This window comes from Nocardia sp. NPDC055165 (assembly GCF_053606985.1).
Genome location: NZ_JBSGSS010000005.1, coordinates 111,145 through 168,815, shown reverse-complemented (window position 1 = coordinate 168,815; position 57,671 = coordinate 111,145). Strand labels below are relative to the sequence as shown.

General features: G+C 69.2%; 47 protein-coding genes and 1 tRNA gene (2 of these 48 only partly in view). 22 read left to right on the top strand and 26 right to left on the bottom strand.

The genetic code is table 11. The features are described from left to right. The 5 genes from ACWFRF_RS12700 to ACWFRF_RS12680 all read right to left on the bottom strand — a co-directional run. Positions 1-622, bottom strand: partial view of an SDR family oxidoreductase gene (locus ACWFRF_RS12700; protein WP_378990553.1) — the 5' portion only. 161 nt of this gene lie to the left of the window's left edge; only the first 622 of its 783 coding nucleotides appear in the window; it begins with the start codon at positions 620-622; its stop codon lies beyond the left edge, outside the window. Position 623: 1 nt separating this feature from the next. Next, entirely contained in the window at positions 624-1,838 is a 1,215-nt protein-coding gene (locus tag ACWFRF_RS12695; RefSeq protein ID WP_378990552.1) for an acyl-CoA dehydrogenase family protein, read from the bottom strand. 15 nt (positions 1,839-1,853) lie between these two features. Further along, entirely contained in the window at positions 1,854-2,675 is an 822-nt protein-coding gene (locus ACWFRF_RS12690; protein ID WP_452450048.1) for an SDR family oxidoreductase, read from the bottom strand. Between the two features lie 194 nt (positions 2,676-2,869). Continuing rightward, positions 2,870-6,103: a carboxyl transferase domain-containing protein gene (locus ACWFRF_RS12685; protein WP_452450047.1), complete on the bottom strand. Its 3,234-nt coding sequence runs from the start codon at positions 6,101-6,103 to the stop codon at positions 2,870-2,872. Next, entirely contained in the window at positions 6,100-6,759 is a 660-nt protein-coding gene (locus tag ACWFRF_RS12680; RefSeq protein ID WP_452450045.1) for a TetR/AcrR family transcriptional regulator, read from the bottom strand. The genes ACWFRF_RS12685 and ACWFRF_RS12680 overlap by 4 nt, the downstream gene beginning before the upstream one ends. A 114-nt stretch (positions 6,760-6,873) precedes the next feature. Between ACWFRF_RS12680 and ACWFRF_RS12675 the strand changes: the two genes are divergently transcribed. After that, positions 6,874-6,947: transfer RNA gene (locus ACWFRF_RS12675), tRNA-Asp, on the top strand. Between the two features lie 1,275 nt (positions 6,948-8,222). Here the strand turns inward: ACWFRF_RS12675 and ACWFRF_RS12670 are convergent. From ACWFRF_RS12670 to ACWFRF_RS12660, 3 genes are read right to left on the bottom strand one after another with little or no spacing between them, the layout of a single operon-like run. Further along, positions 8,223-9,251 (bottom strand): hypothetical protein, encoded by a 1,029-nt coding sequence (locus ACWFRF_RS12670; protein ID WP_378990547.1) that lies wholly within the window; start codon positions 9,249-9,251, stop codon positions 8,223-8,225. A 9-nt stretch (positions 9,252-9,260) separates the two neighbouring features. Next, positions 9,261-10,547, bottom strand: a complete 1,287-nt coding sequence (locus ACWFRF_RS12665) for a hypothetical protein (protein WP_452450044.1) — start codon at positions 10,545-10,547, stop codon at positions 9,261-9,263. Next, positions 10,547-10,864, bottom strand: a complete 318-nt coding sequence (locus ACWFRF_RS12660; RefSeq protein ID WP_378990544.1) for a hypothetical protein — start codon at positions 10,862-10,864, stop codon at positions 10,547-10,549. The genes ACWFRF_RS12665 and ACWFRF_RS12660 overlap by 1 nt, the downstream gene beginning before the upstream one ends. Positions 10,865-11,076: 212 nt before the next feature. Here ACWFRF_RS12660 and ACWFRF_RS12655 point away from each other — a divergent pair, with 212 nt between their 5' ends. Together ACWFRF_RS12655 and ACWFRF_RS12650 are read left to right on the top strand one after the other, a co-directional pair. Then, positions 11,077-11,763 carry a GAP family protein gene (locus tag ACWFRF_RS12655; protein ID WP_378990543.1) on the top strand — a complete coding sequence of 229 codons (687 nt, stop codon included), beginning with the start codon at positions 11,077-11,079 and terminating at the stop codon, positions 11,761-11,763. A 123-nt stretch (positions 11,764-11,886) separates the two neighbouring features. After that, positions 11,887-12,606, top strand: a complete 720-nt coding sequence (locus ACWFRF_RS12650; protein ID WP_228536832.1) for a polyprenol monophosphomannose synthase — start codon at positions 11,887-11,889, stop codon at positions 12,604-12,606. A 58-nt stretch (positions 12,607-12,664) separates the two neighbouring features. Here ACWFRF_RS12650 and ACWFRF_RS12645 read toward each other — a convergent pair whose 3' ends face one another. Beyond that, positions 12,665-13,099 carry a DUF6069 family protein gene (locus ACWFRF_RS12645; protein ID WP_378631873.1) on the bottom strand — a complete coding sequence of 145 codons (435 nt, stop codon included), beginning with the start codon at positions 13,097-13,099 and terminating at the stop codon, positions 12,665-12,667. A gap of 152 nt (positions 13,100-13,251) precedes the next feature. Here ACWFRF_RS12645 and ACWFRF_RS12640 point away from each other — a divergent pair, with 152 nt between their 5' ends. The 3 genes from ACWFRF_RS12640 (at position 13,252) to ACWFRF_RS12630 (ending at position 15,654) form a co-directional block, all read left to right on the top strand. Further along, positions 13,252-13,800, top strand: a complete 549-nt coding sequence (locus tag ACWFRF_RS12640; RefSeq protein ID WP_449968179.1) for a hypothetical protein — start codon at positions 13,252-13,254, stop codon at positions 13,798-13,800. Positions 13,801-13,895: 95 nt separating this feature from the next. Next, complete coding sequence (locus ACWFRF_RS12635) at positions 13,896-14,456, top strand: copper chaperone PCu(A)C (protein ID WP_452450040.1); 561 nt, start codon at positions 13,896-13,898, stop codon at positions 14,454-14,456. Then, positions 14,449-15,654, top strand: a complete 1,206-nt coding sequence (locus tag ACWFRF_RS12630) for a Dyp-type peroxidase (RefSeq protein ID WP_452450038.1) — start codon at positions 14,449-14,451, stop codon at positions 15,652-15,654. The genes ACWFRF_RS12635 and ACWFRF_RS12630 overlap by 8 nt, the downstream gene beginning before the upstream one ends. Before the next feature lie 39 nt (positions 15,655-15,693). Here ACWFRF_RS12630 and ACWFRF_RS12625 read toward each other — a convergent pair whose 3' ends face one another. Then, positions 15,694-17,106, bottom strand: coding sequence for an HAD-IB family hydrolase (locus ACWFRF_RS12625; RefSeq protein ID WP_452450037.1), 1,413 nt, complete (start codon positions 17,104-17,106; stop codon positions 15,694-15,696). Further along, a complete protein-coding gene (locus tag ACWFRF_RS12620) occupies positions 17,106-19,523 on the bottom strand; it encodes a glycerol-3-phosphate 1-O-acyltransferase (protein ID WP_387446373.1) in 2,418 nt (805 codons plus the stop codon). The genes ACWFRF_RS12625 and ACWFRF_RS12620 overlap by 1 nt, the downstream gene beginning before the upstream one ends. Before the next feature lie 249 nt (positions 19,524-19,772). On the opposite strand from ACWFRF_RS12620, the gene ACWFRF_RS12615 reads away from it, so the two are divergent. After that, the gene (locus tag ACWFRF_RS12615; protein ID WP_452450036.1) at positions 19,773-21,068 is read left to right on the top strand and encodes a salicylate synthase; all 1,296 of its coding nucleotides are present in this window, start codon (positions 19,773-19,775) and stop codon (positions 21,066-21,068) included. Between the two features lie 55 nt (positions 21,069-21,123). On the opposite strand, the gene ACWFRF_RS12610 is transcribed toward ACWFRF_RS12615, so the two are convergent. Then, the gene (locus tag ACWFRF_RS12610) at positions 21,124-22,761 is read right to left on the bottom strand and encodes a (2,3-dihydroxybenzoyl)adenylate synthase (RefSeq protein WP_452450034.1); all 1,638 of its coding nucleotides are present in this window, start codon (positions 22,759-22,761) and stop codon (positions 21,124-21,126) included. A 153-nt stretch (positions 22,762-22,914) separates the two neighbouring features. On the opposite strand from ACWFRF_RS12610, the gene ACWFRF_RS12605 reads away from it, so the two are divergent. The 3 genes from ACWFRF_RS12605 to ACWFRF_RS12595 all read left to right on the top strand — a co-directional run bounded on the left by ACWFRF_RS12605 (position 22,915) and on the right by ACWFRF_RS12595 (position 28,224). Then, positions 22,915-26,721 (top strand): non-ribosomal peptide synthetase, encoded by a 3,807-nt coding sequence (locus ACWFRF_RS12605; protein ID WP_452450033.1) that lies wholly within the window; start codon positions 22,915-22,917, stop codon positions 26,719-26,721. An 82-nt stretch (positions 26,722-26,803) separates the two neighbouring features. After that, positions 26,804-27,667 (top strand): oxidoreductase, encoded by an 864-nt coding sequence (locus tag ACWFRF_RS12600; protein WP_452450031.1) that lies wholly within the window; start codon positions 26,804-26,806, stop codon positions 27,665-27,667. 86 nt (positions 27,668-27,753) lie between these two features. Then, complete coding sequence (locus ACWFRF_RS12595; protein ID WP_452450029.1) at positions 27,754-28,224, top strand: carboxymuconolactone decarboxylase family protein; 471 nt, start codon at positions 27,754-27,756, stop codon at positions 28,222-28,224. Here the strand turns inward: ACWFRF_RS12595 and ACWFRF_RS12590 are convergent, their stop codons facing one another. Further along, a complete protein-coding gene (locus ACWFRF_RS12590; protein ID WP_452450027.1) occupies positions 28,225-29,034 on the bottom strand; it encodes an NmrA family NAD(P)-binding protein in 810 nt (269 codons plus the stop codon). A gap of 313 nt (positions 29,035-29,347) precedes the next feature. On the opposite strand from ACWFRF_RS12590, the gene ACWFRF_RS12585 reads away from it, so the two are divergent. Then, positions 29,348-30,436, top strand: coding sequence for a 3-deoxy-7-phosphoheptulonate synthase (locus ACWFRF_RS12585; RefSeq protein WP_379220174.1), 1,089 nt, complete (start codon positions 29,348-29,350; stop codon positions 30,434-30,436). Positions 30,437-30,488: 52 nt separating this feature from the next. On the opposite strand, the gene ACWFRF_RS12580 is transcribed toward ACWFRF_RS12585, so the two are convergent. Beyond that, positions 30,489-31,106 (bottom strand): LysE family translocator, encoded by a 618-nt coding sequence (locus ACWFRF_RS12580; RefSeq protein WP_378990528.1) that lies wholly within the window; start codon positions 31,104-31,106, stop codon positions 30,489-30,491. Between the two features lie 61 nt (positions 31,107-31,167). Between ACWFRF_RS12580 and ACWFRF_RS12575 the strand changes: the two genes are divergently transcribed. Further along, a complete protein-coding gene (locus ACWFRF_RS12575; RefSeq protein ID WP_452450024.1) occupies positions 31,168-33,798 on the top strand; it encodes an ATP-dependent RNA helicase in 2,631 nt (876 codons plus the stop codon). Positions 33,799-33,890: 92 nt separating this feature from the next. On the opposite strand, the gene ACWFRF_RS12570 is transcribed toward ACWFRF_RS12575, so the two are convergent. Beyond that, complete coding sequence (locus ACWFRF_RS12570) at positions 33,891-34,475, bottom strand: GNAT family N-acetyltransferase (protein ID WP_452450022.1); 585 nt, start codon at positions 34,473-34,475, stop codon at positions 33,891-33,893. Between the two features lie 212 nt (positions 34,476-34,687). Between ACWFRF_RS12570 and sigJ the strand changes: the two genes are divergently transcribed. Beyond that, the gene (gene sigJ / locus ACWFRF_RS12565; RefSeq protein WP_452450021.1) at positions 34,688-35,587 is read left to right on the top strand and encodes an RNA polymerase sigma factor SigJ; all 900 of its coding nucleotides are present in this window, start codon (positions 34,688-34,690) and stop codon (positions 35,585-35,587) included. Positions 35,588-35,685: 98 nt separating this feature from the next. Here sigJ and ACWFRF_RS12560 read toward each other — a convergent pair whose 3' ends face one another. Then, complete coding sequence (locus tag ACWFRF_RS12560; protein ID WP_378990522.1) at positions 35,686-35,901, bottom strand: hypothetical protein; 216 nt, start codon at positions 35,899-35,901, stop codon at positions 35,686-35,688. A gap of 173 nt (positions 35,902-36,074) precedes the next feature. Here ACWFRF_RS12560 and ACWFRF_RS12555 point away from each other — a divergent pair, with 173 nt between their 5' ends. Next, positions 36,075-37,253 (top strand): pyridoxal phosphate-dependent aminotransferase, encoded by a 1,179-nt coding sequence (locus ACWFRF_RS12555; protein ID WP_067448665.1) that lies wholly within the window; start codon positions 36,075-36,077, stop codon positions 37,251-37,253. Positions 37,254-37,317: 64 nt separating this feature from the next. Here the strand turns inward: ACWFRF_RS12555 and ACWFRF_RS12550 are convergent, their stop codons facing one another. Then, complete coding sequence (locus tag ACWFRF_RS12550) at positions 37,318-37,914, bottom strand: trimeric intracellular cation channel family protein (RefSeq protein ID WP_379315316.1); 597 nt, start codon at positions 37,912-37,914, stop codon at positions 37,318-37,320. A 212-nt stretch (positions 37,915-38,126) separates the two neighbouring features. Then, positions 38,127-38,771 (bottom strand): LysE family translocator, encoded by a 645-nt coding sequence (locus ACWFRF_RS12545; protein WP_378657931.1) that lies wholly within the window; start codon positions 38,769-38,771, stop codon positions 38,127-38,129. Positions 38,772-39,096: 325 nt separating this feature from the next. On the opposite strand from ACWFRF_RS12545, the gene ACWFRF_RS12540 reads away from it, so the two are divergent. The 3 genes from ACWFRF_RS12540 (at position 39,097) to ACWFRF_RS12530 (ending at position 42,981) form a co-directional block, all read left to right on the top strand. Continuing rightward, entirely contained in the window at positions 39,097-40,764 is a 1,668-nt protein-coding gene (locus tag ACWFRF_RS12540; protein ID WP_378990517.1) for a DNA repair helicase XPB, read from the top strand. Positions 40,765-40,863: 99 nt separating this feature from the next. After that, the gene (locus ACWFRF_RS12535; RefSeq protein ID WP_452450018.1) at positions 40,864-41,529 is read left to right on the top strand and encodes a DUF3239 domain-containing protein; all 666 of its coding nucleotides are present in this window, start codon (positions 40,864-40,866) and stop codon (positions 41,527-41,529) included. A gap of 60 nt (positions 41,530-41,589) precedes the next feature. Beyond that, entirely contained in the window at positions 41,590-42,981 is a 1,392-nt protein-coding gene (locus tag ACWFRF_RS12530; RefSeq protein ID WP_378990515.1) for a M1 family metallopeptidase, read from the top strand. On the opposite strand, the gene ACWFRF_RS12525 is transcribed toward ACWFRF_RS12530, so the two are convergent. Continuing rightward, positions 42,978-43,826: a hypothetical protein gene (locus tag ACWFRF_RS12525; protein WP_452450016.1), complete on the bottom strand. Its 849-nt coding sequence runs from the start codon at positions 43,824-43,826 to the stop codon at positions 42,978-42,980. The two genes, ACWFRF_RS12530 and ACWFRF_RS12525, sit on opposite strands and share 4 nt — an antisense overlap. Positions 43,827-43,924: 98 nt before the next feature. Between ACWFRF_RS12525 and ACWFRF_RS12520 the strand changes: the two genes are divergently transcribed. Continuing rightward, on the top strand, positions 43,925-44,437 hold the full coding sequence (locus tag ACWFRF_RS12520) for an LppU/SCO3897 family protein (protein ID WP_378990514.1): 513 nt from the start codon (positions 43,925-43,927) through the stop codon (positions 44,435-44,437). Here the strand turns inward: ACWFRF_RS12520 and ACWFRF_RS12515 are convergent. Next, on the bottom strand, positions 44,434-46,725 hold the full coding sequence (locus ACWFRF_RS12515) for a helicase-associated domain-containing protein (RefSeq protein WP_452450014.1): 2,292 nt from the start codon (positions 46,723-46,725) through the stop codon (positions 44,434-44,436). The two genes, ACWFRF_RS12520 and ACWFRF_RS12515, sit on opposite strands and share 4 nt — an antisense overlap. Positions 46,726-46,764: 39 nt before the next feature. On the opposite strand from ACWFRF_RS12515, the gene ACWFRF_RS12510 reads away from it, so the two are divergent. Then, on the top strand, positions 46,765-46,956 hold the full coding sequence (locus ACWFRF_RS12510) for a hypothetical protein (RefSeq protein WP_056818634.1): 192 nt from the start codon (positions 46,765-46,767) through the stop codon (positions 46,954-46,956). A gap of 65 nt (positions 46,957-47,021) precedes the next feature. Here the strand turns inward: ACWFRF_RS12510 and ACWFRF_RS12505 are convergent, their stop codons facing one another. Together ACWFRF_RS12505 and ACWFRF_RS12500 are read right to left on the bottom strand one after the other, a co-directional pair. After that, complete coding sequence (locus ACWFRF_RS12505) at positions 47,022-47,630, bottom strand: transglycosylase family protein (protein ID WP_452450012.1); 609 nt, start codon at positions 47,628-47,630, stop codon at positions 47,022-47,024. A gap of 373 nt (positions 47,631-48,003) precedes the next feature. Next, positions 48,004-48,240, bottom strand: a complete 237-nt coding sequence (locus ACWFRF_RS12500; RefSeq protein ID WP_378990511.1) for a hypothetical protein — start codon at positions 48,238-48,240, stop codon at positions 48,004-48,006. Between the two features lie 162 nt (positions 48,241-48,402). On the opposite strand from ACWFRF_RS12500, the gene ACWFRF_RS12495 reads away from it, so the two are divergent. Further along, entirely contained in the window at positions 48,403-48,828 is a 426-nt protein-coding gene (locus tag ACWFRF_RS12495) for a cold-shock protein (RefSeq protein WP_358071059.1), read from the top strand. 57 nt (positions 48,829-48,885) lie between these two features. Here the strand turns inward: ACWFRF_RS12495 and ACWFRF_RS12490 are convergent, their stop codons facing one another. From ACWFRF_RS12490 to ACWFRF_RS12480, 3 genes are all read right to left on the bottom strand, one after another. After that, positions 48,886-49,416, bottom strand: coding sequence for a DUF2771 domain-containing protein (locus tag ACWFRF_RS12490; RefSeq protein ID WP_378990510.1), 531 nt, complete (start codon positions 49,414-49,416; stop codon positions 48,886-48,888). Then, entirely contained in the window at positions 49,413-51,311 is a 1,899-nt protein-coding gene (locus ACWFRF_RS12485) for an MFS transporter (RefSeq protein ID WP_452450010.1), read from the bottom strand. The genes ACWFRF_RS12490 and ACWFRF_RS12485 overlap by 4 nt, the downstream gene beginning before the upstream one ends. Positions 51,312-51,380: 69 nt before the next feature. After that, on the bottom strand, positions 51,381-52,157 hold the full coding sequence (locus ACWFRF_RS12480; RefSeq protein WP_452450009.1) for a glutaminyl-peptide cyclotransferase: 777 nt from the start codon (positions 52,155-52,157) through the stop codon (positions 51,381-51,383). Between the two features lie 17 nt (positions 52,158-52,174). Between ACWFRF_RS12480 and ACWFRF_RS12475 the strand changes: the two genes are divergently transcribed. Further along, entirely contained in the window at positions 52,175-53,896 is a 1,722-nt protein-coding gene (locus ACWFRF_RS12475; RefSeq protein WP_452450007.1) for a DUF3027 domain-containing protein, read from the top strand. Continuing rightward, complete coding sequence (locus ACWFRF_RS12470; protein ID WP_452450234.1) at positions 53,893-57,372, top strand: sacsin N-terminal ATP-binding-like domain-containing protein; 3,480 nt, start codon at positions 53,893-53,895, stop codon at positions 57,370-57,372. The genes ACWFRF_RS12475 and ACWFRF_RS12470 overlap by 4 nt, the downstream gene beginning before the upstream one ends. A 1-nt stretch (position 57,373) precedes the next feature. On the opposite strand, the gene ACWFRF_RS12465 is transcribed toward ACWFRF_RS12470, so the two are convergent. Further along, positions 57,374-57,671, bottom strand: partial view of a TetR/AcrR family transcriptional regulator gene (locus tag ACWFRF_RS12465; protein WP_378990507.1) — the 3' end only. It continues 467 nt past the right edge of the window; 298 of the gene's 765 nt are visible here — the last part of the coding sequence; the start codon falls outside the window, past its right edge; the stop codon is at positions 57,374-57,376.

Here is a 57,671-nt window from a genome sequence, read left to right as displayed (position 1 = left end):
CGGTCGAGGCCGAGAGCTCGCGCTCCTGCTCCTGCCACAGCGCTTCGGCCAGCTTGGTCCGCACCACGCCCGGCGCGATCGCGTTGACGCGCACCTTCGGCGACAGTTCCATCGCCAACTGCTTGGTCAGGTGGATCAGCGCCGCCTTGGACGCGTTGTACAGCCCGATGTTGGGCTCGAGACTCAGGCCGCCGATCGAGGTGGTGTTGACCACGGCGCCGCCGTGCTCGCCCATCCACGCGCGGGTGACCAGCTGCGTCCACAGCACGGGAGCCCACAGATTCACGTCGAAGATCTTCGCGAAGCGGGCGTGATCCTGGTCGATCGTCGGGCCGAACGCCGGGTTGGTGCCCGCGTTGTTGACCAGGATGTCGACGCTGCCGAACCGCTCGACGGTCAGCTCGACGCAGCGCCGTGCGGCGTCTTCGTCGACGACGTGCGCGCCGACCCCGATCGCGGTGCCGACGATCTGGGCCGCGGCCGCGTCCGCGGATTCCTGTGTGCGCGCGGTCAGCACGACGTTCGCGCCCGCGGTGGCCAGCGACTGGGCGATCGCCAGTCCGATGCCCCGGGAGGCGCCGGTGACGATGGCGGTGCGGCCGGTGAGATCCAGTCCGGTCATATCAGTTGCTCTCCTTGTACTTGCGCAGTTCCTGCCGTGCGATGGCACGCTTGTGCACTTCGTCGGGGCCGTCGGCGAGCCGCAGTGTGCGCAGGTGCGCCCAGGCGGCCGCGAGCGGGAAGTCGTCGGTGACACCGCCGGCGCCGTGTACCTGAATGGCCCGGTCGACGACCTTCAGCGCGATGTTCGGCGCGGCCACCTTGATGGCGGCGATCTCGGTGCGCGCGGCCTTGTTGCCGACGGTGTCCATCAGATGCGCGGCCTTGAGCGTGAGCAGCCGGATCATCTCGATCTCGATGCGCGACTCGGCGATCCAGTCCCCGATGTTGGCGTTGTCGGCGATGGGCGCGCCGAAGGTGACCCGCGCCTGCGCGCGCTTGCACATCATCTCCAGCGCGCGTTCGGCCATCCCGATGCTGCGCATGCAGTGGTGGATGCGGCCGGGGCCGAGCCGGGCCTGGCTGATCGCGAAACCCTCGCCCTCGCCTTTGAGCACGTCGGTGGCGGGCACGCGCACGTCGGCGAAGTCGATCTCGGCGTGGCCTTCGCGTTCCTGGTAGCCGAAGACCGGCAGCCCGCGCAGGATCGTGACGCCCGGTGCGTCGATCGGGACCACCATCATGGTCTGCTGACGGTGCGGCGCCGCGGTGGGATCGGTCTTGCCCATCACGATCATCACACGACAGTTCTTGTGCAAGGCGTTGGTGGCGAACCACTTTCGGCCGTTGAGCAGGTAGTCGTCACCGTCGCGCACCATCGACAGTTCGATATTGGTGGCGTCGGAGCTGGCCACCCGCGGTTCGGTCATCGCGAACGCCGACGCCATGGTGCCGTCGAGCAGTGGCTTCAGGTACTTCTCTTTGTGCTCCTCGGTGCCGAACAGCTCGAGCACTTCCATGTTGCCGGTGTCGGGGGCGTTGCAGTTGCAGGCCTCGGCGGCGAGGTGGCTACGGCCCATGATCTCGGCCAGCGGCGCGTACTCGAGGTTGGTGAGGCCGGGTCCGCGCCCGGGGTGCGGGTGGAAGAGGTTCCACAGGCCGCGCCGCTTGGCCTCGGCTTTGAGCTCTTCGAGGACGGGCGGCTGGAAATGGGGGTCGCCGGATTCGCGCATCTGCGCCTCGTAGACGGCCTCAGCCGGGTAGACGTGCGCGTCCATGAAGTCGAGCAGGTCTTCGGAATACTTCTTCGCGCGATCGCTCAGATCGAACAGTGACATGGCTTTGTCTCTCGCTCAGTGGGTTTCGGCCGGCAGCGACGACTGGTAGCGGCGCATGCCGCGCAGCCAGCGGTCGTAGTCGGCGCCTTTGTGGCGGTACATGTCCAGCACCTGTGGATGCGGCAGGATCAGGAAGTCCTCGGCGTCGACGGCCGTGAGCACGATGTCGGCCACGTCGGCGGGTTCGAGGACCTCGCCCGCCGCGACGACGGCGCGGGTCGCTGTGGCGCCGAGCTCCTCGCCCGAATTCTGGCCCTCGTACAGCAGTTTCGTGTTGACGCCCATCGGGCACAGGCAACTGACGCGCACGCCCTGGTCGCCGTAGGTGACACTGAGCCACTCGGCGAACCCGACCGCGGCGTGCTTGCTCACCGAGTAGGTGGCCGAACCGATCTGGGTGAGTAGTCCCGCGGCCGATGCGGTGCTGACGAAGTAGCCCGCACCGCGTTCGACCCACTCGGGCACCAGCAGCCGCGCGGCACGGATGTGGGCGCGCAGGTTCACGTCCAGCGAGCGGTCCCACTCGTCGTCGGTGACGTCGAGTCCGGCGGCGCCGACGATGCCCGCATTGGCGAAGTACAGATCGACGGGCCCGAAGTGCTGCTGCGCCACCGCGATCAGACCGCGGATTTCCTCGGTGACGGCGGCGTCGGCGCCGACTCCGACGGTTGTGCCGGGCTGATCGGCGTTGATCTGCTCCGACACCGCCAGCGCGGCGGGCTCGTCGAGGTCGGCCACCACCACCTTCGCGCCCGCCGCGGCGAGTGCGGCGGCCAGCGCGGCGCCGATGCCCGCGCCGCCACCGGTCACGATGGCCACTTTGTCGGCAACTCTCACGAGAATTCCTTCCGTTCGTTCCGTACCGGCTGGGTTCGCAGACCTGCTCGCCGGCCGGGTTCGATCAGCGATGGCTGCTCGGTGATCCGCAGGTCTGAATCTATTGAAAGTTGACGTCAACTTCAAGTCTGGACGCGTGCGCGGTGTGATCGGCTGGAAATATGTCGTAAATCACACCGGGAGCGAAGGTGGTATCAAGTGGCCGAGCTGCCGCACGACCCTCCGCGCGCCCGGCTGTCGGCGAGGGTGGCGATCCAGGTGCGGGTGTCGGCGGGGTCGATCACATCGTCGAGCTCGAAACCCGTGGCAGCGGTGAGCGCCTTGCCCGCCTGGTAGCCCATGGCGAGCAATTGCTGGAACAGCGTCTCGCGCTCGTCCGGATCCGTCACGGCGGCGAGCTCTTTGCTGAAGCCGAGGCGAACGGCGCCCTCCAGCCCCATCGGCCCGATCTCGCCGGTGGGCCAGGCGACGGTGAACCGCGGCGCGTGGAAGTGGCCCGCCGCCATCGCCATCGCGCCGAGTCCGTACCCCTTGCGCAGGATGATGGTGCCGAACGGCACGCTCAGTTGCGCGCCGAGCACGAACAACTTGCTGAACCGGCGCACCGTCGCGGTCTTCTCCGCCTCCGGTCCGACCATGAAACCCGGTGTGTCACACAGGGAGACGACCGGCAGGCCGAACGATTGGCACAGTGTGAGGAACTCGCCCATCTTGTCGGCGGCCTCGGCATCGATCGCACCGCCCAGATGGTGGCTGCTGTTGGCGATCAAGCCGAACGGTTCGCCGTGTACCCGCACCAGCGCGGTGACGACGCCGACCCCGTAGTCCGCCCGCAGCTCGAGGGCCGAGCCCACGTCGACGATCGCGTCGATGGCGCGGTGGATGTCGTAGGCGCGCAACCGGTTCTCCGGCACCACGTGCCGGGCCAGCCGTGGATCCGGTGCCTCGAATTCGTCGACCCGGCCCTGGAAGTAGCCGAGGTACTGCTTGGCCAGTGCCACCGCGTGCGCCTCGTCGCGGGCGACCAGGTCGACGACACCGTTGCGTCGCTGCACCTCGATCGGACCGATGTCCTCGGGGCGGCAGGCGCCGAGCCCGCCGCCCTCGATCATCGCCGGTCCGCCCATGCCGATATTGGCGTCCGGCGTCGCGATGATCACGTCGCAGACACCGGCCAGGGCGGCGTTGCCCGCGAAGCAGCGGCCCGACACGATCGTCACCAGCGGCACCTTGCCGCGTAGCGCGCCGAGCGCGCGGAAGGTCGTCACGTCCAGGCCCATGCCGGTCCCGTCGGTGTCGCCCGGCCTGCCGCCGCCGCCCTCGGCGAACAGCACCACCGGAATCCGCTTGCGTTCGGCGAGTTCGAAGGCGCGGTCGGTCTTGGCGTGGTTGTTCTTGCCCTGGGTGCCGGCGAGCACGGTGTAGTCGTAGGAGACCACCACCGCCTCGGCGTTGTCGAAGCGGTCGGCGCCGATGGTCGCCAAGCCGGTGACCAGGCCGTCGGCGGGGGTGTTGGCGATCAGGTCCGCTTCGGCGCGTCTGCTGCGTTGTGCGGCGAGCGCGAGTGCGCCGTATTCGACGAAGCTGCCCTCGTCGACCAGGTCGGCGATGTTCTCCCTGGCGGTGCGGCGACCGAGCCGGTGCCGTTTGGCCACGGCCGCCGGGCGGGACTCGTCCAGCGTCACGAGGTGCCTGGCGCGGATCTCGTCGACATCGGCGCGAACGCGGTCGGGATCCAGCTCGGTGTGCGCGCCGCCGGATTCGTCCGCGCCGGTGCGGGTGATGATGACCAGCGGATCGCCCGGTGCGACGACCTGGCCGGGGCGGACCAGCACCCGGACGGTCCTGGCGGCATCGGGCGCGCTGGCCACATGCTGCATCTTCATCGCCTCGAGCACGGCGAGCTGACCGCCCGCGCCGACGTCGACACCCTCGTCGGCCACCTCGACCACCGTGCCCGCGAGCTGAGCGCGCACGGCCTCCTGCCCTGGATACAGCTCGACCGCGGTGACCGTGGCCTCGGGCTGACCGGCCTGTGCCGCCGAGACGAGTTCGATCAGCCGCTCGGTGAGAAAGCTGGTGGTGGCGAGCCCCGACTGGAAGGTGCTGTCGGCGAGGATCTCTCGCAGGAACGAGATGTTCGTGCCGATGCCTGTCACGGTGAACTCGACGAGTGCGGTCGCGGCCTTGCGGGCGGCGGCGGGGAAGGACTGTCCGCGGGTGCGGGTGATCACCTTGGCCAGGAGCGAGTCGTAGCGCGGGCTCGGAGTCAGCCCGGTGCGACCGAAGGTGTCGACCCGCACGCCGGGGCCGGCCGGGGGTGCGAAGGTGATCAGGGTGCCCGCGGCCGGCACCGCCGAACCGTCGGCCGTCATCGTTTCCATGTTGACCCTCGCCTGGATCGCGATACCGTCGGCGGCGGCCGGTTCGCCGATGGATTCTGTTCCAGTGGAGACGATTCCGCTCGGCAACCCCAGTTCGCCGAAGGGTGTGCCCTGGGCGATCGCCAGCTGCACGGCGACCAGATCCACGCCGGTGACCTCCTCGGTCACGGTGTGCTCCACTTGGATTCGCGGATTCACCTCGAGGAACACGAATTCGGCGTCGGAGACCAGGAATTCGACGGTGGCCAGCCCGCGATAGTCGACGTGGGCACACAGCCGGGCCGCCGCCGCGTGGAGCTCTCTGCGCTGGGTGTCCGAAAGTCCCTGCGCGGGAGCGATTTCGAGTAGTTTCTGGTGCCTGCGCTGCACACTGCAATCGCGATCACCCAGTGCCAGCGCTGTGCCGCTGGTGGCGACGATCTGCACTTCGATGTGCCGGGCGTTCTCGAACAGCGTCTCGGCGAAGACCGCCGGATCGCCGAAACCGAGCCGCGCTTCCGCGGCGCACTGCCGGTACGCGTCGTCGATCTCCTGCGCGCTCCGCACCACCCGCATGCCACGGCCGCCGCCACCGGCCAGCGCCTTGATCATGATCGCGCCGGGGCGCGTGCCGAAGAACGCGTGAACCTGTTCGACGGTGGTCGGTCCCTCGGTCGCGGGCAAGACGGGGATGCCTGCGGCCACGGCGGTCGCGCGGGCCGAGGACTTGTCGCCGAACAGGTCGAGCGCCGAGGGATCGGGGCCGACGAACGTGACGCCGTCGGCCGCGCACGCACGGGCGAATTCGGCGTTCTCGCTGAGGAATCCGTAGCCGGGATGCAAGTAGTCGGCGCCGGATTCCTTGGCGGCGGCGAGGATCGCGGCGTGGTCGAGGTAGGCCGTCGCGCCGGTGCCCGCCAACCGGATCGCCTCGCCCGCCGCGTGCACATCGGGATTGTCGGCGTCGTCCTCGGCGTACACCGCCACGGTGTCGATGCCGAGTTCGGCGGCGGTGCGCAGGACGCGCAGGGCGATCTCGCCGCGGTTGGCGATGAGCAGCTTCACGGGATGTCCTCGGATTCGGTGGTGGTGCGGGTCGGGCCGGTGAAGCCGATCAGTCGTTCGGCGATGGCGATGTGGTCGGTGATGAACTGTTCGCGCCGGTCGCGGTCGGCTCCGGCGAGCCGGGAGGCGCCGATCAGCAGTGCGTCGGCGAGAGTCTCGACGATCCGCGACGGCGGGGCGCACGGATCGATCCCGCCGCGCACCTCGGTGCGTTCGAGAAACGCGGTGAATCGCTTGCGCAGACGTGTGCGCACCTGCGACCACTGCGCGCCGATCGCGGGATCGATCCCCGCCCGGTGCTCGATCAGCGCCACCAGCGCGCCGTTGGCGAACACGGCTTGCGCGAACGCTCGCGTGGTGGCACCGATGACCTCGGCGGGCGCGGTGACCTCGACGTCCACCACGAGTTGCGCGGCCAGGAACTGCGCGCACACTCGCTCGGTGATCGCCCCGAACACCTCGTCCTTGGACGAGAAATACGCGTAGAACGTCGCCCGGGAGACTCGCGCCCGCGTGGTGATCGTCTCCACCGAGGTCTGGTCGTACCCGCACTCGGCGAAACACCGCGCTGCCGCATCCAGCAACTCGCCGCGGCGCGGACCGGCGCTGTCCTTGCGCGCCGACCTGGCCCGCTCCTGCGCCTCGCTGGTGGTCACCGCCACAAGTGTTGTTGACGTTGACGTCAATGTCAACGCCCGATCCACCGCCTGACCTGTTCGGTTACCGAAACCGATGCCCACCGGGTAATATCCCCCGACGTAACGAAGCAAGGCCCTGTAGCGCAGTTGGTTAGCGCGCCGCCCTGTCACGGCGGAGGTCGCGGGTTCGAGTCCCGTCAGGGTCGCAACACAGCAAAGTCCCCCACACCGATCCCGGTGCGCGGGACTTCGTCGTATCAGCGGACTCAGGTCATTGGCATCATCACGCGGTCACCACAGCGGTGGGCCCGCCCAGGGCCAGGCACGGCGGAGAGTAGACGCGTTTGTCGAGGCGCCGGCAATTGTCGGCGCATCCGCCTACCCGCTGCTCGGGTCGAATAGCCGGGACACTGTCGCGGGCGTTCCACCGCGATGTTGAATACGAGACCATCGAGCCCTCAGCGCATTACGAGATTCACTCGCGGTCCTGTGTCAAACAATCAGGGATCGAATCGTGACCGCCGAGTCCGGAGAGTCGGTGTCGCCAGGCTGCCGGAGTTGAGTGAGCCTGTGCCAGGTGCCGTGGACGGGTTCTGGCTGCCCTGTGTTGCGAGAGAGACCGGGGTTACGGCTGTAGGTAGCGAGTCAATCTGATAGAAAGCTCGGCAACCGCCCGCAATTGTTCATCGGTAAGCGAAAGGAGTCCTTTAGGAGTTCGTGCGTGATCCTCATGGATCTGGATTGTGCCTTCCCGCTCGTTCGTTCGGGTCGTGACTGTGACCAGCCCCCAGGGCCGGTTATCGGACAACCAAGCCGGCGCTGACGTCCCGCTCATCGGTTGCATAATTGAACCGGGTGGTGGAACCGCATTTGAATCTCGCCTGATCGACGCAGATGCGACCAATTCTGAATTCGAGTCGACAAAACAGATTCCTGTCCCGTGGATCGAGGATCCGAGATCATCGACCGCCCTTATTTGTGTGTTTTGCACGCTGAGGTCGTTGACGACGAAGTTCGACAGTGTCTCACACAGATCTCGCACTGTCGATACGGTTTCGGTCGGAGGAATCAGTGTAGGACTTTCAGGTCCTGCCGTCGGGTCCGTGCACGCCGTCGAGAGTGCGATGAGTAACATGCCGGTAGTCGGCCACGCAAATTTATTCATTATGTGCTCGGCTTATGCTTCCAGTCCGAGCCGTCACCATCAAGCACACTGGCGTCGCATAGTCGAGATCCAATTCGCGGAGCGAAAGCCATCCCGGCCGCATTTTTCTTCATCGAACCCCCGTTCTGAACTGTTGATACATTCCCCGCCAACGCCCACACCCTAGCTCGAAGCGATTGCTCGTGCACCCTCAGCTCGTCTACGGATAGTGTTCGGGGTCAGTGCTACCCCGAAAGTCCCCAAGAGAGTCGGTGTCGAACCATTTCACTGCGCTGCACCACAAATCGACAGGCGCTCAATCTACGCGGGCCCGTGTTCAGATGCGGTGGTCGATGCTGGTGATGCGGTGGCGGCCGGGGGCTACCTCGGTGGTGCGCATGACCTGGTTGATTTTCTCGGTGGTGGCGTCGCCCGGCCATTTCTGGTGGATGGTGACATTCCAGAGGGTGGCGTCGGCGGCGTCGGCTTTGGTGATGTGGACGCAGTATTTGACGTCGAGGGGCAGCGAGCCGATGCCTTCGGCCAGGGCGGAGGCATTGCCCACATGCGCGTTGTCGGTGACGAAGGAGCGGGCCTTGGCGGCGTCGCGGTCGACGTAGTAGCTGTATTCGAAGCCGAGGATGGCGCCCTCGGGGCTGGCGGTGTCGCCGCGCTCGGCGCTGATGGTGATCGAGGGAGTGCGGAAGGACTCGCAGCCGGACAGGGCGTGGGCGGGCAGTGGGGGAACCACGGTGGAGGTGGTCGCCCGCGAGCCGGGGACGGCGGCCTGGGTGGTGGTGCTCGTCTTGTCGGCGGGGCCGAGAAAGATGGTGGCGGCCACGCCGAGCACGACGACGAAGGCGAGCGCGCCGACCACGCCCTTGATCGCGGCGGCGGCTTTCGCCCGGCCGCCGCTGTCGTCGTAGCGTTCGTCGTCGAAGTTCTTGCGGGGGCGCCGCGCGATCTGGCCGCCGCCGCCGAAGTCCTTGAGGCGCGGCAACACCGGCATCTCCACGTGGTCGCCGCTCTGTTCGGTGGCGGTGGCGGTGGCCCAGTCGTTCCAGTCGACATCGTCGCCGCGCTGCGTCTCGACCGGCGCGTCGCCGTCGTTCCAGTCGTTCCAGTCGCCGGTGAACCCGTCGTCGTCGGCGGGGTTTCGATATACCGGCTGGACGGGTGCGGGCTCGAACGGGTCGTTGTTGTCGAACGGTTCCGGGTCGGGTGGCGGCCAGGTCTCGGGGTTCGTGCCGATCGTCTGCGGCTCGGCCTCGCGTCGCCGCCTGCGTCGCCGTTTGCCCTGCGGGCGACGGCGACCGGGCGTCGTGGCATCCGGCGACGTGAAGTAGGCACCGAACGGATTCTCCATCCGGGGGTCCTACGCCGGCGCCGGGACGACTCCCGGTTGACCGTGTTTAGGTGCGGCGGAGGGTTTTTCGGTCTCCTGATCCTGCTGCGGACGACTGCCGGGCGGAACCACCCCGCCTTGCATCGGCTGCTGGGCAGGCGCCGGTGTGCTCGGAGCCTGTTGGGGCTGTTCGGTTTTCGGCGCCTGGTTGGACTGGAACGGCGCCGACGGCGCGGGGCTATCCGGCTTCGCCGACGCGCCACTGTCGCTGTTCGCCCCGGTGCCGGTGCCCCCGCCGGTGCTGGTGCCGCCACCCAAACCGCCGAACAGGGTGTTCGTGCCGGTGCCACCACCATTGGTCGACGGCGAGGTGGGTGCGGTGCCCGCGGGTGTGGTGGAGGTGGCGCCCTCGGTACCCGTGGCATTCGCGGCGAGAGTGTCGATTCCGGTCGTCGCCAGCTCGGAGCCCGCGTCGATCCCGTGCATCGCGACTTCGGCGATCTTGTCGATCAGATGCGTGCCGAAGGTGACGCCGGCGTCGATCGCCGCGGTTCCCAAGGACACCCCACCGTCGATCAAGGCCTCCTGCAACGCGATCTGCGCCGCTGTCGCCGGATCGATGTTGTCGTCCTCGTCATCCCACGAGGAGTCGTCCCACGACGACGTATCGGACCCGCCGGTGCCGAGCACATAGACCCCGGGCGCCACCTCCGTCGCGCCGGTGGGCACGGTGACCCCGTTGGTCCCGCCGAGATCGCTGGTGAGCCCCTTGGTGTCGCGGGTGTACTGATCCATCTCGGTGCTGGCGTTGCCCACCACCCCGACCGCTTCCGAAATGGCCTCTTCGGCCAGCTCGACGATGGCGTCGAGGTTGTTCTCGTTCACCGCGGGCGCGGCCTTCTTCGCCTTGGCCCGGAAGTCGGCGATGATCGCGTCGACCTTGGCGGCCGCGGTCGACTGTGTCGAATACGCCTGCCCGAGCAGCGAGCTCAAACTGGTCCCGCGATCGGCCGCGGCCGAGACCTCGGTGGCGGTCTGCCGCAGCGCGGGGGTGGCCGGTGCCGCGGTCTCGGTCGACTCGAGCGCGTACAGCCCGAGCCGATGCGGGTCTTCGGTGGCCGTGGTCGCGGCGGATGCCGACGTGAGCGCGGCGACCACGGACGCGTCGGGATCGGCGGAAGTGTTGCTGCCCAGCGATCTCCGCAACTCGAGCAGCGGAACTTCGAGCAGCGCGATCACCGGCTCGATCTTCGCCTCGGCCTCGGCGGGGGTGATCGTGCTGACCGTGGTCTCGGTGACCAGCGACTTGGAACGCATCACGCCACCTCTCCCTCGGCTGCTCGCAGATCGCCCGCCAGCCCGGAATCGATCCCGGTCACGCTGGCGCCGAAGCGATTCAAGATGTCCTGATAGGCGGTGACCAGGTTGCCCGCCGTGCTCAGCGTCGACGCGTGGTCGCCCGCGGCCTGTGTCCAGGCGGCGGCGAATTCACGCCCGAGCACGCCGAGCCCGGACAGGTCGACCCCGGCCGCGGTCGTCGTCTCTGTGGCCGCTGTGCCAAGAAGTTCGGAAACCCGAGCTGCCGCACGCTGATAAGCGTCGAGCGCTGACGGGTCGAAAGACATTTCTGCCACGATGTCTGCCCCTTCACGATCGCGGATCCCGGCACGGCCGGTGCTCAAAAGCGTAACCACCGAGCGCCGTTTGCGGGGGAGTCCAGTCCAGATGGCAGGATCGATTTCGAGACCGCGCAGGTCAAGGACTTTCGCCGCGGGATTCGGGTGGTGCTGGTGTGACGAACGGGTCGGCGATCGAAATATGACCGGCGAGTAGGGTCAGCCATGTCATGGATGGGTATCGACTGTTGGCCCTGCTCGGGTTCGCTCTGCTCGACGCGCTCGATGTGCTGCTGGTGGCGATCACCACGGCCGTGGTCGCCGACGCCAGGCTGACCCGGCGCTCGCCGATGACGGGTGTGCTCAGCTTCCTCGGCGGCGTTTTCGCGATCTCCGTGGTCTTCGGCGTGTGCACGGTACTCGGCATCGACTTCCTGGTCCGGCTCCTCGACTTCGAGTTGACCCCGGCTCTGCGGTACTGGGGCGAGCTGGTGATCGGCCTGGTGCTGATCGCGGTCGCCGTGCTGCCGGTGGACACCACCGCGCCCACCGGTGGTCGCTGGGTCGAGCCGGTGCGCAAGCATCCGTGGCTGATGGGCGTGCTCGGCTTCACGCTGGGTTTGGCGAAGGTGCCGACCTCGGTGCCGTACCTCGCGGCCCTGGCCCTGCTGTCCGCACAGCGCCCGCTGCCGGTGGTGTGGCCGGTGATCGTGGCCGGTTACTGCGCGATCGCTCTGATCCTGCCGCTGGTCGTGCTCGCTGTCGCCATGCGGCGGACACCGCGCGCGCGGCGGGTATACCGCCTGCTCGTGCGGGGCATCACCCGCTTCGGGCCGCCGGTCATCAGGGTGCTTTTCGTCGTGTTCGGCCTCGGATTGATCATCGACGCGCTGGTCCACGCGGGTCGGCTGTGGTGAGCGCCCGCACGGCCACTCAGGAAAGCGTCAGGACCATCGAGTACCGTCATAACGAATCGATGACATGCCCCGTGCCCGCATCCTGGGCCGCGGGGCTATCCAGGTGAGCAGGGAGGGCGACCCTTGAGGGTTACCGTTGTTGTGCCGACCTACAACGAGCGGGAAAATCTGCCGGTGGCGGTGGAGCGGCTGACGGCTCTGCCGGTGTCCGATCTGCACGTGCTGGTGGTAGATGACAATTCACCCGACGGCACGGGTGATGTCGCCGACAAACTGGCTGCTGAGCTGCCGAATGTGGTGAGCGTGCTGCACCGCACCGAGAAGGACGGTCTCGGCCGCGCCTACATCGCGGGCATCACCGCGGCGCTCGACGAGGGTGCCGACGTGGTGATCCAGATGGACGCCGATCTGTCGCATCCCGCCGAGGTGATCCCGTCGATGCTGGAGAAGCTGAGCTCCGACGATGTCGGCGTGGCGCTGGGGTCGCGCTACGTGCCCGGTGGTTCCACCGCCGCGGAGTGGAAGTGGTACCGCAAGGCCCTGTCGGCCTGGGCCAACTTCTACGTGAACCTGATCCTGCGCCTGGGCGTGAAGGACGCGACCGCCGGTTTCAAGGCCTGGAAGGCCGACACCCTGCGGGCGATCGACGTGGCGTCGATCCGCAGCAACGGTTATTCGTTCCAGGTCGAGATGAACTACCGCGCGATCAAGAAGGGCTACACGATCGCCGAGGTGCCGATCCGCTTCGAGGAGCGCACCGTCGGCGCGTCGAAGATGAGCCTGAAGGTGCAGCTCGAATCGGCGCTCATGCCGTGGAAGCTGCTGTTCGGCCGCTCGGTCTAGAACTCGGCATGCGAAAGGCCCCGCCGTTTCTCGGCGGGGCCTTCGCTGTGTGTTCGGGTCACTTCGCGGTGATGCCGCGACGCACACCTTCCAGCGCGATCACCATGACCGGCACCAGCACCACGTGCATCACCGACAGGGCGATGGTGGAGGCGGTGTCGAAGTCGGCGGCCACGGTCAGCCCGATGGTCGCGATCGACAGCACCGATCCGACCACGGCGGCGGTCCGCAGCACGCCGGTCCACACGTAGGACAGCAGCACGGCGACGGTGAGCCCGATCAGCACCGGCACCGCCGACATCATGATCACGCCGCCGGGTGCGGCATCGGTGACCTTGCCGTCGGCGATCGTGGTGAACGTCCCGCCTGCGGCGGCGCCGACGGCCCAGACGATCAGGTTCAGCACCACGGCGGTGGCAGCGGCGCCCAGCACGGCCACGGGCCGGTTCAGTGCGGGAACGGTGTAGGTGGCGGGGGCGGTGGTGGTGGTCATGATGTTCTCCCTCATTCGGTGGTGAGACCATCATCAAACCCAAACAATGGTTAAGGTCAAGTCTTTCTTCGGAATTCGGCTGCGACACCGATGAGACGCCGGTCATACGCCCTGATCCCGTTGTCTACGACACGTAGTCGTAGCATGGCTCTGTGCGTTCACCGACGGATCACACCGCGCGCTTACGCGGCGCGGCGGTGGGTGCCGCGTCCGGTGCGGTCGCTGTGCTCGCGCACGGCCTCGGTGGCGCTACCGCCCTTCCCGCCGGCTCGTCGATGGCCCTGCTGTTCGCCGCCTGCGCCCTGATCGGTGTCGTGGTCTCCGCGCTGCCACGCGGGCACAGTCCGGTCTCGACCATGGCGGTGCTGGCTGTCGGCCAGGGCGTCGGGCACACCGCGATGTCGCTGGGACATGTCCAGCACCATCCTCTTTCGGCCGCGATGGTGCTCGCGCACCTGGTCGCGATCCCGGTCGGCGCGATCGCGATTCGCGCCGCCGAAGTCGGAGTACGCCGGGCGATCACCAGCGTGCGTCAGCTGGTCCTCGTGCTGGCCGGGGTCGTGCGTCCCCTCGCGCGTGCGGTCCGGCGACCCGCCGCCGACGAGCGCGCGGTGCTCCGGCAACTCCTCCTACGACCGGACATCGGGCTGCGTGGTCCGCCCAGAACGGGCGCGACCACACTCACCCCCGTTCCGGCGTAGCTCCACGCCGTCGAAATCCGCCGTCCCGGTGGATGATTCGCTGTGCCGACAGGCCGGTCCGGGGTCCATTCCATCCCGATGATCGGAGTTCCCCCATGTCCGCGTACACGCGTACCCACCTGCGTTCACCCCGCGTCGCCCGCCGTCTCGGTGCCGCGACCGCACTGTCTGTCCTCGCCCTCTTCTCCACCGCCTGCTCGGGTTCGGAACCCGCGCCCGCTGCCCCCGCGTCGGCGGGTGACCGGATCACGATGAGCGACCAGTGGATCAAGGCCGCCGACTCCGGCATGTCCGCCGCCTTCGGCAACCTGCGTAACACCGGGGACGCGCCGGTCACCCTGGTCGCCGCGACCAGCCCGGCCTCGGACCGGGTCGAGATCCACGAGGTCGTGCCCGACAGCACCGGGGCAAAGACCATGCGGCCGAAGGAGGGCGGCATCACCATCCCGGCGCACGGTGAAGTGACACTGAAGCCCGGTGCCGAGCATCTGATGTTCATGGATCTGTTGCAGCCACTGCGCACCGGCGCGGAAACCTCGCTCACCCTGACCTTCTCCGACGGCTCGAGCACTGTCGTCAGCGCCCAGGTGCGCGATTTCGCGGGCGGCAAGGAGAATTACACGCCGGGCTCCGAGAACCCGACGCACGGTGGCTGATCCGCATGCCGGGCTCTCCCGCCGCCGGTTGCTCGGCGGGGGAGCGGCGGCAGCGGGTGTCGTCGGTGCGGCCGGAATCGGCTGGGGCGCGGCCGGTCTCCGGGATCGGGAACGAGAACCCGGCGAGGGGCTCGACGTTGTTCCGTTCTACGGCACGCACCAGGCCGGCATCGAGACCACGCCACCCGGCCACGTGGCCTTCGCCGGTTTCGATCTCGCGCCCGGCGTCGGACGCGAGGACGTCGTCGGCCTGCTCCGGATCTGGACCGACGACGCGTCGCGGCTCACCCAGGGCGTTCCCGCGCTGGCCGACACCGAACCGGAACTCGCGGCCCGGCCTGCCCGGCTCACCGTCACGGTCGGTTTCGGTCCCGAGCTGTTCACCGTCACCGGTCTCACGGCACGACGACCGAGGTGGCTGCGGCAGCTGCCGCCGTTTCCCGTCGACCGGCTGGAGCCCGCCTACACCGGCGCGGACCTGGTGCTCCAGGTCTGCGCTCAGGAAGCGACGACGGTAGCGCACGCGGTGCGGGTGCTGTCCAAGCATGTGAAGTCGCTGGTGACGGTGCGGTGGGTGCAGCGCGGCTTCCGGGACGCGCCACGCGGCCAGACCATGCGCAACCTCATGGGCCAGGTCGACGGCACCGTCAACATCGCCCCGCGCACGGTCGACTTCGATCGTCTGGTGTGGGACGACGGTGCGTCGACGCCGTGGCTGACGGGTGGCACCTCGCTGGTGCTGCGCCGGATCGCCATGGATCTGGACCGCTGGGACGAACTCGACGCCGACGGCCGGGAACTGACCGTGGGCAGAAAGGTCAGCACCGGTGCGCCGCTCACCGGCACCGCCGAGCACGACGAACCCGATCTGGCGGCGGTGGACCGCAACGGCATCCCGGTGATCCCGCCGTCGTCGCATGTCGCCCGCGCCAGGCACACGCACGACGGTGAACGGTTCCTGCGGCGCGGTTTCAACTACGACGAGGCGCCCGCCGCGGGGCAGCTGTCGAATTCGGGACTGCTGTTCGTCGCCTACCAGCGCGACGTCGATGCCCAGTTCCTGCCTGTGCAGCAGCGGCTGGCGGAGTTCGACGCGCTGAACGAATGGACGACCCCCGTGGGCTCGGCCGTGTTCGCGATCCCGCCCGGCGTCCCCGCGGCCGGGAACTACCTCGGGCAGCAGTTGTTCGAGAGCTGAGGGAGTCCGGCCGGGCGCACCACCGCGCCCGGCCGGATCTCAGTCGGGTTCCGGCCAGTTCAGCAGGGTGGTTTCGAACAACTGCCGAACGCCTTCCACCTCGGCGTCCATGTCGGCCGGGTCCCAGCCGGAGACGTCGATCGGCGCCAGCACCGCCACGTCGACGATGCCGGGGCGGGCGATCGGTGAATCCCGCCAGGCGATCTCGCCGGCATTGCGGACCACCACCGGGATCACCGGCACGCCCGCCTGGATGGCGATATGGAAGGCGCCCTTCTTGAACGGGCCGACACCGGGGGTGAACGAGCGCGTTCCCTCCGGGGCGACCGCGATCGAGAGCCCGTCGCGCAGGGTCGAAACGACCGGGGCGAGTGCGGCTTTCGCGCGTTCGGTGTCGGTGCGGTCGATGAAGGTGACCCCGACGAACCGCATCAGCGGGCCGAACAGGGGGTGGTTGGCGAGTTCTTTCTTGCCGATGCCGGTCACCGCCCCGTCGAGCACCTTCGGGACGATGATCACGTCGAACTGGCTCTGGTGGTTGAACAGAAACACCGCGGGCCTGGGTGCGCGGGCGTTCTCGGCTCCGACCACGCGCAGCTGTACGTCGATCGCGCGCAGGGTGGCGGTGGTGGCGTCGTGCATGAGCGCGTCGGCCATCGTCTGGCGTTTGCCGGTGTGGGACTTGCGAAGTACGCCGATCAGCGCACCGCCGATGAGCCCGGCGAAGCCGGCGATGGTGCGCAGGTAGTCGACGGGGCGTGGAGCTCGGCGCAGCCGGAATGTGAGGGTGGGCCAGTCCTTGCCGATGGCGATCGCGGCCAGCGCGGGGTCCGGGTCGATCACGGTCGGCCGGGTGGCGAGTTCGAGCAGGGACAGGTCGGTCACGCTGTCGGCATAGACATAGCCGACCTCCAGGTCTGCGGCGAATTCGGCTACCGCCGTGGCTTTTCCGGTGCGCCACAGCGGTGCGCCCGCCGTGTGGCCCGTGAGAACGCCGTCTCGGACGGCGAGTTCCGTGCACAGTACGTTGTCGATGCCGAGCCGCTCGGCCACGGGCCGGACCTGGAATCGGGTGAGCTCGCTGACCATGATCACGGTGTGCCCGGCCAATTGGTGCGCGCGGACGAGCTGCCACGCCTCGGGAAACAGTCGCCCGTAGATCTGCTCGGCGAAAGCCTTGCGGCCCAGCTGCTCGAGCTCGGACTCCGAGGCACCCGCCCAGGTCTGTTCCACGGCTTGCAGGAAGCGTCCGTAGTCACCATCGCTGCCACCGCGCTGGATACCACCGAGCAGGGTGGCCCGGCGGCCGTCGCCACGACGGAACACCTTGCGTGCCAGTCCCCGTCGCGGCAGGCCGTCGACGACGGTGCCCCCGAAATCGAACACCGCGGCGATCCGTGCGCCCTGCGGACCCGACCGGATCGCGGACACTGCTTCGGCGAGTGTGCTCATCAGTTCGTGTTCCTGTTCGATGGATCGAGCGAGGCCGCCCGCGCGATGCGCTCTCCGAGATCACGCAGCTGGTCGGCGAATTCCTGGCGCTTGCCGATCAATTCGGCTTCGGCCCCCGCGGCGGCGGGTGCGATGAGGCCGTGGTTGTCGGCCAGTTTCCAGGCACTGGTGAACAGTTCCGACGACACCGATTCGGGGCTGTGCAGCCGCTGCTGCAACAGCATCTGCTTGCCGACCGCCACGCATTCGTCGATGAATTCCTTGCGATCGATCGTCGCGTCGGCAGCGCGGGCGACCAGACGCTCGGCCACCACCAGCTGCGCGTCGAAGAACGATCGCAATACCCGATGGGCCATCACGAACCCGGATTCGGTGACAGCGCCGAGGAATTGGCGATCCAGCCGGTCGTCGGGGGTGTGCTCGTCCCATTCGGGCACGATGAGGCGCACTTCCTCGATGATCTGCTCGGCGAACTCCTGCCGTTCCGGGAAGAAGAACTCGAACTTGAGCAGATCGCGCAGCGCGAAGGCCGCCTTCCACGCCGCCCGCAGCGGATCGTCACCCGGCTGTTCCACCGCGGTCAGGGCGGCCAGCTCGAGGATGGCCCGGTTGACGAACCAGTGCACCGCGCTGTTGCGGTAGAACGCCGCCTCGAGGTGAACCCCGGGTTCGATCGCGTACACCGGCTCCAACCCGCCGCGGTACACGGTGACAACACCCGCGAGCGCGAGTTGCTCGAGCACCACTCGCAGGCCCTGTTCGTCACGCAGCGTGGACAATTCGCCGCTCGGTAGCCCGCGCACGGTGATGTAGCCGAGTACCGGATCGAGCACCGTGCGCACCTGCCCGAGGGTGAGCGCCCGTTCGTGCACGCCCAGCAAGGCCAGGGTGACCAGCGCGTTGACGGTGATCGGGGTGACCTCATTGATGCCGACCGCGATGTCGAAAGCCAAGCGCTGCACCGCTTTGTGCTCGGCGTCGGCCACGGCTTTCTCATCGGGAACGGTGGCGGAACCGGTCTCGGTATCGCGCAGCGGAATGGTCACCGGGCGCTGATCGAGTGGGTCGCCGTGCACGCCGAGGCGCTCGCGTGCCGAAAGCGCCTCGCCGAAGCGCACATACACCCGTCCCGCCGAGTGTTGCTGCAGCCGAACATATTTCGCGAGCCAGCCGATGCCCTCGGCCTTCTTCGTGCCGCCGGCCTGTTCGCTCGCGATCGCCCCGAGCTCGTTGAGCCGCTCGTAGGTGATCGAGACCGGCACCAGCATCACGTCGTCGACGCGCCGCGAACGGACCGCGGCGGCAAGGTAGTTGAGTAGTCCGTAACGCGGCGGGCGAAGTTTGCCCGTCCTGGTGCGCCCGCCCTCGAAGTACCACTCCATATTGAATCGCTTGGCCAGCAGGTAGGCGAAGTACTCCTCGACGACCGCCTTGTAGACCTCGTCGTCGCCGAAGCTGCGCCGGATGAACACCGTGCCCGTGCGTCGCGCGATCGGTCCCATCGGCCAGAAGTTGAGGTTCGCGCCGCCGATCACGTGGTTGGGTGGAAAGTCGTTGCGCGCCAGCACGTCACCCAGGACGAACGCGTCGACATAGGAGCGGTGCGAGGGCAGGAACACCAGCGGGTGCTTGCGGTTGAGCTTGCGCAACGCGTCGAGGCCGCGCAGATCGGTGTCGACCTTCCAGGTCGAGGCGTGGACCGGTCGCATCGCCTGGGTGAACAGGTCCGAGACCAGCCGGCTCTGGGCGGCGACGAGCTCGCGTAGCGCCTTCTCCGCGTTGCGGTACACCTGGTCGGGTTCGGAGCCGATCTCGTCGGCGATGTAGTCGAGCTTGCGCTGGAATTCGGGGGAGTCGAGGATCTCCTCGGCCACCAGCTGGGGCACCTTGTAGCGATCGCCGATGACGGTGCGTTCAGCGCGTTCGAGCGCGACCACGGCGGCGCGTACGACCGCGCGCGCGAACGGATCCGCCGAGCCCGCGCGCAACAGCGCCGCGGCCTCGGGATTGTTGGTGCGCAGCGCGCTGAGCCGGGCGGGTGCGCCGACCAGCACGCGGTGGCGGTCGGGTTCGGTGCGCAGCAGCCTGCGCTGGACGAGCCGGTTGGGTTTGCGCGGATTGGTGAGCATCGCCAGGTCGGCGAAGGTCACCCGGCGCACGCCGTCGCGTTCGGGCGGCAGCCACAACACCCGGACGGGCACCACCAGCGGGTCGTCGTGCCTGCCGACAAGGCGTTTGGTGATGGCTTTGGCGTCGAGGTCGAGCTGGGTCACCGGGGCCGTGGAGTCGATCTCCCTGCCGAGACCGCCCTGGGCGATCCAGTCGCCGATCACTGCGCGTTCGACGCCGGAGGCCGCGTCGACCAGGGCGACCACCGAGTCTGCCTGCGGGCCGCGCCGCCCACCTTTGTCGATCATTGCTCCATTCAAGCCGCAGATCTGCTTCGGCGCACCGAACTCGGTCCACAGCGCGTTGCGCGACGCGCGAACAGCGGGGGATGTCCGGTGGGGTGCGACAGTGCCGGCGGTTTGCTCGGTGGAACGGAAGTGGCGAAGAATACCCAACACGGGTCTGGTCAAACGGCGAGGTAATGCTAACCTAACCAAGCAAAGTTAGGTCAGCTTTACCTTGGAGGATCGTTGTCGTCGACGGAACAACCCGTACGGGTGGAGTATGTGACCGACCCGGCGGCAGCGATGTCACGTCTGGCCGTCTCGGATCGATTCGGTGAGTACGTGATGTACGAACAGCCCGGTGTGTGGGTGTTTGCCGCCGATCCGCTCGGCAGCGTAGAGCTCGACGCCGGTGAGCTGCGCACTGTCTGGGGTGGTGAGACCACCGCTCGCGCCTGGACCGGCAGCCCGGCCACCGCCATCGATACCGCGCTGGCCGGCCTGCCGCTCGACGGCCGCAATGCCTACGGCTGGATCGGCTTCGAATTCTGCGCCTACTCGCTGTCGGCGACGCACTATCTCAATCCGCTCACCTCGCTGGCGCACCTGATGATTCCGCGAATCGAGGTGCGCGTCGACGCCACCGGCGTGCGGATCAGCGGCGCCACCCCGAGCGAGGCGTGCGACATCCACGATCTGATCGCCGGCTCGCAGGGCGTGGACCTACCGGTGCCGACGCCGGTCGACGTGCGATCCGACTCGACGAACTACGAACAGCGCGTGGCCACGGCGGTCGCCGAAATCCGTTCCGGCAGCTATCAGAAGGTGATTCTGTCGCGCAAGGTCGAGCTGCCGTTCCCGGTGGACGTGCCGGCGACCTATCGCCTCGGCCGCGCCAGCAACACGCCCGCCCGCTCGTTCCTGCTGCGGCTGGGCGGGCTCGAAGCGGCCGGGTTCAGCCCCGAGCTGGTGGCCTCGGTCGACGACGATCGCATCGTCACCACCGAACCGCTGGCGGGTACGCGGGCATTCGGGCTCGGTGCCGAAGCCGATGATGCCGCCCGCGCCGACCTGCTCGCGGACCCGAAGGAGATCGTGGAGCACGCGATCTCGGTGCAGACCTCCTTCGCCGAGATCGCGGAGGTGGCCGTGCCGGGCACGTCCGCGGTCTCCGATTTCATGGCCGTGCGCGAGCGCGGCAGCGTGCAGCACCTGGCGTCCACCGTGCGTGGCACCCTGGCCGCCGACCGCACCGCGTGGGACGCGCTCGAGGTGCTGTTCCCGTCGGTGACCGCCTCCGGTATCCCCAAGCGCGCGGGCGTCGACTCGGTGTTCCGCAACGACCACGATCCGCGTGGGCTGTATTCCGGTGCGGTGGTCTGTGTTTCGCCGACCGGCGCGCTCGAGGCGACACTGGTACTGCGGGCGATCTACCAGACCGGTGAGGGTGCGTGGTTGCGCGCCGGTGCCGGAATCGTGGGGCAGTCGCGCCCCGAGCGTGAGTTCGAGGAGACCTGCGAGAAGCTGGGCAGCGTCGCGCCTTACGTGGTCAAGGCTTACAAAGCCTGATCCTCGGAGTCGAACGGCGGCCCACCCTTCGCGGGGTGGGCCGCCGTTTCGCGGATCAGCCGTGCAGGGCTCGCAGCGCCTTCTTGTCGATCTTGCCGACCGCGGTGATCGGCAGGGCGTCCGCCTGCCGGACCAGGTCGGGGAGCTTGTAGGTGGCCAGGCCGCGTTCGGTGAGGAAGGACTTGATCTCCCCGAGGGCGGGTAGCTCGCCGGTGACTACCAGGACCACGCAGGCCTTTTCGCCCAGCGAGGCGTCGGGCAGGCCGACCGCGGCGGCATGGCGGACGGCGGGGTGGGCGAGCAGGTGCTCCTCGAGTTCATCGCAGGAGATGTTCTCGCCACCGCGGTTGATCACGTCCTTGATCCGGCCGCTCACGACGAGGTGGCCGCTGGGCAGTCGGCGAACGAGGTCGCCGCTGCGGTAGAAGCCGTCGGGAGTGAAGGCGCGCGCGTTGTGCTCGGGCGCACGGTAATACCCGCGCAGCGTGTAGGGGCCACGGGTGAGCAGTTCGCCCTCTTCGCCCTGGGCGACGTCGTTGCCGTCGGCGTCGACGACGCGCAGTTCGTCGGCGGGGGAGAGCGGGCGGCCCTGGGTGGTGTACACCAGCTCTTTGTCATCGTCGAGACGGGTGTAGTTGAGCAGCCCCTCGGCCATCCCGAACACCTGCTGCAGGGTGCAGCCCAGTGCGGGCTCGACATCGCGGGCGTTCACCTCGGCCAGTCGCGCGCCGCCCACCTGGAGCAAGCGCAACGAGCTCAGGTCGGCGTCTTCCCAATCCACGGCCGCACTCCACAATTGGGCCAGCGGCGGCACGACGCCGGTGACGCTCACCCGGTGCTTCTCGATCGCGGCGAAGGCGGCCTCGGGGCTGGGGTCGAGGGTGAAGGCGATGGCGCCGCCGGTCGCGACGGTGCCGAGGATGCCGGGGCAGGCCAGCGGAAAGTTGTGCGCCGCGGGCAGTGTCGTGAGGTAGATGTCGTCGGGGGTGAGCTCGCAGACCTGCGCGCTGGCGGTCGCGTTGTAGACGTAGTCGTCGTGGGTGCGCGCGATCAGCTTCGGCAGGCCGGTGGTGCCGCCGGAGACCAGCATCACCGCGATGTCGGACGGATCGATCTCGGGCAGTGAATCACCGTCGCGAGCAACCGAATCCAGCGCGACGAATCCGGATGCCGTGCCGTCCCCGTTGTCAGGATCTCCTGCTACCAGTACGTGGCGCAGGCTCGGCACCGCTTGCTGCACGGTGGTGGCCAGCTCGCGGTAGTCGAAGTCGCCGAGGTGGTCGGGGATGAGGTAGGCGACCGCTTCGGACAGCGCGGCCAGGTGCTCGATCTCGGCGCGGCGGTGCGCGGGCAGGGTGAGGACGGGGATGATCCCCGCGCGCAGCACACCGAACAGGGCCGTCGCGAATTCGGGGATGTTCGGCAGCTGCACGATCACGCGGTCACCGGGAGCGATGCCGAGGGCCAGCAAGCCGTGCGCCATCCGATCGGCGGCGGCATCGAGTTCGGCGTAGGTCTGCGCACCGGCGTCGCTGAGCACCGCGGGTCGCTGTGGCTGGGTCCGTGCGGTGTCGCGGAGGAGGTCGCCGAGCGTTCGCCCGGTCCAATAGCCCGCGCCCCGGTACTCCTGCGCGGCGGCTTCGGGAAAGGGGACGTAGCCCTCGTGGTGGCCGGTTGCCGATGTCGACGTCACGTACTGCCTCACTGAATTCTCGGCGGCTGGTGCCGCGGGTCCGACCGCATAGAATGCTGCATAGGTTAGGCAACCCTATCTCAATGGAGTAGGCTGCCGCCGGGCAGTACCGAATCCGTCCCGGCTGGGCGGCGAGCAAGGAGTGATCGGCAGATGGAGACAGCACCCGCAGGCGGCGCCGGGATCGACCGCGCCGAGATCCGTGCCGCGATCGCCCGCCATCTCGACATCACCCCCGAGGCCGTCGCCGAGGCCGACGACCTGATCCAGCTCGGCCTCGACTCCATCCGCACCATGAAGCTCGCGGGCGCCTGGCGCAAGCGCGGCATCGCCGTGAACTTCGCCCTGCTGGCCGCCCACCCCACGGTCGACGCCTGGCACGCCCTGCTCAACGGGGCGGACCCCGAGGACCTCGCGGCACGTGGCGGCGTGCCGGACGCCGTCGAACCGGCCACCGGGGAATCCGCCCGCGAGCTCGACACGTCCGCGAGCGAACCCCTGATCGTTCCCGACGACGGCACGCCGTTCGCGCTCGCGCCGATGCAGCACGCGTACTGGATCGGGCGCTCCGACGCGCAGGAACTCGGCGGTGTGGCGGCACATCTCTACGTCGAATTCGACGGCGCCGACGTGTATCCCGAGCGGCTCGAGCAGGCGGTCGAGCAACTGCTGTCTCGCCATCCCATGCTGCGCACCGGGTTCCTGCCCGACGGCACCCAGCAGACTCTCGACCGGCCCGGCCGCGCCGTGTTCGGCGTGACCGATCTGCGCGAGTCCTCCGCCGACGAAGCCGAGCAGCGGCTGGCGCAGTTGCGCAGCGCGCGAACGCATCAGCGGATGGCGGTGGAAGACGGCCAGGTGATCGATATCGCGCTGACGCGCCTCGCCGACGGCCGCACCCGCCTGCACCTCGATGTCGACATGCTCGCCGCCGACGCGATGAGCTACCGCATCCTCATCACCGACCTCGCCCGGCTCTACCACGGCGAACAGCTTCCGCCGCAGGACTACACCTTCCGCCAGTACCTGGCCGAGCACCGGCGCGACAGCGCCGCGACCCACGGTTCGGACAACGCCGCCGCACCGCAGCCCGACGCGGCCGCGGGCCCGGGGCAGGGTGCGCGCGCCCTCGCCGACGAGCGGGCCCGTGACCGCGCCTGGTGGCAGGATCGCCTGGGCGAGCTGCCGGGTGCGCCGGAACTGCCGTCGGCCCAGCACATCTCGGATCCCAACCGCACGATCCGCCTGCACCGCTGGCTCTCCCCCCAGGCCAAAGCACAGGTCTTCGACGCCGCCCACGCCCGCGGCATCACCCCGGCGATGGCCCTGGCCTCGGTGTTCGCCGAAACCATCGGCGGCTGGTCGGCCCAGCGCCGCTTCCTGCTGAATCTGCCACTGTTCCACCGTGAACCGGCGCACCCGCAGGTCGACGGTGTCGTCGGCGACTTCACCTCCTCGGTTCTGCTGGAAGTCGATGTCACCGCGCCCGCCACCGTCGCCGACCGTGCCCGCGCCCTGCAGCAACGCCTGCACGAGGCAGGCGCGCACTCCGCGTACTCGGGTCTGGAGGTCCTGCGCGACCTCGGCCGTCATCGCGGGGAACCGGTCCTGGCTCCCATCGTCTACACCAGTGCCCTCAACCTCGGCGAACTCTTCCCCGACACCGTCACCGACACCTTCGGCGACCCCGTCTGGATCATCTCCCAGGGCCCGCAGGTTCTCCTCGACGCCCAGATCACCGAGGTCCGCGGCGGTCTGCTGCTGAACTGGGACATTCGCGAATCCGCCTTCCCCGCCGGCGTCGTCGACGCTATGTTCGCCCGCTACATCGAAGCGATCGAACGTCTCGGCGGCCGGCCTTCCGGACTTGCCGAGGCATCGGCCGATTCGTCGGAGTCCGGCGGTGCGCAGCCGACAGCAGTCGAGCCCGCTGGGGTCGAGGAGACCTCGCCGGTGGCGCCCGCGGCGGCCGGGCATACACGATTCGCCGGGGGAGCGGGGTGGCAGGCCGAGGCCGGTGTACGGATTCCGGTGGAGCAGGCCGCTACTCGGGCGCGCGTGAACGCCACCGCGGGGCCGGTGAGCGGCGGGTTGCTGCACACCGGGTTCTTCGCGAACGCGGCCACGAATCCGTCCGCGCCCGCCGTGCTGTGGGAGCCGACCGGGCAGCTGACCTATGGCGAGCTGGCCGCCGACGCGCTGGCGGTGGCCGGTGCGTTGCGGGAAGCCGGTGTGACGCCCGGTGATTCGGTCGCGGTACAGCTGCCGAAGGGCCCCGACCAGGTCGTCGCGGTGCTCGGGGTGCTCGCGGCGGGTGCGGTGTACGTGCCGATCGGGTTCGATCAGCCCGCCGCTCGTCGCGCCGAAATCCTCAGCACCGCAGACGCTGTCGCCGTGCTCACGGTCGGCGGTGCGCGGATTCCCGACGCCCGTGCGATCGACCTCGCCGAGGCTCGCACGCATGCGGAACCGTTGGCGCGCCCCGTCTTCGGCGATCCGGAGAACACCGCCTACGTGCTGTTCACCTCCGGCTCCACCGGCAAGCCCAAGGGCGTCGAGGTGCCGCATCGCGCCGCGATGAACACGATCGACGACCTCAACGAGCGCTTCGACCTCGGCCCGGCCGACCGGGCGCTTGCCCTCTCGGCGCTCGAATTCGACCTCTCCGTCTACGACATCTTCGGTCTGCTCGCCGCAGGTGGCGCGGTGGTCACCGTCGACGACGCGCAGCGCACCGATCCCGCCGTCTGGGTCGAACTCGTTCGCCGCCACCAGATTTCGCTGCTCAACTGTGTACCGAGCCTGCTCGACATGCTGCTCACCGCCGCCCCGGCGTCGCAGCTCGACCCGGGCACCGGATCCACTATCGCCACGCCGTCCGGGCCCCTCACCTCACTTCGCACGGTGATCCTCGGCGGTGACTGGGTTGACGTCGCCCTCCCCGCACGTCTGGCCGCAGTGGCCCCGAACAGTCGTTTCGCCGGTCTGGGCGGCGCCACCGAAACCGCGATCCACTCCACCATCTGCGAGGTCGTCGACGCGCGGGTTCCCGTCGAATGGACCGCCGTCCCCTACGGCACCCCGTTGCGCAACGTGCAGTGCCGCGTCGTCGGCCCGGCGGGCAACGACTGCCCCGATTGGGTCAGCGGCGAGCTGTGGATCGGTGGGGACGGTGTGGCCACCGGTTACCGCGGCGACCCGGATCGCACCGCCGACCGTTTCGTCACCCACGAGGGTCTGCGCTGGTACCGCACCGGCGACCTGGCCCGCTACCTGCCCGACGGCGGCCTGGAGTTCCTCGGCCGCGCCGACCACCAGGTGAAGATCCGGGGCTACCGGGTGGAGCTGGGTGAGGTGGAGAGCGCACTGCGCGCCGTGCCCGGTGTTCGCCACGCGGTCGCCGCGGTGGTCGGAACGGCCGCCCCGAAACTGGTCGCGCTGGTGGTGCCGACCCCGGGCACGGTCCTCGACGTCGACACGGTGCTCGCCGCGACCGCCGAGCTGGTCCCGGTCTACATGGTGCCGACCCGGCTCGAACTGCTGGCCGAGCTGCCGCTCACCTCGAACGCCAAGCCGGACCGCAAGGCCATCCGCGCGGTCCTCGACAAGGGCGAGGGCACCGAGGAATTCGTGGCGCCGCGCACCGATCTCGAACGCGCGCTTACCGCGGTCGTCGCCGAGGTGCTGGTCACCGACCAGATCGGTGTCACCGACGACTTCTTCGCCCTCGGCGGCGATTCGGTGCTCGCCACCACCGCGGTGGCCCGCATCCGCGAATGGCTCGATGCCCCCGACACCATCGTCGCCGACCTGTTCACCGCCCGCACCATCGAAGGTCTCGCGGCACGGATGTTGCGGCGGGAAGCGGAATCCGGTGCCGTCGGCAGGCTGGACGCGGTCGCCGGCATGTATCTGGAAGTCGCCGCGATGACCGACGACGAGATCCTCGCGCAGTCCTGATGCCGACACGTGACGCTGGGGCGAACCCCGCACCGGCCCTTGCCGATTCGCGCATTTCCCCAGCGTCGTTAGACTTTCACCAGTGAGCAAGTGGACTACCGCGAACCTGCCGGACCAGACCGGCCGCACGATTATCGTCACCGGTGCCAACAGCGGTCTGGGCGCCGCCACCGCGCGGGCGCTGTCCGACGCGGGTGCGCGCGTGATCCTGGCCTGTCGCGACACCGCCAAGGCCGAGCGGGTGGCCGCGGGGCTGCGCGGTGCGACCGAAGTCCGTGAACTCGACCTGGCGAACCTGAACTCGGTGCGCGCCTTCGCCGATTCGATCGAGCGCGTGGACGTGCTGATCAACAACGCCGGTGTCATGGCTCTGCCGCTGCGTCGTACCGCCGACGGTTTCGAAATGCAGTTCGGCACCAACCATCTCGGCCACTTCGCGCTCACCAACCTGTTGCTGGATCGCCTCACCGATCGGGTGGTGACGGTGTCGAGCGTCGCGCACCGTATCGGCAGGATCGATCTGGCCGATCCCAACTGGGAGCAGCGTCGCTACGACCGCTGGCTCGCGTACGGCCAGTCCAAGCTGGCCAATCTGATGTTCGCCTTCGAGTTGCAGCGCCGCCTGGCCGGTGAGGGCGCCGCGGTGATCTCGGTGGCCGCGCATCCCGGTTACGCCGCGACCGAACTCATGTCCCACACCGAGTCCATCCAGGACGCGATCATGTGGCTGGGTAACCGCACGCTCGCTCCCACCGCGCAAGAGGGTGCGCTGCCCACGCTGTTCGCCGCCACCGCCGATGTAACGCCCGGCGCGTTCTACGGCCCCGACGGCTTCCTCGGGCTGCGCGGCAACCCTGCCCTCGCGGGCAGTGCGCGCTCGGCGAAGGATCGCACGGTTGCCTCCGAACTGTGGGAGCTCTCCGAGAAGCTCTGCGGCCTGATCTGATTCGGTGATCGGCGTCACACGCGCCGATGTCACACCGTGCGCGGCTGCCTCGTCGTCTCTGTGAACCCCACGACGAAGGAGTCATCATGGAAGCGCGCTTCAACCTCTACGGCAACGCCATCACCGCGAGCTTCAGCAAGCGAATGGTCATGGCGGGCAAGGTCATAGACGATTCACCGCTGCCCAAGGCCACCTATGAACTGGTGAAGATCCGGGCTTCGCAGATCAACGGCTGCAGCTACTGCGTCGACATGCACACCAAGGACGCCGCCCACGCGGGCGAGACCGCGGTGCGGATCAACCTGGTCGCCGCCTGGCGGGAGACCAATGTCTTCACCGAGGCGGAGCGGGCCGCCCTCGCCCTCACCGAGGAAGCGACCCGCACCGCCGACGGCGGCCACGTCTCCGACGACACCTTCGCCCAGGTCCGCAAGCACTACGACGACGACCAGATCGCGGGTCTGATCGCCGCCATCGCGATGATCAACGCCTGGAACCGGCTCAACGCCATCGCCCACACCCCGGGCGGTGACTACGTCCCCGGTCAGTGGAGCTGATCAAGCGAACCGGTGCCCGTGCTCGGCCGCCCACTGCGCGAAGGTGCGCGCGGGTCGGCCGAGTACCTGTTCCACCGTCGGGTCGACCGTGTACGACTCGGGACTCGACTCGGCGTACCAGCCGATCACATAATCGGCGTCGGCCTGCGAGACCCCGGTCGCCGTCAGCCGTTCGACCGCTTGCCGATGGGTGATCGTGGCGAAGGCGATCTCGCGGCCCGCCGCCTGCCCCAGCATCGCGAGCCGCTCCGGCGGTGTGAGCGCCTGGGGACCGGTGAGGTTGTACGCGCGGCCCGCGTGCCCGTCTTCCAGCAGTGCGACGGCGGCCACCGCGCCGATATCGGCCTCGTGCACCAGCGCGCTCGGATGGGCGTACGGCTCCCGCACCACGCCGTCGGTCCGGATCGGCTCGAGCCAGGTCAGCGTGTTCGACATGAACTCCTGCGGCTCGAGCCGCGTCCACTCCACGCCGGACTCCGCGATCGCCTGCTCGACCGGGCCGACCCCGCCACCCCAGACGACGGTGATGCGGCGCACGCCGGCGTCGATCGCCTTGCCGATCAGCTCGGCCCCCACGTCGGCGAGACCGTTGGTCACCGTCACATGCAATCGGTCGACGCCGTGCCACGCATCGTCGAGCGTCGACGGCACGTTGTGGGTCCCGGTGAACAGTTCCACCTCCGGGCCGAGGAGTGCGCGTGCGGCGTCGGCGTCGCGGGTCACCGCCCTGACCTTCTCGCCACGGCTGACGAGTTCCCGTACCACCTGGCGGCCGGTGTTGCCGGTCGCGCCCGTAACCAGTGTTGTCACAGTCGTTTTCCTTTCCTCGACCACCGACGCTAGAAGCTCGAGCAAGGTAGAGGTCAAGGGCTTCGCGCCGGTTCGGCGGAGGGGCGCGATGTGATGGTCCACACGTCGGGCAACCATGGCTCACCTTTCGGCGTTTTACCGGTGGTACAGTCCACGGCATGCAGCGCGCATATTTCTGGTTTAGCTATCCGGCCCTGGGTGGGCCGGTCTGCGACCCTGCGCGCTGACTTCCTCCACCTCGAGCCGGATAACGCCCGGCTCGACGGTAGCGATTTCCGTGGGTCGGCCTCTTAACGAAAAGGACCCACATCTCATGACCACCGCAGCCGATGTCGACTCGCGGCATTCTGATCTCGACGACCAGCGCACCCTCAGCGTGAGCCCTCTGCGCTCGCCCGCCGAGGTCCGCATGGTCCACCAGATCACCGACGCCCTCGCCGACACCGTCCGTTCGGGCCGCAAGGCCACCGTCGACGTGCTCAACGGCGACGACGACCGCCTCATGGTGATCGTCGGCCCGTGTTCGGTGCACGACCCCGCCGCCGCGCTGGAATACGCCCGCAAGCTGGCCGAGAAGGCCGCCGAGCTGAGCGACCGGCTGCACATCGTGATGCGCGTGTACTTCGAGAAGCCGCGCACCACGCTGGGCTGGAAGGGTCTGATCAACGATCCCCACCTGGACGGCTCGTTCGACGTGAACACCGGCCTCGGCATCGGCCGCAAGGTGCTCGTCGACATCACCGCCCTCGGCCTGCCGGTCGCGTGCGAGTTCCTCGACCCGATCACTCCGCAGTACATCGCCGACCTGGTCTCCTACGGCGCGATCGGTGCCCGCACCGCCGCCAGCCAGGTGCACCGGCAGCTGTCCTCGGCGCTGTCGATGCCGGTCGGCATCAAGAACGGCACCGACGGTGACGTGCAGGTCGCGGTCGACGGTGTGCGCGCCGCCGCCGCCAGCCACGTCTTCCCCGGCACCGACCTCGACGGCCGCTCCGCGCTGATCCGCACCTCGGGCAACCCCGACTGCCACGTCATCCTGCGCGGCGGCAGCAACGGCACCAACTTCGACGCCGCGTCCTGCGCCGAGGCCAAGCTGCGCCTGGAGAAGTCGTCGCTGGCCCAGCGCCTGGTCGTCGACGCCAGCCACGGCAACAGCAACAAGGACCACAACAAGCAGGTCGACGTCGTCACCGACATCGCCGACCGGATCGCCGCGGGCGAGCAGGGCGTGGTCGGCGTGATGCTGGAGTCGTTCCTCGTCGCGGGTCGCCAGGACCTGACCCTCGGCAAGGCCGACGACCTGACCTACGGCCAGTCCATCACCGACGCGTGCATCGACTGGAACACCACCGCTACCCAGCTCGACCGTTTGGCCGACGCGGTGGCCACGCGCCGCGGGTAATACCGTCGATCGATAGTGCGGGCCTCGGATTCCGGGGCCCGCACTGCTGTGTCTACTGGTTCTGTACCGCGAGGCGTCCCGCGAGGGCGACGAAGGAGACACCGAACACCCGCCGCATCCACCGGACCACCACCGGTCGCGACAGCACATAGGTGCGCATCGCGGCGGCGACTGCCCCGTAGCCCGCGAACACCACGAACGTGGCCAGCATGAACAGTCCGCTGAGCTCGAGCATGCGACCCAGCGCGTTCGGTGCGCCGGTCGGCACGAACTGCGGCAGGAACGCGAAGAAGAAGATCGTCAGCTTCGGGTTCAGGATATTGAGCAACACCGCCGAGGTGACGACCTGCCGCGCCGAGGGCTCCACCGCAGTGCGCTGCTCCGGAATCGCCAGTGCGCCCTTGTCCCGCAACGTATTCCACGCCATGTACAGCAGATACGCGACACCCAGGTACTTCAAGGTCTGGAACGCGACCGCGCTGGTGTTCAACAGCGCGGCCAGCCCCGTGACCGCCGCGATCATGTGCGGAACGATCCCCAACGTGCACCCGAAGGCAGCGATCACGCTCGCCCTCGTCCCTCGGGAAAGCCCCGCCGCCAGGGTGAACAGAACGCCGGTACCGGGCGTGGCGACGATGACAAGCGTGGTCAACGCGAACTCGATGCTCATCTCCCGCAGGGTAACCAGCGATCGCGGATCGGGAAATACCTTTCCGGCAGACTGGTCGGTGATGAAGCTTCCCGAACTGCCTGACCTTCCGGTGCGACCGGCGCTGGACCGGATCACGTCGACGCTGGCCGAGCGCGGTGTCGCGGTGCTGGTCGCGCCGCCCGGCACCGGCAAGACCACATTGGTGCCGTTGGCGCTGGCGGCCGGGTCGGCGGGGAAGATCGTGGTGGCCGAGCCGCGACGGTTGGCGGCACGGGCGGCAGCGGCGCGGATGGCGGCACTGCTGGGGGAGCGGGTGGGAGAGACCGTGGGGTACGCGGTCCGCGGGGATCGGAAGGTCGGCGCGCGGACGCGGATCGAAGTGGTGACCTCGGGGTTGTTGGTGCGACGGTTGCAGAGCGACCCGGAGTTGGTGGGGGTCGCCACGGTGGTGCTCGACGAATGTCACGAGCGGCATCTGGACGCCGATCTGCTGTTGGCGCTGCTGCTCGACGCGCGGTCGGGGTTGCGACCGGATCTGCGGGTGCTGGCAACGTCGGCGACAGTGGCCGCGGATCGTCTGGCACAGCTGCTCGGCACCGGGGAGACCGGGCCCGGAGATTCGCGTGCCCCGGTTCTGGAAGTACACGGGCGGACCTATCCGGTCGAGGTGGACTACCTGCCCGCCCTGCCCCGCGAGCGGATCGAAGCGCAGGTCGCGCGGGCTACCCGCACGGCGCTGGCCACCATCGACGGTGATGTGCTCGTCTTCCTGCCCGGTGTCGGCGAGATCAACCGCACGGCAGGGCTCTTGCGCGAGCTCGACGGGGTCGACGTAGTCCCGCTGCACGGCAGACTCGCGGGCGCGGCCCAGGACCTCGCGCTCCGGCCGGGATCGCGGCGGCGAGTGGTCTTGTCCACTGCCGTAGCCGAATCCAGCCTCACCGTTCCCGGCGTGCGCGCTGTCGTCGATTCGGGCCTGTCCCGCGTCTCCCGTGTCGATCACCGGCGCGGCCTTTCCGGTCTTGCGACAGTGCGTGTCTCGGCTGCCGTGGCCGAGCAGCGCGCGGGCCGCGCCGGCCGCGAAGCACCCGGCCACGCGTGGCGTTGCTGGCCCGAATACGAACACCAAACCCTGCCCGCCTATCCCGAACCCGAGATCCGGACCGCCGAACTCACCCGTCTCGCACTGGAATTGGCCTGCTGGGGCACCCCCGACGGCGCCGGCCTCGCCTGGTGGGACGCCCCGCCCGAAGGTGGCCTCGCGGCCGCCCGCACCGTCCTGCGCGCCCTCGGCGCCCTCGATGATGCCGACCACGTCACTCCGCGCGGCAAGGCCATGGCCGAGCTCGGCCTTCACCCCCGCCTCGCCCGCGCGCTCCTCGACGGCGCCGCCCGAGTCGGTGCGAAAGCCGCCGCGGAAATGGTCGTGCTGATGGACGACGACTCCCTCGCCGACACCGCCGACGCCGCGGCAGCCTTGCGTACCCTCCGCAGGGGAAGCCCACCCCGCTGGACCCGCGAAGTTCAGCGCCTGACACGGCTCGTCACGAACACGTCATCCGGCGACGAGCCCGGCCAACCGCTTGCCGGCGGCACACAGGCTGACGGCTCGCGTGGGGCAGGTCGGCGTGCGGGGTCGAGCTCCGGCGGGGCGCGGGTCGATGCCTCGTCAGAGGTGTCGAACTCGGGCTCGGTGGCCGGTCGACCGGGTGATGGTGACTCCGGAACGGAGGTCGCGGCGCTGTTGATCGCGCTGGCGCAGCCGGAGCGGTTGGCTCGACGGCGGGCGAGCGGGTCGTCCACCTTTCTCATGGCGGGCGGTACCGCGGTGACGCTGCCGCCGGGGTCGGGGCTGGCAGCTGCGGAGTGGCTGGCGGTGGCGGTGGCCGATCGTGATCCCGGGCGGGCCGAAGGCCGAATCCGGCTGGCGGCCGTCGCCGATGAGGATCTCGCTCGGGAAGCCGCGCCGGGATTGGTGGTCGTGGCCGATGAGGTGCGGTGGGACGGCGGTGATGTGGTGGCCCGGCGGGTGGAGCGATTGGGCGCGATCATCCTGTCGGAGAAGCCTTTACGTCAGCCCGAGCAGGCGCTGGTGGAACAGGCTGTGCGGCAGGGGATTCAGGCCGAAGGATTGGGCCTGCTGCGCTGGAGCGAGGACGCGCGCAGTCTGCGTCAGCGTCTCGATTTCCTGCACCGCACCCTCGGCGCGCCGTGGCCCGCCGTCGACGACGGCGCACTCCTCGCCGACCTCGACGTCTGGCTCGGCCCCGAATTGTCCACCGCCCGCCGCCGTGCCGACCTCGCCCGCCTCGACGCGGGCACCGCGCTGCGCCGCCTGCTCCCGTGGCCCGCCGCCACCCGCCTGGACGAACTGGCCCCCGAACGCCTGGAAGTCCCCTCCGGCAGCCGCGTTCGCCTCGACTACTCCGCGGATCAGCCGATCCTCGCGGTCAAGGTCCAGGAGATCTTCGGCTGGACCGACCCGCCCACCCTCGCCGACGGCCGAGCCCCCATCCTGCTGCACCTGCTGTCCCCAGCTCAGCGTCCCGTCGCTGTCACCGCCGACCTGGCCTCCTTCTGGAAAAACGGCTGGCCACAGGTCCGCGCCGACCTTCGCGGCCGCTACCCCAAACACGCCTGGCCCGAAGACCCCACCACGATCTCCGCTCACCGGGGAACGGCTCGCCGAGCCACCGACCGCCCGAACTGATCGTTCACCACAGGGCTCGGGCGGTTGGTAGCCGGCGGCGTTCGGTGAGTTGCGCGGTGGGCAGGGTGTCGGCGAACTGGTCGAACCGCGCGTTATCGGCCGTCGGCACCGGCCTCGGTCGGCCACCCGTCGACCGGCACGGCGGGGTCGGTGGGCAGGCGCGCCGCGGCCCATTCGTCGACCCGCGCTCCACGCTGCACCCCGCCCGATCGAGCCATCCCCTCGTAGTGGAAGCCGTTGCGGCGGACGGCGGCGGCCGAGGCGACGTTGCCCACGATCGCGCGCCACATGATCCGGTCGAGGGCGAGACCGTCGGCGTCGAAACCGAAGTCGCAGACCAGGTTGATCGTCCGCGACATCAGCCCGCGGCCACGGTGCGCTGGGGTGAGCCAGAAGCCGATCTCACAGGTGCCGGGTCCGCGCGTATGCAGGCCGACCATGCCCTCGACCCGGCCGTCCTCGGCGGTGCGGATCGCCCAGACCGGCGCGTTGTCCGCCCAGCCGGGGGCCACGACCCGGTCGAGGAATTCCTCGGTATCGCAGCGGTGATACGGGACGGGGACCGTGGTCCAGCGCTGCACATCAGGGTCCTGACAGCACTCGACGATGCGGTCGATATCGGCCCCGGTCGGGCGGGTGAGCCAGACGGTTCCGTCGGTGAGCGTGTGCTCGTACATCCGGCCATCCTGACAGTCGACGCCGAGATTCTCGCCGGATTTTCACGGTCTGCCCGCGCCGAGCCGGTCGGCGACCCGCCGCACCTCACCGGCAGGTGCGACGCGAGCGATGAAGCCGGGCACGAACTTCCCACCGGGGAAATCGTGTGCGAAATCACCGGCGCCGACCCGTGGGGCGGAGCGCGAGTGGGTACTCCGTAGGATCTGACTCGATGGTTTCCCCGTTTCTCGCCGACCTGTTCGAATCGCATCGACCGCACTTGCTTTCGGTCGCCTACCGGCTCACCGGAAGTGTCGGCGATGCCGAGGACGCGGTGCAGGAGAGCTGGCTGCGGATGGCCGGCGTGCACCAGTCCGAGATCGACGATCTGCGCGCCTGGCTGACGACCGTGGTCAGCCGAATCTGCCTCGACCACTTGCGAAGCGCCGCCGTGCGCCGCGAAACCTACGTGGGGCAGTGGCTTCCGGAACCGATCGTCTCGGCGGCCTCGTCGTCGCGCACACCCGACCCCCTGGACGTGGTGGTGCGCGATCAGGACAGCCGGATGGCGGCGATGGTGGTGCTCGACGCGTTGACGCCGCAGCAGCGGGTGGCGCTGGTGCTCCACGAGGGATTGTCGGTGCCCTTCGACGAGATCGCCGAGATCCTCGGCGTCTCCGCCGATGCCGCAAGACAATTGGCGGTCCGCGCGCGCCGGGCGGTGGCCAGAGCGCCGGAACCGGTCGCCGACGATGTGCACGATCAGGCGGTGCGGCGGTTCCTCGCCGCACTGGCCACCGGTGATGTCGCCGCGGTAGCCGCCACGCTGCATCCGGACACGACATTCACCGCCGATGCGGGCGGCACCACCAAGACCGCGCTGAATATCGTTGCCGGACAGGAGAAGGTCGCCCGACTGGCGCTGGGCCTCTGGCGCAGGCATCAGGAAGAATCTGTGCTGGAATTGGGCGCCGCCACGGTGAACGGGCAATCGGGGCTGGTGATCACCGACCCGAACTCGCCGTTCGGACGACCCGTGCGTGTCCTCGCCTTCGCAGTGCGAGACGGAAAGATCTGGGCGACTTACGATTTCGCCAACGTGGCGAAACTGTCGGGCGCCCGCCTCCGCTGACCCCGCAGCACCGTCGAGGCCCTGCGAGGTCAGCGGTTCACTTCACAGCGCTGAGCTGATCGGCGTAGCGATGCGGACCAGCGTGCATCGCGGACGTTCTACGGGTAGGTGGAGCCCCAGTTGTGATCGCCGGTCGACGATCCGAGGTTGAAGTCCCCCGTCGAGGAACCCATGTTGTTGTCCGGCGTCGCCGAACCGGTGAACCAATCGACGATCGGACTGGCGACGAGGTGATCGTGGATGAATTGCCACGCCGAACCGGCTACCTCCGACGCAGCCGGTTGCAGGATGAAGTCGAGCAGAGGTGAGGCCATGCGAGCCCCTTTCGATATACCACCACGCAGTGGTGTGTGAGGTAGAACACGGCGAGGCTAGCTGAGGTTGGGGAAACGCACAATAGCGCAGGTCAAAGCAGGAAAACGTTTGTGAAACATGCGTGTTCGCTATCGCTGGGCAACGTCGCCGAATAGTGGGATACGCTGCGGAGATGCCGCCTGTGCCGCCCACCGTCGCCCGCCTGCGCCCCTTCGGATCGACCATCTTCGCCGAGATGACCGAACTGGCCGTCCGCCACGACGCGGTGAATCTGGGCCAGGGCTTTCCCGATACCGACGGACCCGCCGGCATGCTCGAGGTGGCGCGCGCGGCCATCGCCGACGGCCTCAATCAGTACCCGCCCGGCCGCGGGATGCCGGTGCTGCGTCAGGCGATCGCCGACGACCGAGCCCGCCGCTTCGGCACCGCCTACGACCCGGCCACCGAGATTCTGGTGACCGTCGGCGCGACCGAGGCGATCAGCGCCGCCGTGCTCGGTCTGGTCGAGCCCGATCAAGAGGTGGTGCTGATCGAGCCGTACTACGACTCCTACGCCGCCGCGATCGCGCTCGCGGGCGCGCGGCGACGAACAGCTCGCCTGGTGCCCGACGGTGACCGATTCGTGCTCGACCTGGACAGTCTGCGGGCCGCGCTCACCTCGAAAACCCGCATGTTGATGATCAATTCGCCGCACAATCCCACCGGCGCCGTGCTCGACCGCGCCGACCTCACCGCGATCGCAGAGTTGGCTGTCGAGCACGATCTGCTCGTGCTGGCCGACGAGGTGTACGAGCACCTCGTCTACGACGGCACCGAGCACATCAGCATCTCCACGCTGCCCGGGATGCGTGAGCGGACGGTGGTGGTGTCCAGCGCGGCGAAGACGTTCAATGTCACGGGGTGGAAGATCGGGTGGGCGTGCGCGCCCGCGCCGCTGCTCGACGGTGTGCTCGCGGCCAAACAGTTCCTCACCTTCGTCGGCGGCGGGCCGTTCCAGCCCGCCGTCGCGTACGCGATCAACGAGGAATCGGACTGGGTGCTCGCCCAGCGTGCCGGGTTGGCGGACAAGCGAACGCGGCTTTCGCGGGCGTTGCGCGACACCGGTTTCACGGTCTCGGCCAGCGACGGCGGCTACTTCGTCTGCGCCGACATCCGAGCGCTCGGCGCCGACGATGGACTGGCGTTCTGCCGCGAACTCCCGGCCCGGCTCGGCGTCGCAGCCGTGCCGGTGAGCGTCTTCGCCGATCGCCCCGCGGACTGGAAACACCTGGTGCGCTTCACCTTCAGCAAGCGCGACGAGACGATCGACGAAGGCATCCGCCGGCTCCGCGCCGACACCACGGTGCCCTGACCCGGTGCCGTCGATGCGCCGCTCCACCGGGAAACGACCGGCCGTGGTCACCGACGGGGACGGGTCAGTCGCGCGCGTGGCGGGCCAGCGGTGCGTGCCACTGATAGCGCCGGGCCAGCAGCCGGAACCCCACCGCCGCCGCTGCGGCGAGGAGCCCGGTCCAGGCTCGGTACAGGTCGAACGACAGCAGCGCGGCGGTCGCGGCCGCGCCGAACAGGGCCGGAATCGCGTAGAGGTCCTGGTCTGGGCGTAGGACGGTGGGCACCTCGCCACTGAGCACATCGCGGATCACGCCGCCTCCGATGGCGGTCGTCATGCCGAGCAGAGCGGCGGTGGGGGCGCCGAGCCCCGCCGAGTCGGCGATCACGGTCCCGGTGACACAGAACAGTCCGAGCCCGATCGCATCGGCGATCTCGAGCGGTCCTTTGGTGAGCCGGCGCGACGGTGCGATGAAGTACAGGACCAGCGCGGTGACTATCGACGCGGACAGATAGGTCAGGTCGGTGAACGCGGCCGGGGGAGTCCGCCCGATCAGCAGGTCACGCACGATGCCGCCGCCGAGCGCGGTCGCACACGCCAGCACCACCATCCCGAACAGATCGAGTCGCTTGCGCACCGCGACCAGCGCACCCGACGCGGCGAAGGAGATGACCCCCATCATCTCGCCGCCCCGATGCACCGCGTTCACGGCCGAGTCCAGCTCGCTGACCGAAGGCCCGGCCAACGCCGCCACCAGCACACCAACGCTCACCACGCAATCCTTCCGCCTCGCTGTTCCGAAGCAGCGTGACACGCAGGCGCGCGGCGACGGCGACCGGCCCACACGCTGGTGGCGATCCGATTCCGCGTGGGGATGCGGCGGCGGCACGCACCTCAGGCGGGGGTGGGGCGGGCCTTGTCGGTGGCGAGCAGGACGGCGATGGTGCCGAGAGCGGTGCCCATGAGGTAGCGCTGGGTGCGCAGCCAGAGGGGTCGGGCGGTGAGGAAGGTGGCCAGGCCCGCGGCGCCGAGGACGATCATGGCGTTGACGGTGAGGGCGACCGTGATCTGGATGGCGCCCAGCGACAGGCTCTGCAACCAGAGGGCGCCGCGAGCGGGGTCGACGAACTGGGGGATCAGCGCCATGTACATGATCGCGATCTTCGGATTGAGCAGGTTGGTGGCCAATCCCATCGTGAACAGGCGCCGTGCGGGGTCGTGCGGCAGGTCGGCGGGCGCGAACACCGACACCCCACCCGGCCGGATCGCCTGCCAGGCCAGCCACAGCAGATACGCCGCTCCCGCCAGCTTCACCGCCAGATACAACCCGGGAACAACAGCGAACACCGCCGTGATCCCCGCCGCGGCCGCCATCAGGTACACGCCGAAGCCCGCCGCGACCCCCATCAGCGAGATCATCCCCGCCCGGCGACCCTGCGCGACGGTGCGCGAGACCAGATACATCATGTTCGGTCCCGGCGTCAGCACCATGCCGAGCGCCGCCGCCGCGACCCCGAGAACCGCCGTTGTCTGAAGCATGCACCGAGTTTGCCCCGGTCAGCGATGCTGTGTCGCGGTCCAGTCGGCACCTGCTGGACCCGTCTCACCGCTCGCGCGCAATCGCCGTACCGACCATGTCGGACCGGGTCCGTACAATCGAACGAGCCGCCCATCAGGGCACGGCACACCAACTCAGAGCATCAAGGCCGAACGCAACCCCGCACAGGGCGAGTCTTACGAGCCCGTTCGGGGCCGCCCCCTCGATCAGCGCTCGAAGCGCATGCGCCGCAGGCGCGAGTCTCGAGTGCTGAATCGAGGGGTTGCAGGCGCCCCGAACCCGCGGCCCCGGCCGCAAAGGAGTCCAGTGACCGACGGTCCGCTGATCGTGCAAAGTGACAAGACTCTGCTGCTCGAGGTCGACCACGAGCTGGCAGGTAACGCCCGGCAGGCCATCGCGCCGTTCGCGGAGCTGGAACGCGCCCCCGAGCATGTGCACACCTACCGGATCACGCCGCTGGCGCTCTGGAACGCCCGCGCGGCGGGCCACGATGCCGAGCAGGTCGTCGACGCGCTGGTGAACTTCTCGCGGTACGCCGTGCCCCAGCCGCTGCTGGTCGACATCGTCGACACGATGGGCCGCTACGGCCGGTTGCAGCTGGTCAAACATCCCGCGCACGGGTTGTGCCTGGTCAGCCTGGATCGCGCGGTGCTCGCGGAAGTGCTGCGGCACAAGAAGATCGCACCCATGCTCGGCGCCCGCATCGACGACGACACCGTGATCGTGCACCCGTCCGAGCGCGGCCACATCAAGCAGATGCTGTTGAAGATCGGCTGGCCCGCGGAGGACCTGGCCGGTTATGTGGACGGCGAGGCGCACGACATCGGCCTCGACTACACCGAGGGCAAATGGCACCTGCGCGACTACCAGGAGATGGCCGCCGATTCGTTCTGGGCGGGCGGTTCCGGCGTGGTCGTGCTGCCGTGCGGCGCGGGCAAGACGATGGTCGGCGCGGCCGCGATGGCCAAGGCCAAGGCGACGACGCTGATCCTGGTCACCAATACCGTGGCGGGCAGGCAGTGGCGGCGCGAGCTGCTGGCGCGGACCACGCTCACCGAGGAGGAGATCGGCGAATACTCCGGCGAGCGCAAGGAGATCCGTCCGGTCACCATCGCCACCTACCAGGTCATCACGCGCAAGTCGAAAGGCGAGTACAAGCACCTCGAGCTGTTCGACAGCCGCGACTGGGGCCTGGTGATCTACGACGAGGTGCACCTGCTGCCCGCGCCGGTCTTCCGGATGACCGCCGACCTCCAGTCGCGCCGCAGGCTCGGTCTCACCGCCACGCTCGTGCGTGAGGACGGTCGCGAGGGCGATGTGTTCTCGCTGATCGGCCCGAAGCGCTACGACGCGCCGTGGAAGGACATCGAGGCGCAGGGCTGGATCGCACCGGCCGACTGCGTCGAGGTGCGGGTGACGCTCACCGACGCGGAGCGGATGGCCTACGCCACCGCCGAGCCCGAGGAACGCTACAAGCTGTGTTCCACCGCGCGCACCAAGATCCCGGTGGTCGAGTCCATCCTGGCCCGGCACCAGGGTGCGCCGACCCTGGTGATCGGCGCCTACCTGGATCAGCTCGACGAGCTGGGCGTCGACCTGAACGCCCCGGTCATCACCGGCGCCACCAAGAACAGGGAACGCGAGGCACTGTTCGACGCCTTCCGCTCCGGTGAGATCCCCGTGCTGGTGGTGAGCAAGGTCGCCAACTTCTCCATCGATCTGCCGGAAGCCTCGGTGGCGGTGCAGGTTTCGGGCACCTTCGGTTCCCGGCAGGAAGAGGCCCAGCGCCTCGGACGGCTGTTGCGGCCGAAACAGGATGGGGGACAGGCGCATTTCTATTCGGTGGTCGCGCGCGACACGCTCGACGCCGAATACGCCGCGCACCGGCAGCGCTTCCTGGCCGAGCAGGGCTATGCCTACCGCATCGTCGACGCCGACGACCTGCTCGGCCCGCCGATCGGGGACGGCGTGTAGCACTGTTCGCCAGGTCAAAGGGGGGTAGCGTGCGGTGTGTGATCCCCTCGGCAGATAAGTGGAGGCAATTCCTCCGCAACTTGTGCTAGGAAGGAAGGCGTGCGCCGCTTCGAATTCGTGGTCGACCGTGAACACGCTCATGCGGTGAACGAGACGTTCACCGGATTACGCAGGTTGCGCCTGGTGGCCCTGCTGGTCGCCGGTCTCGCCGTCGCGGCCACGGTGGCGCTGGTGTGGAGCGGGCAGGCGTGGGGATTTCTGCTCGCGGTGGTGTGCGTGCTCATCGCGGGCATCGCGCTGTGGGTGGCGTTGTGGACGCCGCATCGCTCCAGCATCGAAAAGCTCTACCACGACGGTGTGCTCGTCCCCGCCGTCGTCAGCGATGCCGAACCGGGCGCCATCGTGTTGCTCGCACTGGTCGATATCGCCGAACCCACTGCGCCGGAGCGCAGTTGGGCCTTGATCACCCGCAAGGTGCGCACGCTGCCCGGACACGCGCCGCGGCCGGGTGAACGGGTGCCCGCCGTCGCGGTGCGCACCGACCGTGCTCCGCGTCAGGTCGGCGAACGCTGGCAGCTGGTCACCGCCATGCCGATCGCCTGGGGCACGCGCGACGACGCGGTGATCGAGCGGGCGTGCGACGCCATCAACGAGGTCGAATGGCGGCTGCTCACACAGAACCTGGCGCTGGCATCGCGGGTGAAACGCACCGCGACCAAGCGCCTGCTGCTCGACCCACAGCACCTGCCCTCCGACCTGGGCTAGCCGCGCACCTGCGACGATGGTTCGGTTCGTGCGATCCGGTCGACGAAAGGTGTCCGCGACATGCGCTGGTCGGCCGGGTTGTGCGTGGTGTTCGCGCTGGTGGCGCTGGGAGTTCCGCCGGTAGCGGCGGATTCAGCCCTGATCGGGGCTCCGGGGCTGGGTGATCCGTACTATCCGCTCGACGGGAACGGCGGCTACGACGTCACCCACTACGACGTGTCGATCGACTACGAACCCGGTGCTCACCATCTGCGCGGCACGGCCCGCATCGACGGCCGCGTCACCCAGCCGCTGGCACAGTTCAACCTCGACTACAGCGGACCCGAGGTGCTGATGGTGACCGTCAACGGTCAGCCCGCGGGGTTCGCGCACGACGGTGAGCACGAGCTCGTGGTCACGCCACTGCTACCGCTGCCGCCGGGTCTGCCGATGCGGGTCATCGTCGACTATGCCGGCGCAGCCGCCGACACCGAGGGCGAAGGCTGGACGCACGCGCCCAACGGTGGTGCGTTCGCCGTCGGCGAGCCGCACAGCGCGAGCACCTGGTACCCGCTCAACGACACCCCCTTGGACAAGGCGACCTTCACGCTGCACGCCACGGTGCCCGCCGACTGGGAGGTCATGTCGATCGGCGACCGCACCGAGCACGTGGTGCGCGACGGCCGGTTGCACACCACGTGGGAGACACGACAGCCCACGATCGGCTACCTGACCACGGTCGCGGTGGACCATTTCACCTTCCTCGAACAGCGGCGCGCGAACGGCACCGCGGTGCTGAGCGCGTTCGCGCCGGAATCCGACGGCAATCGCGAAGACGAGCAGCGGCTGCCCGAAATCCTCGACTTCCTCGAAAGCCTTTACGGTCCTTACCCGTTCGATGTGGCCGGTGGGATCTATGTGGATACCGAGCTGCCGTTCTCGCTGGAGACCCAGACCCGCCCGACCTACGCGCCGTGGACCGATCTGAACACCGTGGTGCACGAGCTGGCCCATCAGTGGTGGGGCGACACCATGTCGGTGCGGCACTGGTCCGACATCTGTCTCAACGAATGCTTCGCCAGCTACACCGCCGACTACCTGTGGCCGGAGCGGATCGACCATGCCGATGTGGACACCGAGTATCGCGAGACCATCGCGCAACACCTCGACGATCCCAAGTTCTGGAAGATCGCGCTGGCCGCGCCGGGCGCGGGCGACGAATTCACGTCCGTCTACTATCGCGGGCCGCTGTTCCTGCACGCCCTTCGCAAGTTGCTCGGTGAGGACGTGTTCTTCGCCGCGATCAAGGATTTCGTGAACGCGCATCGCGACGGCCACGCCTCGATGCCGGAGTTCCGGGAGTTCCTGCAGAGCCGGACCTCGATGCCGCTGGGTGAGTTCCTGGCCGAATGGCTGGACGGGACGAGACCGCCGCGCGACGCGTTCCTCTACCCGGGCACGCTGCACCCCTAGTCGTCGGTGAGCCGAGCGCGGGCGCGCTCGACCCAGCGCTGCATGCGATCGAATTGACTACGCGCGGCAGTGAATTCGCCGCGCGCTCGATGTTCGGCGGTGTGGGCGAAGTGGCGTTGCTGCTCCGCGTGCTCGAGTTCGGCGCGGAGGCTGGCGATGCGGGTTTCGATCTCGTCGAGGTCGGACTTCGCCTGCGTGGCAGCGGCTTCGGCCTCCTCGCGATCGGTGCGGGCGGCCGCCAGGCCGGATTCGGCGTCGTCGAGTTCCTGCTGGGCCTGCGCACGACGCTCGGCTTCGGTGTCCTTCGGGGCCGAGCGGGGTTTGCTCGCACGCTTGGGGGTGGCCTTGCCGCCGGTGATCGCGACCAGACCGGCCGGGCCGAAGCCGTCATAGGTGACCGTGGTGGGCAGCACTCCGGCGCGAACCAGATCGGCGACATCGTGGTCGGCCAGCGCCGCGGTGAGGGTTTGACCGACCTCGCGCAGCACCTGTTCACTCGCCGGGCGATCGTGCTCGGCGGCCAGTTCGGCGGCGCGCTTGGTCATCGCGTTCACGACCTGTTGACGCTGGGTGCCCAGAGCGCGCAGCTTGTCGCCGGAGAGCTGACGCTGGGCGGACCGCAGGGCGTCGCCCAGATCGAGCAGGGCGGCGATCTCCTGCGGTGCGTGCCGGGCCAGCAGGTTGACCGTCCAAGCCGCGACCGTGGGTTTGCGCAGGGCGGTGATGGCCTCGGCCAGGTCGCGGTCGCCGTCGGCGCGGGCCTGGGCGGCGCGTTCGGCGCGGGTCGACACGAAGTCGCCGGGGTCGAGGGTGTACAGCTCGCCTGCGACGTCGTCGAGGGTCATCTTTGTGATGGTAGACAGGTTGCGCTACGGGGGAGCGCGGGCGCGGGGCACTTGGGTATCGTCACCGGCGGTTGTGTTCACCCTGAACCGTTCGGTGAGTGAGGTTTTCAGTGATTTTCCCGGAGAAGCGGCTGTTGGCGCGGATCGTGCTCGGGCCGGTGGCCGCGATGGCCCTGGTCGGAGCGGTGGTTTCGTGCTCCTCCGATGATTCGTCGTCGGCCGGTGCTGTCGCGGTGGGGTCGTGCGTGGAGGTCAGTGACAACGCTGCCGACGCGATGAAGGCGACGGTCGGTGACTGCTCGTCGGCGAAGTCGAACTACCGGATCGTGAAGGTCGGGGCGGACTGCGCCGCCGACAACGCCGCGTTCAACGGCACGGTCGGGGACGCGAAGAGCACGCTGTGCCTGGCGCCGAATTTCGCCGAAGGCAGCTGCTACGCGGAGGCGGGGAAGCGGCCCGCGGAGTCGGTCGACTGTACGGCGGCCGAGGCTTCGTTCAAGGTGGTCAAGCGGATCGACGGGCAGACCGACGAACTGCTGTGTGGCGCGGACGCCACGCAGTTCCGGACGGTTCCCGACCCGAAGACGACCTTCTGCCTGGCCAAGCCCTAATCGAGCAGGGCCACCGACGCGATGCGGTGGAGGGTGAAATGGCGGGTCGCCCCGCTCACCGGGTCCACCGCGTCCAGTTGGCCGTTGCCTACCCGCAGCGGCTCGACCACCCGCTGGGTGGCCACGCCCTGGGCGTCCACGTAGCCGATGTTCACCGGTCGGCCGACCCTCGCCGCCAGCTGGAGCAGCGCGAGGGTGGCCGCGGTGCCGGTGCGGGTGCCGTCGGTGCGCACCGAGCGACCGGTGCGGGCGCCCGCGGCGCGTTCGCCCGCGCGGAGTTCGGTGACCAGCTGGGCGAGCTGGTCGTCGTTCGGCGGGGTCGGGCGGTAAGGCCTGCGGGCCAGCGGGCGGACCGAAATCCGCGCGCCGCGGGGACGCAGGTCCACGATGGTGCCGCCGGAATCCTCGCCCGCGGGGGCGAAGCCCGCCTTGCGAAGCTGGTCGAGCATCTCGGCCAGGGGCGCCAGGGCAATCGCCACAGTGGGGGCGATAGCGCGCAGCGCCAGGGTTTCGGCCACGGGCGCGGCGAGGACCTGGGCCAGCAGCGCCGGATCGTCGCTGCGCAGGAACGACTGGGCCATGCCCACCCTGAGCTGGCCGTGGCGGCGGGCGACGTCGTCGATGAGATAGGTCAGCGACTGCGGCACGGGGGTGCGGGAGTGGGTGGCGAACAACGCGTGCAGTTCGGCGGCGGTGAGGCCGGCGTCGAGCGCGCGGCGGACCGTGGCGTCGCTGACCCGGTACACGGTTGCGGCGCCCGCTGATTCGACATCGGCGACCAGGGCGATCTTGGCGCGCAGTTCCGGTACCAGCGGACCGGGGGCGATCACCGTGAGGTCGGCCTGGACCAGGACGTGGTCGACCGGTTTCGGCAGCGCCGCGGCCATTTCCGATTCGGCGTCGGCGACAGAACCGTGCAGCAGGGCCCGGCCCGCCGAGTCGAGGGCGCCACGGCCGAGCAGGCCGACGACTGCCGCCTCGGCGAGGGTCGCGGTGACGGCATCGAGGCGGAAATGCCTGCGCCGGCGTGGCATTCGCCAAGCCAGCAGTTTGCCGATGTCGGCGGGAGTCACCGCGGTACCGGTCGGATACTCGGCGAGCAGGCCGAGGATCGCCGCACGATCGCGCACCGCATGGGGCACGCGCAGCTCCGCGGACAAGGCCGCGATCGGCTTGTCGGCGGCGTCGCGCAGGCCGATCATCCACGGCATCCGATCCAGCTCCAGCCACGCCTGTGCGAGTGTCACCCAGCGGGTCGCGGGCGGGGCGTCGAGCCAGGAATCCGCGGCGGGCGTCGGGGCCCAGAAGTCGTCGGTGGAGTCGAGGTCGGGGGTCGGTTCGGGCAGGCCCTTCTCGACGAGTTTCGCGGCGGCGAGCAATTCGAGCAGCAGGCCGGTGCGTTGTTCGTCGATGCCGGTCTGCTTGGCCAGCCTGCGCAGTTCGCGCACGCCGAGTCCGCCCGCGCGCAGGGCGGGGGCGGGCAGCGCGCCGAGCGCGTCGATCAGGTCGCCCGCGTCGCGCAGCAGTTCGCCGACCTCACCCGCGCCGACTGCGTTCACCTCGGTGGCGGCGTTCTTGACGAGGGTGGGTTTGGGTGGGGCGAGCGCGTGCGGGTCGGTGACGGGTTCGCCGCGCAGAATCTGGCCCACGGTGACGGGCAACTCCACGGTCTCGTCGTCGATCCGGTGCAGCAGCCGGGCGGTGAGCAGGCGAGGCACGGGCCGGTCGGGATCGGTGCCGGGTGCGGCGTCCCTGGTGCGACCGCGGGGGCCGGTGGTGGCGAGTTTGTCCAGCAGCGCGCGTTCGGGCGGGCTCGCGGTAGCCAGCGCGGCCGCTACCTCGGGCTCGGTGAGCGCGTCGGGCAGCGCTGTCGTCGCGCCCAGCGGCCAGGGCAGGGCTTCGGCGGCGCTGGGTGTGAGGTCGAGGTCGTCGCCGATCTGCCATACGAGGGCGCGGTCGAGCAGGCGGGTCAGCGCGGCGGTGAGCGCGGTCTTGGTGACGCGATCCTTGAGCTGCGCGTGCAGGGTGGTGCGAGTCAGCGGCGTGAGTTCGGCGCCGATCGTGCGGGCGTCCTCGTTGGCCGTCAGCGCCTCGATGATCGCGAACTCGAGGGTGTCCAGATCGTCGGCGGCACGCAACACCGATGCGCGCTGCTGAGCGCGCACGGCGAGCACCGACATCGACGCGGGCAGCGGGACCGCCAGGTCGGGCCGCAACTGCAGCAATTTCACCAGCTGGGCATCGGTGCGCGCACCGAGCCAATCGGCGAGAGAGTCTGTCGCGATCACCGATCGAGCCTACGTGGTTGGGTATGCCAGAATGAGCCGGTGGTGAACAAATCGAAGAAACCCTACGTCGACAACGGCTGGCCCGAGGTGGCCGACGGCGAGCACGCCGTGACCGAACTGTCGTCGACCCGCGCCGGTAATCTCTCGCCTTTCGGTGAGGACACCGAGTTTCCCGTCCCGGCCGCGACGCTGCCGTACGTACACCCCCAGACCACCATCAACCGGGTGTAATTCGGACGAGAAAGACAAGAGCCCGCATCCTCGAGGATGCGGGCTCTTGTTGTGTATGCGGGCGATCAGGAGGGCAGCAGACCCTTGTTCGCCTGGAAGAAGTCGATCACGGCCGGGTCCAGCTGAGAACCCTTGGCGGAGTTGACGAAGTCGAGAGCCTGCTGCGGCACGGCGATGCCCTGCTGCTGCACGACGGTGAGTGCGCGGTCGACGGCCGAGAACACTTCCTGGCTCGGATCCTGGACCTGCGGCACGGTGACCTGCGGAGCCCAGCTCGGCGCCGAGGGAGCGACACGCTCGGACGGTCCGCTGCTCAGACCCAGCTGCGAGGAGCAGGAGGGCCAAGCGCCCCAACCCTGGGAAGCGAGAACCTTTTCGGCGACCACGATCTGCTGTTCGCGGGTGGCCTGGTTGGCGGAGGCGGCGTAGTCGCCACCGCCGTGTGCGGTCCAGGTGGAGGGCGAGAACTGCAGCCCACCCTGGAAACCGTTGCCGGTGTTGATACCCCAGTTGCCGCCGGCTTCACACTGTGCGAGGCGATCCCAGTCGGAGTCAGGGGCCGCGCTGGCGTTTCCTGCGAGGGCAGCGGCTGCGGTGCCGAAGATCGCGCCGGTGACGGCGACCTTGGCAGCAGTGCGCCCGGTGGAAGTCGGCTTGCGGTGGCGTCCACTCATATCGGGTTTCTTCCTCTCGTTCGCACCTGCATGTGGCCCGGACTGAGAGGTCTCCCGGTCCGCCCTCATCCCTTGTTTCCAATCGGGGTCCGGTACCCGCGGGGTGAGGTTCGGTGCGGCGGGCCGGTGGTTCCGGGGGTTACCCCGGCTGAGAGAAACGGTACGACGGTCAGCGGCGAATGTCACTATTTGGTAACCGGCGGGTCCCGGTGGGTCTCGGGGTCGTCTCAGGGTGATCCCTGATGTGTCCGCGCAGGTAGTCGCGGTGCCGAATGTGCGCGACAGCTGTGCGCTCACTTCGTGACCGTGCCGTTATGTGACGAAGGTCACATGTTTGGCTGGATGATATTCGGTGGGGTATTCGGTTGACGCGTCAACGCGCGCGTCGGCCCGACCACAACGCGAAAACCAGCGCGAGCAGGAAGCCGACGGGTGCGAGCATCGCCAGGCCGTAGAGCCACAGCCCCGGATCGCTGTCGGACACGATCGGCGTCACGAAGATCGCGATCACCGCCAGAATTCCGGTACCGAACAGGACGAGGGCCACGTGCAGCAGGCGATCGCCGGAGCGTCGCGGACCGGGCGAGGCCGGATCTGGTGAATTCGTCACCGATGAACCGTAAAACTGATGTGCTCGCGATATAGCCACCGGGGTAGACTCGCAGCACATCGCGTCCCGCCTTGTTGGGGGGCGCGTTCTTTTCGCGACAAGCAAGATTGTGTAACCCGGGCCACAAGGGTTCGGGTGCCGAATGATGAACGGGTGAGCGCAGTGCCGACCGGCCGGGTGAAGTGGTACGACGTCGAGAAGGGCTTCGGCTTCCTGTCTCAAGACGAGGGCGAGGACGTCTATGTCCGCTCGTCCGCGCTGCCCGAGGGCGTCGAGGGACTCAAGCCCGGACAGCGTGTCGAATTCGGCATGGCCGCCGGTCGCCGTGGGCCGCAGGCGCTCAGCGTGACGGTGCTCGAGGCGCCGCCGACCGTCGCCCGCGATCGTGACCGTGGGCAGGCGCCCGCACGCAAGGACGCCGGGCCCCGCAAGTCGCCCGACGAACTGCACGGCCTGGTCGAGGACATGATCACGCTGCTGGAGAGCACCGTGCAGCCGGATCTGCGGCGGGGCAAGTACCCGGATCGCAAGATGTCCCAGCGTATTTCCGAGGTCGTGCGGGCCGTGGCTCGCGAACTCGACCACTGACGGTTTCGCGGAACCGGCCCCGAACGAATGTCGTTCGGGGCCGGTTCCGTTTCGGGCTCAGGACTCGCGAGGTTCGGGCTCGGGAGTGACGATCGACCAGGCGGCGTGCGGGATATAGCTTTCCTGCCCGGTGGCGATGTCACGGGCCAGGATCGGCAGCTGCACTTCGATGCCGATCAGGCGCAGGTCCGGTTCCGGCTTCGACTCGATGGTGAGTGCCCTGGCGCGGTCCGGGTAGTCGGCGAAGCTGAGCACCCGGTCCAGCTGCTCGCCGCTGGGGCGCTGGTAGATCAGCTGGATGAGCCAGGGCGATTCGGCGACCGCGTCGGGCAGCGAGAGCTGTACGGGTTCACCGGCGGGGACCTCCAGCGGCGTGGTCTCGCCGTACCGGCAATTCTCCATCCGCACCGTGCAGTACATGAACGGGTCGACAGTGATGGTCGTGCCGTGCGCGTACGCGGTGAGCTGCGGGGTGTGCGCGGGCGCCTTCGATACCGCCACCCCCACCCACACCGCGGTCACCGCGACGACCGCGAACAGTCCGGCCGCGACCAGCGCGACGATCGTTCGAGCGTTGAGCTTGCTCACCAGGTGGGGTCTCCTGTCCCTCTCGGATGGGTGTTGGGCACTTCCTGCTCGACGTGCTGGGGGCGATTGCCGCCCAGACCCGGCAGCAGCGAGTGCCCGGTATAGCTGACGAACGTCTGGAGCAGTCCGGCCAGCAGGATCACGCTGATCAAGGCGAAACCCTTCCAGTATTCGATCGGCATCAGCACGCCGGCCGCCCCGCCGACGACCCAGCTCAGTTGCAGCACGGTCTCCGAGCGGCCGAACCCGGACGCGATCGATTCCGGCGGGAGATCGTCCTGGATGGCGGCATCGAGGGAGACCTTCGCGAGCGCGCTGGCCGCGGAGGCCACCAGTGCGGCTACGGCGGCGCCGAACAGATTCCCGGTGAACGCGGCGAACAGCGCGACCACCGCGCACGCGCCGGTGCAGCCGAGCACCACCGGCGACGGCCTGCCCAATTGCAGCCGGGCGCCGGTCGCGTTGCCGCCGAAGTTGCCGATGGCCGCCGCGGCGCCGACCAGGCCGAGCATCGCCGCCTGTTCGCTGGGACTGCCGCCCGATCCCTTGGCGACGAAGGCGATGTAGAAGGTGAGGAAGCCGGTGAGCACGCGAATCGAGCTGTTGCCCCACAGGCCGGTCACCACGGCGCGGCCCAGCGGCTGACGCCGTTTGCGCGGCGGTACCGCGGACTGCTCGCCGCGGTGGATGACCTCGGTGTGCGCGTCGGGGCCGTGGTAGGTCAGCGTCGCGGGGACCTCGCCCTCGGTCACCTCGACCCAACGCGGAATACGCAAGCTGAGGAACACCCCCGCGACGGCGATGCCGGTGGCGAAGATCAACGCGCCGGTGGAACCCGCGATCAGGGCGGTGAGCGCGGCCAGGGCGCCCGCGCCGATGGTGCCGCCGACCAGGCCGAACACGGTCAGCCGGGAATTGGTACGCACCAGGTCGATATCCGGTGGGAGCACGCGTGGCGTCACCGCGCTCTTGAGCACGGCGAAGGATTTCGAGCCGACCATCATGCACAGGGCCAGCGGATACAGGCCCCAGGTGTCGATGTTGAAGATCAACAGCAGCGCGAAGCCCGCGCGCAGGCCGAAGGTTGTCGCCAGCGCGAGCCTGCGTCCGCGTTGCAGCCGGTCGAGCAGCGGGCCGATCAGCGGCGCGATCAGCGCGAACGGCGCGATGGTGATCAGCAGGTACAGGGCCACCTTGGTTTTGGATTCGGCGGTGGCGCTGGCGAAGAACAGGGTGTTGGCCAGGGCGACCGCGATCGCGGCGTCGAGCGCGAAGTTCGCCATGGTGGCGTAGGTGAGCGCGGTCAGGCCGGACTGGTCGGCGCCGTCGGCCTTGGCGGCGCGCTGGAAGGTGGCGATGCCGCGTTCGGTGAGTTCGCGGCTGCGCATGGCGGCTACGCGGGTGACGGTGAGTTTCCGGGGGACGCGCTGGTTGACCTGGTCGTCGACGCCTTCGTCGCGAGGAAAGGGACGGGTACCCGCCGGGCCGGTGTCGTCCCCGGGGTGGTCGGAGCGCCCTTGCTCGTCGCGGGGTGCGGGGGGTCGGCCCCGATCGTCGACCGGCGGCCCGTCGTGCGGTTGCTCGGCGCGTGGTGCGGCCGGTCGGCCCCGATCGTCGAAGGGCGGACGCCGCTTCGGGTAGTCGTCCGGCGTGCGTCCGGCGGGCGCCGCGTTCGGCACGGGCGTGGTCGGGGCGGCCGGGTCGACGGGGCGGTGGCGTCGGAACAGGCTTTTCGACCGGACCGTCGGCGGCTCGGCGGGCAGCGGCCGTTCGGGCCGGGGGAAGACCTTGCGCGGTGCGCGCGGCGGGTACTGCCCGTAGCCGGGGTGTGGGTCGGCGGCAGTACCGTCCCGGCGACCACGGTCAGGACCGGATGGATCGCGGGGCGTAGTCACAAGTCCAATTCTGTCGCACTCGGGCGGCGCGTGTTCACTCGCGCCGCGGCAATGTCGGCCACACCCGGGTTATTTCCCGACGAAACGCACTTCGAACATGCGCGGCCAGTACTTGCCGGTCAGCAGGAACCGATCGGTGCCGGGCAGGTGAGCGATGCCGTTGAGCACATCGGCGCCCGCCCGTTCGGCGGGGGTGAGCAGTCCGCCCGCCTCGATGACGGCGAGAATCCGGCCGGTCTCGGGATCGATGTGCAGAATCTCGTCCGTCGGGTAGTTGTTCGCGTAGACCGTGCCGTCTTCCGCGCAGTCCAATTCGTTCGGCTTCGGATCGCGGTAGCCGGACAGCGTCACCGAACCGGTCTGCGCGAAGGTCACCGGGTCGCGGAAGGTGAGTGTGCCGGTGCCGTCGCTCATCACCAGCCGCTGTGGCTGTGCGCACAATCCCCAGCCCTCACCCTGATAGTCGGCGCGACCGGTCTCGGCCAGGGTGACCGGGTCGCGGGCGATGGCGAAACCGTCCTGCCAGGTCAACTGCCACACGATCGCGCCCGCCCTGGTCATGCCCTCGCCGAACACGCGACCAGGCAGGTCGACGCGCGCTGTTTCGGCGCCCGTGCGCTGGTCGGCGGCCCGCGCGGTCGACACGCCCCACATTCCGGTGCTCTCGTAACGGAGGCCGTCGACCACTTCCAGACCCTGGGTGAAGGCCTGCGGATCGTGCGGTGACGAGCCGATCACTTCGACTCGTAACCGCGTCGGTCCGGGCTCCTCTGGACCGCTACAAGCCCCCGCGCCGAGCACACTGACCAGCACTGCGACGGCCAACGAACTGCGATTGCACTTCATACGGCAAAATGTATGCCGTGAGCGCAGTATCTGTTTCGGAGTCCGGCGTGCGTCCCGTTCTGGCCGACGCGGCCGAGGTCGCACGTCGTGCGCTCGTCGCGTTGGAACCCGACGGGGTAGGAGTCCATCTGGGGGTGAGCGCCGAGGACGACACCGCGGCCACCCACCGGTTCGAGGCGACCCTGCCCGGCTACCGCGGCTGGCAGTGGGCCGTCGTGGTCGCCGCGCCCCCCGGCGCCGACCACGCGACGGTGAGCGAGTCGGCGTTGCTGCCTGCCCTCGACGCCCTGATCGCCCCCGACTTCGTCCCGTGGGAACAGCGGGTCCGCCCCGGCGACCTCGGCCCCGGCGACCTGCTCGCCGCCCCCGCCGACGACCCCCGTCTCGTTCCCGGCTACGTCGCCACCGGCGATCCGGTGATCGACGAGGTGGCCCGCGAGGTGGGCCTCGGCCGCGTTCAGGTGCTCAGCCTCGAAGGCCGCGCCGACGCCGCCCAGCGCTGGTTCACCGAGTTCGGCCCCGACACCGAGATGGCCAAGGCCGCCCCCGGCACCTGCGGCATGTGCGGCTTCTACCTGCCGCTGGCCGGCGCCCTGCGCGAGTCCTTCGGCGTCTGCGGCAATGCGATGGGTGCCGACGGCCACGTCGTCCACATCGAATACGGCTGCGGCGCCCACTCCGACGTAGTGGCACCCAGCGGCAACGGATCCCCGCTGTACGAGGCATTCGACGACCACGCGGTGGATTTCGTCGAGATCGTCCGCCCGGCTGTCGAGGACGCGATCGACAAGGCCACATCCCAGACCGCTGCCGCGGACTCGGCAACAGAGGCCGCAGCCGAGACGTCTGCCGACGCCCCGGCATCAGCGGCTGCGGCCCCGGCGACCGGCTCTGACTCGGCATCAGCGGCTGCGGCCCCGGCGACCGGTGAAGACTCCGCGTCGGAGACCGCGTCCCAGGCGACGGCCGAAGTGTCGGCCACAGTGGTCGACCAGGTCGAGGCCGAGCCTGCCGGCGCCGACCCCGCGACGGTGGTCGTGGAGGTTGTCGCCGAGACTTCCGCCGACCCGGCGATCGAGGTCGTGGAGGTAGCGGCCGAAACGGTCGCCGCCGTCTCGCCGACCTCGGACACCGAGACCGAGCCGAGTTCCGCGGACTCGTTGACCGAGGTCGGCGAAGCCGCGGCGGAGCGGGCAGGCGACCGACAGGAAACCGCCGAGGCCGAAGCTGTCGCCGCCGCGGACGCCGAGCGTCACGCGCTCACCGAAGGCGCCCTGCCGGAGTCGGCCGATGAGGTCGTCACCGCCGAAATCGCCTCGGACACCAGGGTTCCCGCCGAGACTGTTTCGGCCGAACCCGCCGTCGAGGCAGAACTCGCCGTCGGCGACGAATCAGCCACCGCTGAGACCTCGGCCGCTTCGGATGCCGAGAGCTCTTCGGGCGCATCGGACGAGGTAGCGACTGCTGCCGACGCGGTCGCGGAGGCTGCACCTGCCGCCGAGACTGTGTCGGGCGCGGAGGCTTCCGTCGAGGGTGAGGCTGCTGTGTCGGGCGCGGAGGCTTCCGTCGAGGGTGAGGCTGCTGTGTCGGGCGCGGAGGCTTCCGTCGAGGGTGAGGCTGCTGTGTCGGATGCGGAGGCTTCCGCTGAAGGCGAGGCCGCGGTGTCGGGCGATGCGGGATCCGGTGAAGCGGCGGAGTCGGCTGATCTGAGCGAGCACGGATCGTCGGTGTCGCGCTGAACGGAGCGGGTGACCCGTTCGGTACCGCGGAGCTGCGGGCCGGAGTACTTGCCGCGTGGCGGGATTCGCCGACGCGGTTACGCGAGGACAGTGCCAGCGAGGCGGATCTGGTGGCCGCGGGCTACCGGGATCGGCTGCTCACCGAGCTCGCGCAGAACGCGGCCGACGCCGCGGCGAAGGCCGGTGTCGCGGGTGAGCTGATCGTGCGGGTGCTGGACGGGCGGCTGCACGTCGCGAACACCGGTGCGCCGCTGAGTGTTTCCGGTGTGCACGCGCTGACGGCACTGCGTGCCTCCGGAAAGGCGGGTGCCGCCCAGGTCGGTCGCTTCGGTGTCGGCTTCACCGCAGTGCGGTCCGTGGGCGACGAGATCGAGGTCCGCTCGACGACCGGATCCCTGCGCTTCTCCCGCGTCGCCACGCTGAACGCCTTGCACGACACGGGCATCGGCATCCCCGACAACCTGACGACAATCGCGCCCCCGGTCCTGCGCCTGGCCTGGCCGGTGCCGACCACCCCACTCGCGGGCACCGACACCGAGATCGTCGTACACCTGCGCGACGACATCGACCCCGCGATCCTCCTCGACGCCATGCGAGCCGAGGCCCCCGACCTCCTCCTGGAACTACCGGCCCTACAGCGCATCCGTATCGACACGGACGAATTCACCAGCGCGGTAACTATTCTCGCCACCAACGCCCAACCTGCTGACGCTATTCGTTCCAACGCCGCCCAGGCAACCGACGCTACTGCCGCCGCCTCCACAGACGCCGCCGCCGTTGACGCTGCCGTCGATGCGACCGCCACAGCCGCGGCCGCAGACGCCGCTGCCACAGCCGCGGCCGCAGACGCCGCTGCCACAGCCGCGGCCGCAGACGCCGCTGCCGCTGCCGTCGACGCCACAGCCGCGGCCGCAGACGCCTCCGCCTCCGCCTCCGCCGCTGACGCTGCCGTCGACGCGACCGCCACAGCCACGGCCGCGGACGCCGCAGCCGCAGCCGACGGACGTGACGCCCCACGCGAGCTCGACGCCAACGTGTCCCACGCCGACCGCCCCGGCACCCTCTCCCAGCTGACGATCACCCTCCCGTCCGGCGCGCGCCGAGTGTGGTGGCAGTACCGCTCTCCCCGAGCCCGCTGGCTACTCCCACTCCGTCACGGTCGCCCCGTCGCGACTGCCCCGGATGTCCTGCGCGCCCCGACTCGATCCGACGAGGAACTCTCTCTCCCCGCGATCCTGGTCGCCGATATCCCGATGCAGCCCGACCGCCGCCGCCTCCTTCCCGGCGCCCGCATCACCGAATTGGCCTCCGGATACGCGGATTTCGCCCGCGCGCTGCCGCCCCGGGACCGTCTCGTCCTGGTCCCCACGCCCGGCTTCGCCCGCAGCGAAGCGGACGCGATCCTCCGCGAAGCCGTGATCGCCGAGCTTCGTACCAACCCTTGGCTCCCGGTGTGCGCCACGCGCGAGCAGGCCACAGCCGATCCGTCGGAGTTCCCGGAGCCCGGCTCGCCGACTTCATCTGAGAATCTCCACCCGCCAGGACACTTCGGAACCGACGATGCCGGGCAGAACAGCGCTCCCGACCTCGGGGATCTCTTCGCGTCGGACGAACCAGGCACATCCGGCTATGGCATCACGACGCGATCAGGGCGCGGCGCGTCGGCTTCGGATGACCTGCCGGATCTGGCGGCTCTCTTCGCATCCGACGATGCCGAAGCGACCGGCGGCGATGGATCCCCTCTCGCCTCGGGCGAATCCGCACCGCACAGCGATCCTTTCGCCCCGGAAGAGCCCACCTACGAACCGGTCGCAGCGGACGCGCCGTGCAGCACACCGACCCGCGCGAGCGTATTTCCCGATCTCACACCGGAATTGGCCGCGATCCTCGCCGAGATCACCGGACCGCTGGTGATTCCGGAGCTGTCCGGCCGTGCCGGTCAGGACAAGTTGGCGGTGCTCGATGTCCATCGGCTCGGACCGGCCGCGGTGGCCGAGCGGACGAGCGGACTGGAACGTGAACCACGGTGGTGGCGGCGGTTCTACGCCGCTCTGGAACCGTTCGTCGTCGATACCAGGACCGCCGAGGAATTCGGCGCGCTGGCCGTGCCGCTGACCGACGGGCGGCTGGTCACCGGTCCGCGGACCGTGGTGCTCGATGATCAGCTCACGGTGGCCGTGCCGGTGCACTGGGCGCGCCTGGTGCACCCGGACGCCACGCACCCGCTGCTCGGTCGGCTGGGGGCCCGCAGCGCGAGTTCGGATGACCTGCTCACCGATCCGGCCCTGCGCGATCTGCTCGAGCAGGATCCGGCCGACCCGGACACGGTCGCCGCGGTGCTCCAGCTGGCGCCCTTCGCCTCCCACGGCTCGCTGCCCGACTGGCTCGGCCTGCTCGAATTGCCCGACGAAACAGGCGAGCTGAGCCCCGCCGACGAACTGCTGCTGCCCGGCGCCCCGCTCGCCGAGGTCCTGGCATCCGACGCCCCCTTCGGCACCGTCGCCGACGCTGCCGTCGCCGAGTACGGCGAGCAGGCCTTGCGTGCGATCGGTGTCGGCTGGGGTTTCGCGGTGCTCACCGATCCGGAACCGGTCGGCCCCGATCACGACCTAGACGCCGAACAGTCCTGGTGGGACAGCCTTTCCGAAGACCCCCGCGAGCTCGTCGCGGTCCGCGATCTCGACCTGGTCGACGAAGACCGCTGGCCGCAAGCGCTGCGCCACTTGCTGTCCGAGCCGCGCACCCGTGCCCTGCTGGCCGATCGCGACGGCTACACCGCCTGGTGGTTGCACCGCCACGCCCAGATCGACGGCATTCCGTTGGGCCGGCTCCACCACCCCGACGACGACGAATTCGACGGACTTCTACCGGTATTCGCGGCTGTCGGCATCGAAGGCCCCGATCTCGATGCGCTGCGCCCCGTTCTCGTGCGCCCGGACATCATGTCCGCCGCGCTGGCCGAGGAACTCCTCGACGCGCTGGCCGATCCGTCGAAATCCCCTGCCCCCGAGGTGATCGCCCGAACCAATGCCCGTCTGGCCGCCGCGGTCGCGTCCGGCGTCCTCGATCCGCGCGAACTGGATCTGCCCGAGCAGATCCGCGCACTGTCCGGCGACGTCGTCGACGCGAGGACCGCCATGGTTCTCGACCAGCCCTGCTTCGGTCTCGTTGTCCCGCCGGAACGCCTCGTGGTCGGCGACACGGCACACGCGGACGCGTTGGCCTCCTTGCTCGACCTTCCGCTGGTCTCGGCGGAGGTCAGTGCCGAGGTGCTCGGCACCGGTCGCCGAAGCACCTGGGCCGCGGAGCCTTTGGGTGTGGTGCTGCGTCAACTGTGGTCGCCGCAGGATGTCACCGGCGAGCTGGTGCTGCACGAAACCCTCGAAGTGCATCTGCGCGGGGCGATCTCGGGCACTGTCCACGTCCCGTGGTGGTGCGAGGGCGACGTGACCCACGTACAGGCGCCGCGCGGCTGATCTATTCCGCGTGCGTGGCGACCATCTCGGCGAGCAGATCGAGCTGAACCTGCACGGACTCGCTGTCGTCATCGACCAGCCACCGCAGCACGATCCCGTCGATCACATTGAGGATGAACCGGCTCAGCGTCGCCACCGGGGTGTTCCATCGCGTCTCGGTCGCCTCGCTGCAATGGTTGATCACATCGGCGACGGTGCTGTCGTTGAACCCGTACTGCTCGCGGGCGATCGCCAGCTTGGCCGGCGTCGATTCGCCCTCGCGCAGCGCGTAGGTGGTGGTCTCGTAGGTCAGCAACTGC

Bases quoted from the DNA above. Each gene is read 5' to 3' on its own strand.
- ACWFRF_RS12695 (WP_378990552.1), bottom strand. From the start codon at position 1,838: ATGTCACTGTTCGATCTGAGCGATCGCGCGAAGAAGTATTCCGAAGAC.
- ACWFRF_RS12670 (WP_378990547.1), bottom strand. From the start codon at position 9,251: ATGGAGAATCCGTTCGGTGCCTACTTCACGTCGCCGGATGCCACGACG.
- ACWFRF_RS12665 (WP_452450044.1), bottom strand. From the start codon at position 10,547: ATGCGTTCCAAGTCGCTGGTCACCGAGACCACGGTCAGCACGATCACC.
- ACWFRF_RS12655 (WP_378990543.1), top strand. From the start codon at position 11,077: ATGGATGGGTATCGACTGTTGGCCCTGCTCGGGTTCGCTCTGCTCGAC.
- ACWFRF_RS12645 (WP_378631873.1), bottom strand. From the start codon at position 13,099: ATGACCACCACCACCGCCCCCGCCACCTACACCGTTCCCGCACTGAAC.
- ACWFRF_RS12635 (WP_452450040.1), top strand. From the start codon at position 13,896: ATGTCCGCGTACACGCGTACCCACCTGCGTTCACCCCGCGTCGCCCGC.
- ACWFRF_RS12625 (WP_452450037.1), bottom strand. From the start codon at position 17,106: ATGAGCACACTCGCCGAAGCAGTGTCCGCGATCCGGTCGGGTCCGCAG.
- ACWFRF_RS12620 (WP_387446373.1), bottom strand. From the start codon at position 19,523: ATGATCGACAAAGGTGGGCGGCGCGGCCCGCAGGCAGACTCGGTGGTC.
- ACWFRF_RS12605 (WP_452450033.1), top strand. From the start codon at position 22,915: ATGGAGACAGCACCCGCAGGCGGCGCCGGGATCGACCGCGCCGAGATC.
- ACWFRF_RS12595 (WP_452450029.1), top strand. From the start codon at position 27,754: ATGGAAGCGCGCTTCAACCTCTACGGCAACGCCATCACCGCGAGCTTC.
- ACWFRF_RS12585 (WP_379220174.1), top strand. From the start codon at position 29,348: ATGACCACCGCAGCCGATGTCGACTCGCGGCATTCTGATCTCGACGAC.
- ACWFRF_RS12580 (WP_378990528.1), bottom strand. From the start codon at position 31,106: ATGAGCATCGAGTTCGCGTTGACCACGCTTGTCATCGTCGCCACGCCC.
- ACWFRF_RS12575 (WP_452450024.1), top strand. From the start codon at position 31,168: ATGAAGCTTCCCGAACTGCCTGACCTTCCGGTGCGACCGGCGCTGGAC.
- ACWFRF_RS12570 (WP_452450022.1), bottom strand. From the start codon at position 34,475: ATGTACGAGCACACGCTCACCGACGGAACCGTCTGGCTCACCCGCCCG.
- sigJ (WP_452450021.1), top strand. From the start codon at position 34,688: ATGGTTTCCCCGTTTCTCGCCGACCTGTTCGAATCGCATCGACCGCAC.
- ACWFRF_RS12560 (WP_378990522.1), bottom strand. From the start codon at position 35,901: ATGGCCTCACCTCTGCTCGACTTCATCCTGCAACCGGCTGCGTCGGAG.
- ACWFRF_RS12555 (WP_067448665.1), top strand. From the start codon at position 36,075: ATGCCGCCTGTGCCGCCCACCGTCGCCCGCCTGCGCCCCTTCGGATCG.
- ACWFRF_RS12550 (WP_379315316.1), bottom strand. From the start codon at position 37,914: ATGATGGGGGTCATCTCCTTCGCCGCGTCGGGTGCGCTGGTCGCGGTG.
- ACWFRF_RS12545 (WP_378657931.1), bottom strand. From the start codon at position 38,771: ATGCTTCAGACAACGGCGGTTCTCGGGGTCGCGGCGGCGGCGCTCGGC.
- ACWFRF_RS12530 (WP_378990515.1), top strand. From the start codon at position 41,590: ATGCGCTGGTCGGCCGGGTTGTGCGTGGTGTTCGCGCTGGTGGCGCTG.
- ACWFRF_RS12525 (WP_452450016.1), bottom strand. From the start codon at position 43,826: ATGACCCTCGACGACGTCGCAGGCGAGCTGTACACCCTCGACCCCGGC.
- ACWFRF_RS12505 (WP_452450012.1), bottom strand. From the start codon at position 47,630: ATGAGTGGACGCCACCGCAAGCCGACTTCCACCGGGCGCACTGCTGCC.
- ACWFRF_RS12480 (WP_452450009.1), bottom strand. From the start codon at position 52,157: ATGAAGTGCAATCGCAGTTCGTTGGCCGTCGCAGTGCTGGTCAGTGTG.